A 54,007-nucleotide genomic window follows, 5' to 3' on the forward strand; every position below is an offset into this window, starting at 1 on the left:
TGGTTCGGCGTCGAGGTGGCCGATGGTGACGGCGACGAGATCGGCGGGGACCGGCTTGTCGTACCCCTCCAGCCAGACGCGCTGACGGCCTTCGCGCGGCCCGGTGACGCGCACGGCCCTGCCCCTGTGCCAGTGGACCGTGATGTCCTTCGGAAGTGCGGTCACGGCCTGCTCGTACACCCAGCGCAGATAGACGCTCTGCAGTCGCCTGCTCGGGAAGTCGCCCGCCTCCAACGCCTTTATCTCAGACAGGAGTTGTGGATCGATGCCGCCCTCGTCCGGGAGCGCGAGACGCCCGTCCCGGATGTCCGCCGCCCAGGTGTGGAGCGCGGGCCCCGGGCGTATCGGCCCTTCCTGCTGGACCGTTTCGTCGGTGAACATCGTGACGTCCTCGGCCATGGAGTTCATCCAGAGCAGCGGCGACTGGTCGTGCCGCCAGATCCGTCCGCCGCCCGGCGGGTACGGGTCGACGAGATGGATGTCCAGCGGGCGGCCCTCGTACAGGCCGGGGGCGTTGGCGGCGATGCGCTCGATGAGGCCGGTGCCACGCGGCCCGGCGCCGATGACGACGAGCGTCGGTGACCGGCTCATCGGGCACCGGCCGTGCCGCGCGCGTAGTGCCGCTCGATGTAGTGCTGGCCGATGCTGAGCAACGAGGTGACGACGGCGTACCAGATGGTGGCGACCAGCAGCAGCGGGATGACCTGGTAGGTGCGGTGGTACACGAGCTGCACCGAGTACAGCAGGTCCTGCACGGCGATGATGCTGACGATCGAGGTGCCCTTGAGGGTGCCGATCAGCATGTTCCCGGCGGGCGGGACGATGGAGCGCATCGCCTGCGGCAGCACGATCCGGCGGAGCCGGCGCCAGGGTCCGAGGCCGAGCGACTGGGCGGCCTCGATCTGTCCGCGTTCGACGGAGAGGATGCCGCCGCGGACGACTTCGGCGGCGTACGCGGCCTCGTGCAGGGTGAGCCCGATGACGGCGACCGTGACGGGGCCGAGGAGGTTCACCGTACGGACGCCGAGGATCTCCGGGTAGAGCGCGCCGATGTTGAACCAGAACAGCAGCTGGACCAGGATCGGGGTGGACCTGAAGAGCCAGACGTATCCCCAACTGACCGCTCGCAGAACGCGGTTGCCGGAGAGCCTGAGGACGGCGAGCAGCGTGCCGAAGGCGAAGCCGAGCACCATGACCAGCGCCGTGAGCCAGAGGGTGAGACCGAGGCCGCGCAGGACTGCGGTGGTGGTGAAGTAGTCGGCGACGACATCCCATTGGAAGGCTTCGTTGCGGATGACGGAGTTCAGCGCCAGGGCGAGGAGCGCCAGGGCGACCACGGCCGCCGCCCACTGTCCTGTCCTGCGTACCGGGACGATGCGGAGCCGGTCGGCATCAGCGCTCTTCGTGAGCGGGGCGGGGGGAGACGGAGGGCGGGTATCTGTCTGCGCGGACATGCGAAGGCTCCGTGGATGCAGAGATCGAACACGGGGCGCGCCTTCAGCAGAAACACAACGTGGACCGGGCCCCTCAGCACCGGTCCGCCTCCGAGGTAAGCGCTGTTCACTGCGTGTTGTCAACCTTGTCCACACTGTGAGTCGTACGTCTCAGTTCAGTTGACGGACCGCTGGATGCCTGTTCCACTTGGGCCATGCATTCGCAGCAGTGGCTGGTCAAGCGCTCCCACATCGACTTCGGTCGCGTGTGGTCCTCCTCCTGTTGAGCTGACCCCCTGCGTCTTTTCGCGTCTCTGCCTCGCGCCGTGTGCGGCGCCTGAGCACTGTTCCCTGCGTGCCTTCACGTACACAACACCGCTCCGCCCTCCCCTCGCTCCGCCGTTTCCCCGCTCCGCCGAATTCCTTCGCCACGACCGTGGTGTCGCTGCGCGCTGCCCTGCTGCCGCGCTTTCGTGCCTGTTCACGGCCGATGAACCTGGAGAACCACGCCTCATGTCCCGAACCCGGCACTCCGCTGCCTTCGCGCTGATCACCGTCGCCACTCTCGCCCTCACCGCGTGCGGGTCCGGCGATCCGGCGGCGGCACCGGCCGGCGCCGCCGGGACCGCGGCAGCCAAGGGAAGGATCCCGACGACGGATGTCGTGTCGTCGGTGCGCAAGGACGAGGCCGCGGCGAAACTGCTGCCCGCCGGTGTCCGTGCCTCCGGCACCTTCACCATCGCCTCCAGCATCGGCAGTCCGCCCGGCGCCACCTACCTCGAGGACGGCAGGACGGTGGCCGGTACGGACATCGACCTCGCGGACGCGGTGGCCAGGAAGCTCGGGCTGAAGCCGAAGCGCGAGGTGGCCTCCTTCGAGGCGATCCTGCCGGCGCTGGGCAGCGGGAAGTACGACGTGGGCACCGGGAACTTCGGGGTGACCGAGGAGCGCCGCAAGGCGATCGACTTCGTCACGTACATCAATGACGGCCAGGGCTTCGCGGTCCGCGACGACAGCAAGCTGAAGAAGGTCACCGATCTCACCCAGCTCTGCGGCCTGACCGTGGGCACCGGCGCGGGCACCACCTTCGAGGTGACGCTGGAGGAGAACAGGCACCTGTGCTCCGACGCGGGCAGGAAACCGTACGAGGTGAAAACCTACAGCGACCAGGGCGCGATCTGGGGCTCGCTCCAGCAGGGCCGCAGCGATGTGGTGATGTCGACCATCAACGGGCTGCGCTACGCGGTGGAGCAGCAGGAGGGTGTGCGCTTCCTCAATGAGTTCAAACGCCTCGACGTCGGCTTCGCCTTCAAGAAGGGCACCCCGCTGGCGCCCGCCTTCCAGGCCGCGGTGAACGGCCTCAAGGCGGACGGCACCTACGACCGGATCCTGAAGAAGTGGGGCATCAGCGCGTCGGCGATCAAGACCTCTCAGATCTCGCCGCCCGAGATCAAGTGATCCGGCCCGGGCCGGGGCGGCCAAGTCCCGCCCGGCCCGCGAGGCCGGACACCTCGCCTCAGCAGCTGCAGTCGCACCCGCAGTCGCAGGATTCGCAGCAGTCCCCGCAGTTGCTGCAGCAGTCACAGGCGTCGCAGCAGTCGCACTGACTGCACAGTCCCTCGCGGCGCTGATGGGTCCACAGGTCGTTGAAGGTGCCGCAGCACATCTGGCAGGTGCAGGCCAGTCCCGCCCACACCAGGCAGCCCGCGATCAGACCGCGCCGGTCGCGCGGGGGCTCGGGCGGGGGCTGCGGCGGGCCGACGGGGCTGCCGGGGCTCGGCGCGTACGGATTGCCGGGCGGCGGCCCGAAGGACCCGCTCCGCCGCACACCTGACGGAGGGACAGCTCCGTCCACGGCCGGGCCGCCTGCCCGGTGCGAGCATGCCGTGGTGCCGAACGCCCGGTCCACCGACTGCCGCAGTTCGTGCACCAGCAGCACATGGGCCAGCTTGTCGTCGGTGAACTCCGCGTCGCGCAGCGCGTCGTCGCAGAGCCGCCGGGCCTCGGCCCGCGTGGTGCCGGTCGCGGAGGGGGTACCCCCTGGCCCTTTAGGCCTTGGGGGAGGGTTCCAGGCACCCGACGCGGCGTCAGCTTCCTGGTCCTCCACGGCATCCAGCAGATGCGCCAGGCGTCCGAAGAGGCGGCCCGCCTCGGCCAGCGGCTCCGCGTTCTGCGGCTTGCCCGCGAGTATCGCGGTGTGGGCGAAGGCCGCCGAGGTGACGGCCTCGGTGGGCTCGGTGACCATGAGCAGCGGGGTGCCGGGCCCGGCGAGCAGTTCGATGCCGGTCTGCCGGTCGACGGCGTCGACGAGCAGCGCCGTGTCGAAGCCGAGCTGTGCGGCGGTGCGCGCGCCGGCCCGGTCCCAGCCCGCGTCGACCCGGCGCGCTGCGGCGGCGACCGGGCGGCGCTTCAACAGGCCGTCCCGGTCGGCTACGTGGTCCCGCACCTTGGCCGATGCCAGCACCAGGGAGACGGCGGCGGCCGGCCTGGCTCCCTCGCCGCGGGCGACCGGAGCGGTCCGCATGGCGCGCAGCGGGCAGGGCCCCGCGGTACGTCGCCATCCGGTGGTGCGCTCGGCCTGAGCCTCCGTCAGAACCGAGACGATGAGACCGTCATAGTTCGTGACGATCCGGGCGAATTACCCGTGGTCGGAACGGAGTGCCAGACAGAGCCCGCAGAGATGGGCCATCCACTCGGTCCTGAGCCCCTCGGACAATGCGGTGGGAACAGGGCCTGACGATTCCGAACACGACGATCCCCCGAGAGTCGTTCACCTGTGCGCCGCGCTCGTGCGCATGCGCGACGTGCATCGTATCGAGGGCTCCGTTCACCCATACGTCCCCCATGTCACCCGTACGGAGCGGTGCATCATATTTTCTTTCTTTCAGGCCCCTGATGTGGGAGGAACCTTGACGAACCGCCACATCTTCTGCACCAGTACCGTCACGAATCCCCTGCGCGCCGACTATCCACTTGGCGCACGATCCGCATCATGGACGACCATAGGGATACGAAAGAGATGCGGAACACCACGGAACCGCGGTGAGAGGAGGCGTCCATGGGATCGGTGCGCAAGGCGAGTGCCTGGCTGGGCCTCGTAGAGGACAACGACGAGCGGTACTACGACGACGACGAGTACGCCGAGGGTGCACGGACCGGGACCGGTCAGGCCTGGGTGACCGACCCCCGGGTGCAAGTGGCCTCCGAGGCGGCCGAGGAGACGGGCCGCCGGATCGCCACCGTCACCCCGGACAGCTTCCGGGACGCGCGAGCGATCGGAGAGCTCTTCCGGGACGGCGTCCCGGTGATCGTCAACCTCACGACCATGGACCCCACCGACGCCAAGCGCGTCGTGGACTTCGCGGCGGGGCTGACCTTCGGACTGCGCGGCTCGATCGAGCGCGTGGCCACCCGGGTCTTCCTGCTGACCCCGGCCGACACCCAGGTGGTCAACGGCGAAGCCGTCGGCCGGCCGGCCGACGGCTTCTTCAACCAGAGCTGAGCAGGGCGCTCGCCGGACCGGTCTACCGGAACGCGTCGAGGCCGGTGAGCGCCTTGCCCAGCACCAGCTGGTGCATCTCCACGGTTCCTTCGTAGGTGAGCACCGACTCCAGATTCGTCGCATGGCGCATCACCGGGTACTCCAGCGAGATCCCGTTGGCACCGAGGATCGTGCGCGAGGTACGGCAGATCTCGATCGCCTCCCGCACATTGTTGAGCTTTCCGAAACTGACCTGTTCCGGGCGGAGCCTGCCCGCGTCCATCCGCCGGCCCAGATGGTGGGCGAGCAGGATGCCTTTGTGCAGTTCCACGGCCATGTCCGCGAACTTGGCCTGGGTGAGCTGGAAGCCACCGATCGGCCGGCCGAACTGCTCCCGGGTCTTCGCATAGTCGAGGGCCGACTCGAAGCTGGCGCGCGCCGCGCCCATCGCTCCCCAGACGATGCCGTAGCGGGCATGGCTGAGGCAGCTGAGCGGGCCGCGGAGACCGGTGACCCCGGGAAGTACGGCATCGGCCGGCAGCCGTACCTCATCGAGGACCAGCTCGCTGGTGACCGAGGCGCGCAGGGACCACTTGTGCTTGATCTCGGGCGCCGAGAAGCCCGGGGCGTCGGTCGGCACGACGAATCCGCGGATTCCGCCGGCCGCGCCGGCCTCGTCGGTCTGCGCCCAGACGACGGCGACCCCGGCGACCGAGCCGTTGGTGATCCACATCTTGCGGCCGGTGAGCACCCAGTCCTCGCCGTCGCGCTTGGCGTACGTCCGCATCCCGGCCGGGTCGGAGCCGTGGTCCGGCTCGGTGAGGCCGAAGCAGCCGATGATCTCGCCGGCCGCCATACCCGGCAGCCACTGCTGCCGCTGCTCCTCGGAGCCGAAGCGGTGGATGGCGTACATGGCGAGCGATCCCTGTACGGAGACGAGGGAGCGGATTCCCGAGTCAGCCGCTTCGAGCTCCAGGCAGGCCAGTCCGTACTGAACGGCGGTGGCGCCCGCGCAGCCGTACCCCTGCAGGGACATGCCGAGGGCACCGAGCGAACCGAGCTCGCGGGCCAGCTCACGGATGCCGGGCAGCTCGCCGTTCTCGTACCACTCGGCGATGTGCGGCAGGACACGGTCGGTGGCCCAGTCGCGGACGGTGTCGCGGATGGCGAGGTCCTCGGCGCCGAGCAGATCGTCGATGCCGATCGGGTCGGCGGGGTCGAAGGGCGGGAGCTTCGGGGACTCAGTGGTGGACATGAGGGTGCCTCCGGCGGCTCGCACGATACTAAAACTAGCAGTGTTAGTTATGGTGTCGCACCGACGTTACGGCTCAGTGGCCCGCCCGTCCAGAGCCGGTCGCCTCGGCGGGTCGGCGCCGGGCGGACAGCGGGCGCGGCCGCTGCGTGGGGCCCGCGGCGGGCGCCTCGTGCGTTCCGTGGAATTCCGGCGCCTCGCTCCGCCCCGGCGACTCACGGACATCGTCGGCCTCCTGGGGTTCACGGACACCCGGCGACGGGCACTCCATCACCCGCGGCAGCCGCAGCGCGGCGAGCGCTCCGACCAGCAGCAGAGCCGCACTGACCAGCAGCGTGACATGCAGCCCGGTGATGAAGGAGTGGCGGGCCGTGGAGCGCAGCACCTCGCCCAGCGGGCCACCCAGCCGGTCCGCCACCTGGTATGCCTCGCCCAGCGAGTGGGAGGCGGCCGCACCGTCCACGGCGGGGACGCCCGCTTCGGGAAGCTTCGCGAGTCCGGGGGCGTAGGCGGCGTTCATGACGCTGCCGAGCAGAGCGATCCCCATGCCCGCGCCCAGTTGGTAGGAGGTCTCGCCGATCGCTGCCGCGCCGCCCGCCCGGTCGGCGGGGGCCTCGCTGAGCATGGATTCGTACGCCCCGAAGAGCGTGGACTGAAGCCCGAAGCCCAGTGCGACGAAGGCCGCGGTCAGCAGGCCGGGCCGGTCGTGCTGCCCCATCGCGGTCAGGGCCAGCACCGAGGCGGCTGTGAGCACGAAGCCCCAGCCGACCATCCGGCGCGGCCCGATGCGGCGCAGGGTGTACGAGCCGGTGGCGCCCGCGGCCATGGCCGCGAAGGTGAGCGGCAGCAGCCGCAGACCGGTCTGAAGCGGGCTCAGACCCAGGACGAGCTGGAGGTACTGAACGGCTATCAGTTCCAGCCCGACCAGAGCCAGCATGGCGAGGATGATGCAGCCCACCGCGGTCGAGAAGGCGGCCCCGGAGAACATCCCGATGTCGATCAACGGATGCGTACGGCGCTTCTGACGGCGCACGAAGGCTATGAGCAGTACGGCCCCGATCAGCAGCGGGGCCAGTGTGGCCGGGCTCAGCGGCCCCTCACCGGTGCCCGCCCGCTTCACTCCCAGGACCACACCGAGCACTCCGGCCGCGGCCATCAGCGCGCCAAGCACATCCCACGGGCCGTCATTGCTGCCGCGTGACTCGGGGAGCAGCAGGCGGCCGACCGGCAGGATCAGCGCCATCAGCGGGATGTTGATCAGAAAGACCGAGCCCCACCAGAAGTGCTCGACGAGGAAGCCGCCTATGACGGGTCCGGTGGCGGCGCCGACGGCGGCGACCGCGGTCCAGACGCCGATCGCCACGGCCCGTTCGCGCCGGTCGGGGAAGACCTGCCGGAGGATCGACAGCGTCGCCGGCATGATCATCGCGCCGCCGACGCCGAGCAGGGCACGCGCCGCTATCAGTACGCCGGGGCTGTCGGCCATCGCGGCGATCGCGGAGGCGACGCCGAAGAGGGCATAGCCGAGCAGCAGAATGCGGCGTCGGCCGACGCGGTCGCCGAGGGTGCCGAAGAGGATCAGCAGCGAGGCGCAGACCAGGGGATAGGCGTCCACGATCCAGAGCAGACCGACGGCACTGGGCCGCAGGTCCTCGGTGACGGCGGGGACGGCGACATGGAGCACGGTCGAATCGAGCGCGACGAGCAGCAGACTGAGGCAGAGGACAACAAGGACGACCCATCGATTGGCACCGTCGGCGGCTGAGCGCAGCCGGATTCGGGCTGTGGTCGTCCCGGACATGCATGTACCTCCCAAAAGGTCCCTCGCGCTCGGCAGGCCAGCCGGGGATGCAGCGGTTCGCTGCCCCTCGGGGCCCGGCATCGACGGGCGAGTGATCCGTCAGCGTACGCGAGTTCGGAGCACTCACACGTGGTCCACCTCATACCCCGATGGGCCGTGGAGTGTGGCGTACGCCACGCCGAGCCGCCGCTCGGGACCCGCTCGGACCTGCACGAACCCGCGCGGACGGCTTTCGCACCCGGCACAGAAGGTACTCGGCGCGACTCCTGGAGCGTGCGCCGGGCCCGCACCGAAAGCGTTCGGTAACCGGACGAACACCATCCGTTCCACCCCTCAGGGAGGTCGGAGAAATTCATACCGGCACCCTTGCGCTTTTCCGTCCGCACGCAAACACCCTTCCGAAATGAGTGCGAAATCAATAGCGCAGAGACCCACCGATATGCTTCTTCGGGGCGGGAATTAAGGCCCGGCTGAGACATAGTCCACATCACATCGTCATCACAAAGAGACCGGATCGACCTGTTCGCGCGCTAACTCGCTGTAACGTCGATTGGGTGCGTACCGACATCTTTGCCCGCCTGGACCGGGAGCCGGAGCCGCCGAAGATAGAGCCACCGCGGATGAGCCGTCACCGCATCGCTCTCTTCTGCGGGACGTTGGCGTTCTATCTCGCCATCGTCGTTGCCGTGCTGGTCTCTTCCTGGCTGGTGGCTCTGGACTGGAAGGTCATGCTCTTCCGGCCGTATCAACAGTGGCCGGAAATCCATGCCTTCCTCGACTACTACATCGTGCTCGGCCAGCGCGGACCCACCGCCACCATGGTCGCCTGCTGGCTCGGCTGGCGCTCCTGGCGGCAGCACACACTGCGGCCCCTGCTGACGCTCGCCGCCGCACTGCTGCTGCTCAATATGACGGTCGGCGCGGTCAAGATCGGCCTGGGGCGGCTCGGTCCGCACTACGCGACCCAGATCGGCTCCGCGGAGCTCTTCTCCGGCGGCGATATATTTCCGTCGGGCCACACCGCCAACGCGGTCGTCACCTGGGGGATCCTCGCCTACCTGGCGACCACCCCGCGGGCCAGGCGCTACCTGTCGGCCACGTCGGCGATCGTCTCGCTCGGCGTCGGACTCACCACCGTCTACCTCGGCACGCACTGGCTCAGCGATGTGCTGCTGGGCTGGGCGGCGGGACTGCTGATCCTGTTGGGCCTGCCCTGGGTCGAGCCGCTGATCACCCGGGCCGAGGCCTGGATCTTCGCCCAGCGCGAGATCCTGCGGGGACGCGGCCGTCCCGTTCCTTCCATGCCCGTCGCAGCCGGAGGGCCCCGGACCGTACTGCTCCCGCAACCGGACGGCGGCGACGCCGTGGCGGAGAGCCCGGTGCTGGAGCCGGTCGCCGCGGGAGGACACACAGCGACCACAACGGGCACGGTCACGGGCGCCCGCTCGCGTGCACACCCGGCGCCCCCGGCGCATCTGGTGCGCTCGGAGCGGACCCCGGTCACCCCGGCCGGCAGCCGCCGCCCGCCGCACGCGGACCGTACGCCACGCGGCGGCACCACCCCCGCCCGCCCGATGACCGGCGGCTGAACCCCCCGGGAGCAGCGGGACCGGTACGCACAGCCGCTCCCCCGCACGGTGAAGGCCCCGACTTCGGTCGGGGCCTTCGCTCATGCCCGGGCCCGGAGCCCGGGGCGCAGGGATCCTCAGCCCACCCAGCAGCGGGTGACGACGGCATCGGCGACCTCGAAGTTGATCCGTCCGCTCCGGAACTCCATGGTGATGATCGCGCCCGGCGGCAGGGATCTGACGGTGCTCCAGCCGTGCCTGCGGGCCCGCTGCTCGGCCGCGTCGACGGAGAGGCCGACGTACGCACCGGGTGTGTCGTCCGGCTGGGCGGGAGGAGTCGGTATGGGTGCCATGCCTCTCACCGTAGGCGGCCGCGGACCACGACGGAAGCCGGGGCACCGGCCACCGCACGGCATCCTCACGTCCCTCGGCGGTCACGCTTGTGTCACAGGATCACGACACGCGTGCCGCTCGGATCACGCCACCCGAGCATGCGGCCCGCTACCGGACACACAGTAACCACACAGGCCGGAAAACAATCACACGGAAGGCCCGAAAACAAAGCGGAATATTCCATGTCGAACAGCCGGAATTCCCGGGTCGAATAGCCTGCGTAAATGAGCGTGCCACCGAGAATTCACGCTTCCTTATGGCAGCCTTATCTTTTGGTCACAAAATCCGTACCACGGGCCGGGGACAGCCGCCCACCGCCGCCCGGATAGCGGACAACCCGAGCCGTCCCTGTATGGCGACGCCGGAGGAGGCGCTCAGCCCAGGGCCCGGGACAGCCGGTCCCTGGCCGCCCTGATCGCGTCATTGAGCTCCGGCGGTTCGACGACCTCGAAGTCGATCCCCAGCAGCATGACGTGGATGACCAGCACATCGAGACTCGCCGCCCCGGCGCGCAGCAGGCAGCTGTCGGCGCCTTCCGCCTCCAGCACCCCTGAGGACGGCGAGATCCGTTCGGCCGCGCGCTCGATCCCCACCTTCAGCCGGATCACCGCGTGCGTCGCGTACACGGTGGTCGAGATTCCCTTCGCGACATAGGCGGCCAGATCCTCGGCCGGTGCGTCGCGGGGGACGAATCTCGGGCCGTGCGGCGGCGTGGGCGTGATCCGGTCCGCGCGGAACGTGCGCCAGTCCGCGCGGTCCAGGTCCCAGGCGACGAGATACCAGCGGCGCTCGGTGCACACCAGCCGGTGCGGTTCGACGATCCGGCGCGATACGGAGCCGGAGTGGTCCCGGTACTCGAAGCGCAGCCGCTCGCTGTCCCGGCAGGCTCCGGCCAGTTCGGTGAGGACACCCGGATCGGCGGTGGACGCGCCGGGTCCGCGAAGCAGCGGCACGGTGAAGGTGTTCAGCGCGTTCACCCGGCGCCGGAGCCGGTTCGGCAGCACTTGTTCGAGCTTGGCCAGGGCGCGTACAGAGGTCTCGCCGATGCCTTCGACGCCATGGCCCGCCGCAGTGCGCAGCCCGACGGCGACGGCGACGGCCTCCTCGTCGTCGAGGAGCAGCGGCGGCAGCTGGGCACCGGCGCCGAGCTGGTATCCGCCGCCGGTGCCGGGGCTGGCGTCGACCGGGTAGCCCAGTTCGCGCAGCTTGTCGACGTCACGGCGGACGGTCCGCGGGGTGACCCCGAGCCGTTCCGCGAGATCGGCGCCCGACCAGTCCCGGTGGGCCTGGAGCAGAGAGAGCAGGCGCAGCAGTCGTGCCGAGGTCTCCAACATGGGGCGAGTCTGCCAGGGGTTGCGGACAGCCTGCGTCCGCAACCCCTGCCGACGGTCTACCGGGCTTGCGCCGGATCCGGTACGAGCCGTACGCAGAGATCGTTGTCGGCCGAGTAGCAGGGGACGGCGCGGACGCCCTCCCCTGCGCTGCGGCCCGGGTAGACGAAGCTGTTCTTGCGGTCCCAGACGTCGTCGAGGATGCGGGAGATCCGTACGCCGTCGGCCGGCTCCCCGGCGCCCGTCCCGGGGAGCAGCCAGAGCGTCCACAGCTGCTGCTCGGTAACCGGCCCGGTGCTCAGCCGGTCGAGCGGAAGAGTGAAGGAGAACGTGCCTTCCTTCCCGGCCACCGGCACCCGGCAGACCCTGTCGGGGGCGCCGGCCAGTCGCGCCTCGACGCGGGCGTCTTCCCCGAGGCGGGTCCCGTACAGCGTGCCCTCGACGGTCATCTTGCCCCCGTCGAAAGTGACCGGCCCGGCCTCGGCGTGCGGTGAGCGGACCCAGCAGCGCACGGCGAGCCGGCCGTCGACGGTCGGGTACGGGATACGGACCGCGATCCGCCCGGTCTCCGGGGTGCGGTCCATGAGGAGCCGCACATCCCTGATTCCGGGCTCGACAGCCACCGCTCCGTCGTCGTCCGCGCCCGGCTCACGCACGTAGACGTCCCAGCGGCCTTCGGCGGGCGCCACGGTGCCCGGCAGGACCGCTCGCAGCCGTCCCCCGCCGAGCGGGCTCAGGGGCAGCCGTACGGTGTCGCCGTCGCCGCCCGTGCCTTTGGCCCCGCGCAGCCGCAGAAGCAGTTCGGGCGTCTCCCCGGCCTCGCGGCGACGGAGGTCGAGGTCGAAGGTGATCCCGCCGTCGGGGCCTGCGGTGCAGTCGGCTCGTGGCGTCTGTCGCTCTGCGGAGACGGTCATGCGGGCTTCCCCTTGCGGATGACATCGGCAGCCTTGTAGCGCAGGGCGTACGCCCCGTCCAGCACGGTGCCGCGGGCTCGGTGCAGTGTGGTGCGCAGAGCGCCGTGCGAGCGGTCGCGCGGGGCTCGGGAGGCGAGTTCGGTGAAGAGCCGCTCATGGCGTTCGGCGATCCGTGACGGGTCGAACCGCTGAGACGCGGCCAGTGCGGCGCGGCCCGAGCGGTGCCGCGCTTCGTCGTCGCCGATCAGACCGAGCAGGGCGTCCGCCACCGCCGTCGCGTCACCGACCGGCACCAGCCGTCCGTCGGTGCCGTCCTCGATGATCTCGCGCGGGCCGTGCGGGCAGTCGGTGGCCACGACCGGCAGGCCGCAGCGCATCGCCTCGACGATGGTCATGCCGAAGGACTCGCGGTCCGAGGTGACTGCGGCGATCGCCCCCTTGGGCCACTCGGCCTCCAGCGGGTTGACCGGCCCCATCAGGAACACGTGGTTGTGCAGGCCGAGTTCACCGATGAGTGCGAGCAGCGTCTGGCGTTCGTTCCCGGTCGCGTCGCCGCCGCCGTAGATGCGCAGCCGCCAGTCCGGACGGACGGCGACCACGTCGGCGAACGCCCTGACGAGCAGGTCGTACCGCTTGACCTTGTGCAGCCGGCCTGCGGCGATCACCCACTTGCTGTCGCCGTCGGCGGGCGCGATCCCCGGCTCGGGCACACTGTTGGGAATGGCCTCGATCCGTACGCCGGGCAGCTTGAGCCCGGTCCGGTAGGCGCGGGCGTCGGCCTCGGTGACTGTGGTGACCGCGTCGAGCAGGGCGTAGCGATGCCCGATCTCGCGGCGCAGCCGGTAGCTGTGGCTGTCGAGGGTGAGGTGCTCCTGCCCGATCCGGACCGGACCGAGCCGGGCCTGCCTGCTGATCTGCACATTGAGCCCCGGCCTGGTTCCGACCACGACATCCGCGTCCAGGGAACGCAGATGGTCCGCCACCCGCGCGTCGGTCAGCCTGCTGTACTGGCGGTACCTGCTGTCGCCACGCGGGAACACGGTCGCGGGACGGGCGTGCTCGGCCGCGTCGCCGTCGTATGACGGGCTTTTCTTCCGCAGGTCGACGAGATGGCTCATGCGCACGCCTTCGGGGGCGCCCAGCGCGGGGATGTCGCGGTGCCGGAAGACCGACACGATCTCGATGTCGTGGTGCCCGGCCAGCGCCCCGGCGAGATTGAACGTCGTACGGATCGTGCCCCCGACTCCGTAGGCGTTGTGGAGCAGGAAAGAAATGTGCATGAAACGCCATATCTCCTGGTTCGGCTGGTCGGCGGGGGGACGGCACTTGCCATGACGGCGCAGACCGGCCGGCGGTTCATTCCGGGCACCGGCCAGTTTCAGCCACCCTCATACTCAACCGTTTTCCTGATTTGTCGATGTATCGGTGAACCGCCCCATGGCCGAGTCGACCACATCGCCGTACGACAAATCGGGAGAAACCGGTCGTAATTGGCCCCTCGGGTCCCGAGATTCACCCTCTGCGTCGGACGGTTCGATTACGTTCCCTTTCTCGCGTGACCCCTGCCGCAGATCGCCCGTTGTCTTCTGCATGAGCCGGGAACCGCCCGGCGCACGCACCGAGTTCGAGGAGCCACCCGTGCCGCGCATGCTCGACGTCAGCGAGGACGTACGCGCCGAGATCGGCGACGCCGAAGCCGACCGGCTGCTCGTCGGCGACAACACCCCAGGCAGTTACGACTGCACCTCCTGCCGCACCCCTGGTGACTCCGAACAGGAACGCACCAGCACGGTGCTCTTCGTCGGTGACGAAACCGCTGTCCTCGCCTTCGCCCACGCGACCTGCATCCCCTCGCAGGTCGTCCAGGTCGCCGAGGAGCAGCTGCAGGGCGCCGTACGCAGCATCACCGGCAACGACGCGGAGCACCCTGAGCACCTTGAGTACCCGGAGGGCCTCGGCCCCGAACAGGCCGTCCTCGGGATCACCAGCGGCCTCGTCCTGATCGACGACGAGCTCCACCCGGCCCTCGTCGTCGAGCCGACCGGCGCGATCGCCCGCCCGGGCACGGACGGCAGCCGGGGCGACGAATTCCTCCAGCTGCTGCTGGAGCAGGGTTTCCACCCGGTCCACCGGATGGACCAGGTGCCCGCGGTGCTGCACGGCTGGTCGGTCCTGCTCGCCATGGGCCAGCTGCACGCCGTGCTCCAGCCCGGCACCGGCGGCGGCGCCTCGGTCGCCTGGTGGCAGGCGCACGCGCCGCTCCAGGTCACCGAGGGCTGGCGGACCGCGGCCAACAAGTCGCAGACCGTGCTCGTCTTCGCCGCCCCGGCGGGGGCGATCGGCCAGCAGCCCCGCGAGGACCTGCTGCGCGACGCTCTGGACAGGGCCGCCGCCGGCGGGCTCCTGGTCGCCGCGGCAATGCCGCTGGCCGGGACCTGATCATGGCCGTCGGCTCTTCGCACCCGCGGCGAACAGCTATTTCTCCGCCGGGCCCGCATCCGACGGACAATGGGGTCGTTGGCACATACGTGCACTCATACGACTCCTCCCACCAGCGCCCGAGCCCGATCCCTGCCATGCGTCCCTCGCAGGAGCCATCGGGCGGTCAGTCCCAGACTCCGATCTACGACGCGCTGTACTCCGAGTACCGCCGGTCGTTCCGGGCGCTGCCGGGTGATCGTAGCGGCGAGGAGCATCTCGGCTTCATGGCCTTCGGCGCCGGGCTCTTCGGCAGCCGCGTCCCGCTCAGCAGCCACTCCGGTTTCTCCGGCCTCACCACTGGACTCTCCAGCGGCCTCTCTGTACCCAGCGGGGCCACCGGACACGGCAGCGGCCCGAGCACGCACACCGGCAGCCTCGGCTCCTGGCAGCGGGTGGGCCGGCACTCCGGGCGGGCCCAGCCTGCGGCGCTGCCCCCGGGGTCGGGATCGAGAGAGGCCTGACCGTACGACGGAGCCCCGGACCGTTTCGTATGTGAAACGGTCCGGGGCTCCGTCACGGGGCCTTGTGTGCTACTTGTTGCGACCGCGCTTCTCGCGGACCCGCACCGAGATGTGGATCGGGGTGCCCTCGAAGCCGAACTCCTCGCGCAGCCGGCGCTCGACGAAGCGCCGGTAGCCGTGCTCCAGGAAGCCCGAGGAGAACAGTACGAAGCGCGGCGGCTTGGTGCCCGCCTGGGTGCCGAAGAGGATGCGGGGCTGCTTGCCGCCGCGGACGGGGTGCGGGTGGGAGGCGACGATCTCACCGAGGAAGGCGTTCAGCCGGCCGGTGGGGACGCGGGTCTCCCAGCCGGCGAGGGCGGTCTCGATCGCCGGAACCAGCTTCTCCATGTGCCTGCCGGTGACGGCGGAGACGTTGACCCGCGGGGCCCACGCGATCTGCGCGAGCTCCGTCTCGATCTCTCGCTCCAGGTAGTAGCGGCGCTCCTCGTCGAGGGTGTCCCACTTGTTGTACGCGATCACCAGGGCGCGCCCCGCCTCCACCGCCATGGTGATGATGCGCTGGTCCTGGACGCTGATGGACTCGCTGGCGTCGATCAGGACGACGGCGACCTCGGCCTTCTCCACGGCGGCGGCGGTGCGCAGCGAGGCGTAGTAGTCCGCGCCCTCCTGGAGGTGGACGCGGCGGCGGATACCGGCCGTGTCGATGAACTTCCAGGTGATGCCGCCGAGCTCGATCAGCTCGTCGACCGGGTCACGGGTGGTGCCCGCCAGCTCGTTGACGACGACGCGGTCCTCCTTCGCCACCTTGTTCAGCAGCGAAGACTTGCCGACGTTGGGGCGGCCGATGAGGGCGATCCGGCGCGGTCCGCCGATCGCGGTGCCGAAGCGCTGCGCGGGGGCCTCGGGAAGTGCTTCGAGTACGGCGTCGAGCAGGTCGCCGGTGCCGCGGCCGTGCAGCGAGGAGACCGGGTGCGGCTCGCCGAGGCCCAGCGACCAGAGTGCGGTGGCGTCCGCCTCGCCGCTCTGTCCGTCGACCTTGTTGGCGCACAGCACGACGGGCTTGCCGGCCCGGCGCAGCAGCTTGACGACGGCTTCGTCGGTGTCGGTCGCGCCGACGGTCGAGTCGACCACGAAGACGACCGCGTCGGCGGCCTCGATCGCGTACTCGGCCTGGGCGGCGACGGAGGCGTCGATGCCCAGGACGTCCTGCTCCCAGCCGCCGGTGTCGACGACCTTGAAGCGGCGGCCCGCCCACTCGGCCTCGTAGGTGACACGGTCGCGGGTGACGCCGGGCTTGTCCTCGACGACCGCCTCACGGCGGCCGATGATCCGGTTCACCAGCGTCGACTTGCCGACGTTGGGGCGGCCGACGACGGCGAGCACGGGAAGCGGTCCGTGACCGGCCTCGCCGATCGCGCCCTCGACCTCTTCGGCGTCGAAGCCCTCCTCCGCGGCGAGCTCCATGAACTCCGCGTACTCGGCTTCGCCAAGCGCTCCGTGCTCGTGGTCCGAGCTGTCGGAGTGAATCTGGTCGTTCATGAAGTCCGTTCCTCTTTGCATCATCATCGATGGGCCACGACCACGCGGCCCACTACTCAAGTCTTACCTAGCGACCGGTGAAACGCCTGGCCTCGTCCAGGTGAGCGCTCAGGCGCCCCTGGATCCGTACCGTCGCCTCGTCCAGCGCCCTCCGCGTCCGCCGCCCACTGCTGTCGCCCGCATCGAAGGCATCACCGAAGACGACGTCGACCCGGCTGCGCAACGGCGGCAGTGCCGATATCAACCGTCCGCGGCGCTCGGTGCTTCCCAGTACGGCCACGGGCACGATCGGCGCCCCGCTGCGTACCGCGAAGTATGCGAGCCCGGCACGCAGGGAGGCAAAGTCGCCCTCGCCCCTGGTGCCCTCGGGGAAGATCCCGAGCACCCCGCCGTTCTCCAGCACGCCGAGGGCGTGGGTGATGGCGGTGCGGTCGGCGGTCGTGCGGTCCACCTTCAGCTGACCGATTCCGCGCAGGAACGGGTCGAGGGGGCCGACGAACGCCTCTTTCTTGATCAGGAAGTGGACGGGCCGGGGCGCGGTGCCCATCAGCATCGGACCGTCGATGTTGTGGGAGTGGTTCACCGCGAGTATGACGGGTCCGGAGGCGGGAACCCGCCACGCACCGAGGACGCGGGGCTTCCACAGCCCGTACATCAGCCCGATGCCGATCCCGCGCCCGACCGCTGCGCCGCGCAGCGTGGGCGAGCCCGTGGCTTGGGTCACTTCGCGGCCCGCTTCTCCTCGACGAGGGTGACGACGCACTCGATGACCTGCGGGAGGGTCAGCTCGGTGGTGTCCACCTCGACGGCGTCGTCCGCCTTGGCCAGCGGAGAGGTCTTGCGGCCGGAGTCGGCCGCGTCCCGCTTGATCAGCGCCTCCTTGGTGGCGGCGAGATCGGAGCCCTTGACCTCTCCGCTGCGGCGGGCGGCGCGCGCCTCCGGCGATGCGGTGAGGAAGATCTTCAGGTCGGCGTCGGGCAGCACCGTGGTGCCGATGTCGCGGCCCTCGACCACTATGCCGCCCTCGGCGGCGGCGGCGATGGAACGCTGCAGCTCGGTGATCCGCGCACGCACCTCGGGGACCGCGCTGACCGCGCTGACGCGGGAAGTGACCTCCTGCGTACGGATCGGTCCCGAGGCGTCCTCGCCGTCGACGGTGATCGTCGGGGCGGCCGGGTCCGTGCCGGAGACGATGACCGGCTTGGCGGCGGCGGTCGCCACCTCCATCGCGTCCCGCACGTCGATGCCGTTGTTCAGCATCCACCAGGTGATCGCCCGGTACTGGGCGCCGGTGTCCAGGTAGCTCAGGCCGAGCTGGGCGGCGACGGCCTTGGACGTGCTCGACTTGCCGGTGCCGGAGGGCCCGTCGATGGCGACGATCACTGCGGCCGGGGCCGTCCGGGCGGCGGCGCTTGCGGTTTCCACGGTGGTGGACACCTTCCTGGTACACGGGGCGGGCGGGACGGGGGCGCGCGAACCCGCCCCGCACAAGGTTACCGAGTGTCGGAGCGGTCCTCTGCACCCCTGTGGACAACCGCCTCCCGGGCCCGCGGCCCCAGGCCTACTGGCGCAGCGACCAGCCACGGTCGCGCAGGGCCGCGCTCAGTTCGGGGGCCGCGCTCGGCTCGACCATCAGCTGGACCAGGCCCGCCTGCTGCCCGGTGGCGTGCTCGATGCGGACGTCCTCGACGTTGACCCCGGCCCGCCCGGCGTCGGCGAAGATCCCGGCCAGTTCGCCCGGGCGGTCACTGATGAGCACGGACACGATCTGGTAGGAGGCGGGGGCCGTCCCGTGCTTGCCGGGCACCCGGACCCGGCCCGCGTTGCCGCGGCGCAGTACGTCCTCGATGCCTTCGGCGCCTTCGCGGCGCTTGTCGTCGTCACCGGACTGCAGACCGCGCAGCGCCCGTACCGTCTCGTCCAGATCGGCGGCGACCCCGGCCAGCACGTCGGCGACCGGGCCGGGGTTGGCGGAGAGGATCTCCACCCACATCCGGGGGTCGGAGGCAGCGATCCGGGTGACGTCCCTGATGCCCTGACCGCAGAGGCGTACGGCGGTCTCGTCGGCCCCCTCCAGGCGGGCGGCGACCATCGACGAGATCAGCTGCGGGGTGTGGGAGACGAGGGCGACGGCCCGGTCGTGCGCGTCGGCGTCCATGACGACCGGTACGGCGCGGCAGAGCGCGACCAGTTCCAGAGCGAGGTTGAGGACCTCGGTGTCGGTGTCACGGGTCGGGGTGAGGACCCAGGGGCGGCCCTCGAAGAGGTCCGCGGTGGCGGCGAGGGGGCCCGATCGCTCCTTGCCGGCCATGGGGTGCGTACCGATGTACGGCGTGAGGTCGACGCCGCGGGCCTCCAGCTCGCGGCGCGGGCCGCCCTTGACGCTGGCGACGTCGAGGTAGCCGCGGGCCACGCCGTCCCGCATGGCGGTGGCCAGCACCGAGGCCACATGGGCGGGCGGCACGGCGATGATCGCCAGATCTACGCGGCCCTCGGGCGCCTCGTCCGTACCGGCGCCGAGCGCGGCCGCGGTGCGGGCCGATTCGGGGTCGTGGTCGACGAGGTGGACATGGATGCCGCGCCCGGCCAGGGCGAGGGCTGCGGAAGTGCCGACGAGGCCCGTTCCGATGACGAGGGCGGTTCTCACTGGGCGATGTCCTTGCGGAGGGCGGCGGTGGCGCCGAGGTACACGTGCGCGATCTCGGACTTGGGGAGGTACGTCTCGACGTGCGCGAGGATGCGCACCACACGGGGCATGGCCCCCACGATGTCCAGTTCCTGGGCGCAGATCAGCGGTACGTCGACGATACCGATCCCGCGTGCCGCGGCGGCCGGGAAGTCGCTGTGCAGATCGGGGGTGGCCGTGAACCAGATGCTGATCAGATCGTCCGCGACGAGGTTGTTGCGCTCCAGGACAGCGGTGAGCAGGGCGCTGACCCGCTCGTCCATGTGTCCGGCCTCGTCCTGATCCAGCTGGACGGCTCCACGGACCGCTCGTACCGCCACGTCGTGCTCCTCGCTCTTTCGTACGTGTCGCGCCTGCTGTCCGCCTGCGTGATCCTTCTTCACGGTCAGCCTAGAGGGGCGGCGCGGCGGGCGGCCGGGGTGCTCTCCCAGTGAGACGGGGCGGTGGCGCGCGTGGCAGAGCGCGTCGGCCGGAGGGCTCCGCCTGGTGGCGAAGGCCCTCCGGCCGCGCAGGGTGTTCCGGAGGAACACTTCCTTCTGCCCGGTGAACGGCCCTTGCGGCCGCCCCGGTCTCAGAGCTGCTGTTCCCGGACCAGGTCCTCGATCGAGCGGCCCTCCGGGACCTCTCCCGACGGGGTCAGTCTGTCGACCGCCGTCGGCAGCGACCGGGCGATCTCGTCGGCCGCGTGTTCCGTGGAGACCCCGGTCTCCCGGGCGACCTTCTGCAGGGTCTCGTCCGGCAGCGCCTCGGCGATCTGGGCGCCGCTGACCGCCTGGTTCTCACCGGTGCCGACCCAGGACTGCGCCTGGTCGACGAGGCCGGACTTGGTGAGCATCCCGATCAGACCTTCGAGCGCGTTGCCACCGCCGCCCGTACCGCTTTGGCCGTTGCCCAGTGCGCCCAGCAGCGCGCCGAGGATGTTCCCGGCGCCGCCGGATGCGCCGCCCTGGCCGCCACCGCCCAGCAAACTGCCCAGCAGGCTGCCGAGGTCGTTTCCCGCCATGGTTCTGCCTTTCCGGAGGGGATGATTTATCGACAATGTCGATCAGAACCCGGGCTTCTGCCACTTGAGCGGGGCGGGTCCACCGTCACACAGCGGTCGCCGGACCGGCCCGGCGGACATCGGCCAGAAGCGCCGCCTCCGCGACATCCGGATGTTCGCTGTCCCGCAGCGCGGCCAGCTGGTCCGGCCAGGGATCCACCCACCGGGTGTCACCGCCCGCCCGGACCACCACCTCCACCGCGGCCGGCCCCGCAACGGCCGACCCCCGCGCCCGCAGCGCAGCCACCACCGTGCCGATCGCCGCGATCGGCAGCACCGGCCGCGGCCCCCGCCACTCGTCCCGGATGGCATCGAGAGCGGGTCCGGCCTCTCCCCCGCGAGGGCCGGTCAGTCGAGGTCGCGGCGGACGACGGCCAGGAACAGCACCAGTCGGCGTTCATCGGGGTTCCCGGCGTCCAGGACCGTGTGCGCGGCGCGGTAGGCGGCGCCGTCCAGGGAGCTGGTGTGTTCGGCGATGGCCCGCATACGGGCCGGGTGCGACAGGTGTTCGAACCTGGTGTACAGAGCGGTTGCTTCTTCTCCGGAGTACGGAGGTGTCGTCATCGCGCTCACCGGAGGGTGGTGCGGCGAGCCTTTCCGATCACCGTCATGGCGGTGATCGTGGCACCGCGGATCTTCCGGTGCAACACGTTTTCGCCCACGTAACCTCGCCGGCATGATCACCCCTGACTCCGAGGCTCTCGTACGCGACCACACGGTCTACTCCTGCGTGATGGGCTCACGCGCCTTCGGGCTCGCCACGGACGGCAGCGACACCGACCGGCGCGGCGTCTTCCTGGCGCCGACCCCGCTGTTCTGGCGGTTCGACAAGCCACCGACGCATGTCGACGGCCCGGCAAAGGAGCAGTTCTCCTGGGAGCTGGAACGCTTCTGCGAGCTGGCCCTGCGCGCCAACCCCAATGTGCTGGAGTGCCTGCACTCGCCGCTGGTGGAAAACGTCGACGCCGTGGGCCGTGAACTCCTTTCGTTGCGAGGGGCGTTCCTGTCCCGGCTTGCCCATCAGGCCTTCGTCCGCTACGCGTTGGGCCAGCGCAGGAAGCTGGAGGCGGACGTACGACAGTACGGGGCGCCGCGCTGGAAGCACGCCATGCATCTGCTGCGGCTACTGACCAGCGGCCGGGATCTGCTGCGCACGGGCGAGCTCGTGATCGAGGTGGGGCCGGCCCGGGAGCAGCTGCTGGCGGTGAAGCGCGGCGAGGTGCCGTGGCCGGAGGTCGAACGCCGCATGACCCGCCTGGCCGAGGAGAACGACGAGGCGGCCGGGTGCTCCCCGCTCCCCCCACGGCCGGACCGGGCCCGCGTGGAGGACTTCCTGATCCGCACCCGCCGGTCGTCCGCTCTCTGGCCCGACCAGGGGTGAACGGCCCGCCCCCGCCGGTGGGCGGACCGTTCACCCCTGGTCGGGCGGACGTTCAAGCCCGTCCGGCGATCGAGGACAACGACGCCCACCCCGTCGACCGCGCACGCACCACAAGATCGTGCAGCCCGTCGAACCCACCGGCCACCTCGGGAAGCCTGGATTCCGCCTGCGCCTCGTCAAGCACCCCGTGCAGCATCCCGACGTCCCGGGACACCACTGCGCCGTCCGCGCCCTCCGCTCCCTTGTGCTCGGCCTCGCTCTTCGCGGCGATCAGCTCGGGCAGATACGCCGGAGCGGCCACCTCCCCGAGGAGCGTCGGCAGATGCGCCCGCACCTCACCGCTGCGCATCAGATGGATACCGGTGAGCAGCGCCCGGAACGTGTACAGCAGCGGCTTCAGTTCGCCCGTCCTCTCGAAGAGCCGCCACTGGGTGTGGGCGAACCCCCGGTAGTGGTGCGCGTGATTGCGGGTGAGCACATCGGGTGCCAGATCCACCAGTTCCGCGTGCAGCTCACTCGTGTGCACAACGAGCGGAGACAGCAGCTGTTCCAGCACGTAGCCGTTCGGTTTCAGCATCAACCGCACGAACTTCCGCAGATCATGGGTGACCAGGTCCATCTCGACCCCGCCCCTGTCCCACATCCGCGAGCGTGTCTCCTCGGGCTTGCGCAGCCCGAGGAGTTCGTCCGCGGGAAGGAGATGGACCCCCCGAAGGTCCACATCCGAGTCCCTGGACGGGAACCCGTACAGATGCGCTCCGGAGACCGTGGCGAACACCAGCGGGTCGCGCTCTTCGGCGAGCACCGGGCCGAAGTCCGTGACCGGCAGCCCGGCCTCTTGCAGGTGCGTTTCCGTACTCATGGATCAAGCGTCCCAGAGCGCCCCCAGCGACAGCAGATCGCTCCGGTACTCGATCCGCTCCGACCACTCCTTGGGCCAGGCCCCCGCTCCCAGGTGCGCCCCGGCGAGCGCGCCGGTCAGGCAGCCGAGGGAGTCCGAGTCGCCCCGGGTGCAGGCGGCCCGGCGGAGGGCGGTGACGGGCTGATCGGGGAAGAGCAGGAAGCAGTGCAAGGCAGTGGCGAGGGCCTCCTCGGCGATCCAGCCGTCGCCGGTGCTCTCGCAGGGGTCGGTCTCCGGGGACGGGTCGCGCAGGGCTTCCTGGACGCGGGCCAGGGCGGTGAGGCACTCGTCCCAGCCGCGCTGGATGTACAGCTCCGGGGAGGAGTCGCCCGCGTACCGCCAGAGGTCGCCGAGCCAGCGCGTGAGGTAGCGGCTGCTGTTCTCGTACGCGTAACTGCGCAGCTGCCCGATCAGGCCCATCGGCTCCGCTCCCTGCGCCAGCAGGTACACCGCGCGGGCCATCAGGTCGGACGCGGCGAGGGCGGTCGGGTGGCCGTGGGTGAGGGCGGCCTGCAACTGGGCGGCGCCGGAGCGCTGTTCCTCGCTCAGCCCCGGCACGAGCCCGACCGGCGCGACCCGCATATTGGCGCCGCAGCCCTTGGAGCCGGTCTGGCTGGCCTCCTGCCAGAGCCGGTCGCTGTCGAGCAGGCGGCAGGCGGTCATGCAGGTGCGGCCGGGGGCGCGGTTGTTGTCGGGCGAGTGGTACCAGTCGACGAACTCCTCGCGCACCGGGCGGACCAGCCGCAGCGGGGTGAGCAGCCCGCGGTCCATGGCGGTACGGATACCCCGCCCCAGAGCCAGCGTCATCTGGGTGTCGTCGGTGACGATCGCCGGCTTCGGCAGTCGCATCTGGCGCCACGGCCCGCACTTGGCAAGGATCGACGGCACGTTGTTGAACTCGGTCGGGAAGCCCAGTGCATCGCCGAGCGCGAGCCCGGTCAGTGCGCCGGTGGCGGCCTGTTTGGTGATGGTCCTGGTCACGATCACGTGGTTCTTCCTTCCGGTCTCAGGAGTGGAGGGTGCAGGGCGGTAGCGGCACCCGCCCGGTAGAGCGCGGCCGGTTTCCCCCGTCCGCCGGTGCGGCGCGGCGATCCCTCCACGGCCTGGACGAAGCCGGGCGTGGTGAGGACCTTGCGCCGGAAGTTGGGCCGGTCCAGCTCGACACCCCAGACCGTCTCGTACACCTGCTGGAGTTCCCCCAGGGTGAATTCGGGCGGGCAGAAGGCGGTGGCCAGACAGCTGTATTCGAGTTTGGCGCCGATCCGGTCGTGTGCGTCGGCGAGGATGCGGTCGTGGTCGAAGGCGAGGGGTCCGGGGGCTTTGGCATCCCACCACTGGGCGCTGGCCGCGTCGCCGCCGCCGTGCGGTTCGGGCAGGTCGGGTACGAGGGCGGCGTAGGCGACGGAGACCACCCGCATCCTCGGGTCGCGGTCCGGATCGCTGTAGGTGCGCAGCTGTTCCAGGTGGAGGGCCGAGACGGTGCCCTCGGTCAGCCCGGTCTCCTCGGCGAGCTCCCGGCGGGCGGCGTCCTCGGCGGACTCGCGGGGCAGAACGAAGCCGCCGGGCAGCGCCCAGTGGCCCTTGTACGGGTCCGCGCCCCTTTCGACGAGCAGGACGTGCAGCCGGGTGCCACGGACCGTGAAGACGGCGAGGTCGACCGTGACCGCGAAGGGTTCGAAGGCGTACGGGTCGTAGCCTGCGGGGACACCGGCGCTCATCGGTGCTCCGGGAGGGGTGCGGCGAAGTTCCAGCCGGCGGCGAGCAGGGTGTCGACGGCGGCGACCGCGGTGGCCAGGCGTTCCTGGTGGGTTCCGGTGAGCTCGATGAACTGCCTTCCGGTGCGGGTCAGTTCGGACCGGAAGCGGTCGGTCATCCAGGGCCGCAGCTCCTCGCCGTCGCGCAGCCCGTCGTCCTCGAAGGCGACGCCCTCGTGGTCGGTGAGCAGCCACAGATGGTGGGCGACCCGGTCGGCGGTCTCCTCGACGAGCGGGTTGCGGCCGCCGATGTACCGCTCGTGCCAGACGGTGGTCGCGAAGGAGTCGGTGTCGCAGAAGAGCACCGGCGACCCGGTGCGCGCGGCCGCCTCCTCCTTGGCGTTCTGCACCTGGGCGATCCGCGGGAAGTCGTCGGTGGTGAAGGCGACGTCCTCCCACTGGGCCCCGGGCCACCGGGTGCGCAGCGCGGCCAGCTTCTGTTCGCTGAACTCCCGCCCGTACTCGGCGACGTAACGGGTCTGTGCCCAGACGCCGCCGCGCCGCCGGTAGTGGTCGGCGAGGGCACGAGCCATCGTCGTGGTACCGGTGGACTCGGCGCCGAGGACGACGATCCGGCGGGTGAGCGCGGCCCGTACGGGCGGTTCGAGGAAGTCCCAGCAGCCGACCGGGTCCTTGCGGACGGCGGTGCCGGAGACCGGGAAGACCGTGCGGTCGGGGTCGACGCAGACGGACTCGGCGCCGAACCGGCGGGCCAGTTCGTCCCCGTACGACTCCGAGGTGAAGACAGCGTCCACCGGCTCGGGCACGGCCCCGGTGAAGACGGCCATGTGCGCGTCCCAGATCACCGGGTCGTGGAGATCCATGCGGATGTCGTCGACGGCGCCCACGACCCGTACGTCGGGGTGCACCTCCCGCATCCAGGCCACCCGGTCGGCGAGCGGTACGGACTCGACGGAGGCGGCGCAGACCAGGACCGTCAGCCGCTCGCAGCGGTCCTGCGCGGTGCGGACGAGGTGGTGGTGGCCGGCGTGCGGCGGATAGAACTTGCCGAGGACGAGCCCGTGCGCGAAGCGCTTCACGCCGCTGCCCCGTGGAAACCGACCACTCACAGCGACCCCCCACGCCGCCGGCCCACGACGGCCTCGTACCCGGGTGCGGCCGCCACCTCCACGGGCTGCCGTTGCTGCGCGGCGAGATCGCGCTGCCAGTTGCGCAGGCCGATCAGGCACAGCGTCAGGAAGCCGACGTACAGCAGGGAGGTCAGATAGAGCTCCTTGTACGCGTACAGCGGGATGTACACCACATCGGCGGCGATCCAGAGCCACCACGACTCGACGAGCTTCCTGCACTGCCCGTACGTCGCCGTCAGGGACAGCGCGGTCGTCAGGGCGTCCCAGAAGGGCACGGTCGAGTCGGTGGCGTGGTCGAGCAGGACGGTGAGGGCGAAGGCCCCCACCACCCCTGCCGCGAGCAGCCAGGCCCACTCGGTGCGCGTGGTGCGTCGCACCGGCAGGTCCCGTGTCCCCGGTCCACCCCCGTGGGTCCAGGTCCACCAGCCGTACGCGGCAAGGGCGATGAAGACGATCTGGAGGCCGGCGTCGGCGTACAGACCGGACTGGGCGAACAGCAGGATGAAGAAGAGGTTGTTGGCGATGCCGATCGGCCAGTTGGCGAGGTGCTGGCGGGCCACGAGCCAGACGCACAGCGCTCCGCTGCCGAAGCCGAGCACCTCGGTCCAGCTGACCGGAGTGTCGAGGACCGTCACCAGAGGTTGCTGCAGGGGATCGAGGAATTCCGCGAGACTCACTACCGCCTCCTTAATAGTCAGTCTGACTATAAAGGCGGAACGGTCGCAGCAAAAGGCCCGCGGCCGATTCCTGTTCGAAAATCGAAAGCAGGAACCGGCCGCGGGCCTCGGAACGGACGGAGCCGGGTTACAGACCGACCTCGCGCATCAGCATGCCCACCTCGGTGTTGGTGAGGCGGCGCAGCCAGCCGGACTTCTGGTCGCCCAGCGGGATCGGCCCGAAGGACGTCCGTACGAGCCGCTCGACCGGGAAGCCGGCCTCGGCCAGCATCCGGCGGACGATGTGCTTGCGGCCCTCGTGGAGGGTCACCTCGACCAGGTAGTTCTTGCCGGTGTTCTCGACGACCCGGAAGTGGTCGGCGCGGGCGTACCCGTCCTCCAGCTGGATGCCGTCCTTGAGCCGCTTGCCCAGGTCGCGCGGGAGCGGTCCCTGGATGGCGGCCAGGTAGGTCTTCTTCACCCCGTACTTGGGGTGGGTCAGCCGGTGGGCCAGCTCGCCGTGGTTGGTGAGCATGATGATGCCCTCGGTCTCGGTGTCCAGCCGGCCGACGTGGAAGAGCCGCGTCTCACGGTTGGTGACGTAGTCGCCGAGGCACTGGCGGCCGTCCGGGTCCTCCATGGAGGAGACGACACCGGCGGGCTTGTTCAGCGCGAAGAAGAGGTACGACTGGGCGGCGACGGTAAGACCGTCGACCTTGATCTCGTCCTTGTGCACATCGACGCGCATGCCCTGCTCGACGACGATCTCGCCGTTGACCTCGACACGCGACTGCTCGATCAGTTCCTCGCACGCACGGCGCGAGCCCATGCCGGCCCGGGCGAGGACCTTCTGCAGCCGCTCGCCCTCCTGCTCGGCGCCCGGGTGGGTCTTGGGCGTCCTGATGTCGGGCTTGTTCGCGTACCTGTCCCGGTTGCGCTGCTCGATCTTGGCGTCGAGCTCACGCGGACGGGACGGGGCGCCGTACGGGGCCCGCCGGCCGCCGCCCTTGGAACCGCCCGACGCGGTCTTCGGGCCGCCCTTGGCGCCGCCGCGGGCGGCCGCGCCGCGGCCCTTGCGGGTGCCGCCGTCGCCGCCGGGCTTGTCGTTGCCCACGTCGTAGCGCCGCTCCTCGGGCCGGGGCCGACGGGGGCGCTGCTCCTGCTTGTCGTCGCGCTCGGAGCCGGGAACCCGGGGGTTCGGGTTGCTGTTCCTGCCGCTGCCGCTGTTGTTCCTGCCGCCGCTGCCGCCGCTCCTGCTGCCGCCGCTCCTGGCTCCGCCGCCGCTGCTTCCGCTGTTCCTGCCACTGCTTCGCATCAAAAATCCGTCTTGTCGTCTGCGTGAGTATCCGGGGTGTCCGGTGCGTCCGGATCGAACGACGGCACACCCTCTAGCGTCTCAGCCTCGATCGCGTCCGCCTCGGGAAGGAAGGGCGCGAGCTCCGGGAGCTCATCCAGGCCACGCAGGCCCATCCGCTCCAGAAAGTAGTTCGTCGTCCTGTACAGGATCGCACCTGTTTCGGGTTCCGCGCCCGCTTCCCCGACGAGACCCCTCTGCAGCAGGGTCCGCATGACCCCGTCACAGTTCACACCGCGGACCGCGGAGACCCTCGACCGGCTGACCGGCTGGCGGTAGGCGACCACCGCCAGGGTCTCCAGGGCCGCCTGCGTGAGACGGGCCTGCTGGCCGTCCAGGACGAAGCCCTCGACGGCCGCCGCGTACTGCGGGCGGGTATAGAAACGCCAGCCGCCCGCGACCAGCCTCAGATCGAAACCGCGGCGCTGCACCGTGTACTCGTCGGCCAGTTCCCGCAGCGCGTCGGCAACGGCTCTGCGGGGCCGCTCCAGCACCTTGGCGAGGTGTTCCTCGGTGGCGGGCTCGTCGACGACCATGAGGACGGCCTCCAGGGCGGGCTTGAGATCAAGATCCGCGACGGTGGAGCCGGTGGTGTCCTGCTGACTCATGCCTTCACATCCTCGGAGACATCCTGCACCTCGGTGTCGAACTCGTCCGTCACGACGGGCTCGGTCCCCTCTCCCCCCGCCCAGCGCACCAGGAGCTCCCCGAGCGCCTCGTCCTGGTCGAGCGCTACGGCCTTCTCCCGGTACAGCTCCAGCAGCGCGAGGAACCTGGCGACGACGGTGAGGGTGTCCTGGGCGTCCTCGGTGAGCACCCGGAAACTGATCTCCCCCGCCTCCCGCAGCCGCGCCACCACGATCTCGGCCTGTTCCCGCACGCTGACCAGCGGCGCGTGGATGTGGTCGACGTACACCTGCGGCTCGGGCCTCGGCTGCATCGCCTTCACGGCCAGCTTGGCGAACCCCTCGGCCCCGATGCTGATGACGACCTCGGGCAGCAGCTCGGCATGGTGCGGCTCCAGCCCCACGGTCCGCGGAAAGCGCCGCCCCTCCGACTCCAGCCGGTCGCTGAAAATCTCCGCGATGCGCTTGTACGCGCGGTACTGGAGCAGTCGGGCGAAGAGCAGGTCCCGCGCTTCGAGCAGCGCCAGATCCGCCTCGTCCTCCACCTCGGCGGCGGGCAGCAGCCGGGCGGCCTTCAGATCGAGCAGGGTCGCGGCGACGACGAGGAACTCGGTGGTCTGATCCAGATCCCAGTCCGGCCCCATGGCCCGGATGTGCGCCATGAACTCGTCGGTGACCTTGGACAGTGCGACTTCGGTCACATCCAGCTTGTGCTTGGAGATGAGCTGCAGAAGCAGATCGAACGGCCCCTCGAAGTTCGCCAGCCGGACAGTGAACCGCCCGTCATCGGCGGGGTCGGGGGGCGAGCCGGCGGTTCCTGCCGGTACGACGGACTCGGGGGGCGAGCCGGGCGTTGTCGGTACGGCGGGCTCGGAGGGCGTTACGGGCACCTCGGGTGCGGCGGTCCCGGCGGACGCTGTCGCGTCGGCCACCGATGGAGCCGGGGACGCTTCCGCAGCTTCGGGAAGAGACGGGGTGGCGGCGGATTCACCGTCGATGCCCCCGCCCCCCGCCGGCCCCGGCGCAGGCCGACCGCCCGGGCCGCGGCCCAAGGGGCGGCGAGGGGTACGGGCGGGCTCGTCGGTCGTCGGCATGAAGGTCCAGGGGCAGCAGGATACGGGCGGCGGGCAGTGGCCCGCACGGGGCAGGCCGGACACCCTGCCGACGGCGGCACTCCGGGCAGGCTACCGGCGCCCCGCCGATCAGCGGCCGCGCAGCCGCCGTACGAGGATGCTCGCGTCGCCCCGCGACTCCAGGTCCGCGAGAACCACCGCGACCGCCTCGCGGACGATCCGCCCGCGGTCGACCGCGAGCCCGTGCTCCCCGCGGAGCACGAGACGGGCGTGTTCGAGGTCCATCAGTTCCTCGGCCGAGACATAGACGGTGATCTTCTCGTCGTGACGCTCCCGGCCGCTGGGCCTCCGGTTCGCCCCGCGCCCGCCTCCGCGCCTGCGCTGCTGCTGAACGGCAGGAGCGGGAACCGCCTCCTGCGCGGACGACTGCGCGGGCGACTGCGTGGACGGCGAGGACTGCTGAGGCCTGCGCCCCGACTGCCCTGCCACCGCGCTCCGGTCACCGTCTGCGCCGCGGCTGCGCGATCCCCCCGCGTCGGCGTCGGCCGCGGAGTGCTCCTCCCGCGAAGGGGCCGCGGTGCCGGCTGCGGCCTCCGCCGCGCCCGCCCCGGATCCGTCGGCCGCGGGATCGCTCTCCCCGGCCGGACCGGGCACCCGGGCCTCGCCGTTCGCCTTGCGCCGCCGGTCCGCGGGGGACGAGGCCTGCAGCCCCATCCCCCCGGTGGTACGGAACAGTTCGTCGGCCCCGGGCAGACTCACTCGGCGTGACACCGGGCGAGCACCTCCCTGGCGAGCTGGCGATAGGCGGCGGCACCGACCGAGTTGGAGGCGTATGTGGTGATGGGCTCACCGGCGACCGTGGTCTCCGGGAAGCGCACCGTGCGCCCGATGACCGTGTGGTAGACGTGATCGTCGAAGGCCTCGACGACGCGCGCGAGGACCTCGCGGCTGTGCACCGTACGGGAGTCGTACATGGTGGCGAGGATGCCGTCGAGCTCCAGATCCGGGTTGAGCCGCTCCTGGACCTTCTCGATGGTCTCGGTGAGCAGCGCCACACCTCGCAGCGCGAAGAATTCGCACTCGAGCGGCACTATCACCTTGTGGGCCGCCGTCAGGGCGTTCACGGTGAGCAGCCCCAGCGAGGGCTGACAGTCGATCACGATGTAGTCGTAGTCGGCCATCAGCGGCTTCAGGGCGCGCTGCAGCGTGGACTCCCGGGCCACCTCGCTCACCAGCTGCACCTCGGCAGCCGACAGGTCGATGTTGCTGGGCAGCAGGTCCATGTTCGGGACCGCGGTCTTCAGCAGGACCTCGTCGGCCGACATGCCCCGCTCCATGAGCAGGTTGTAGACCGTGAGGTCGAGCTCCATCGGGTTGACACCGAGCCCGACCGACAGGGCTCCCTGCGGGTCGAAGTCGACGAGCAGGACGCGGCGCCCGTACTCCGCGAGTGCGGCACCCAGGTTGATGGTCGACGTGGTCTTGCCGACGCCGCCCTTCTGGTTGCACATCGCGATGATCTTCGCGGGACCGTGATCGGTCAGCGGGCCCGGGATCGGAAAGTAGGGCAGGGGCCGACCGGTCGGGCCGATCCGCTCGCGGCGCTGGCGGGCAGCGTCGGGCGCGAGGGTGGCCGCGTACTCCGGATCGGGCTCGTACTCGGCGTCGGGGTCGTAGAAGTGCCCCTGGGGCACCTCGTCGAAGTCGGCGAAGTGGGCGGTCTCTCGGCCACTCTCGTTGCCGGCCATGGCGTTCACGTTTAGGCCGTCCATCATCTGGGGGGCTGTCGTCATGTGCTGGTGGGTGGCGAAGGTGCGGACAGCGACGGAGCCGACAGCCTCCAGCCCGTTCGGGCTCTGGCCCCGTGCAGGCATCCCTGGTTGAACACCCCCGGGAGTAAATGTCGACTCATTCACAAGTCGTCTTACCTCCTTGGACGTGACCAGGAAACTTATCGATAGGTCAGCGTGGCACCATGCCGACGATTGGCGACTCTATGGCGTGTCACCGCTCCGCAGCAACACAATCCGCCGGACCCGGCCCGATGTGTCGGCAATCGAACACCTCCCTGTCAAGGGCACGCAGCCACCGGGGCGCACTTTCGGCGGGTGCGCGAATCGGTTGAAGGGCTACGTTCGAGACGAGTTGAACGGCGGCCCCACAGAGGCCGGGCATGCGTCCGGCCGGACCTTGCTCAGCAAGGTCCGGCCGGACGCATCAGGTTGACGGGAGATGTTGACCCGTCAGCCGAGAAGCGAGCTCAGCTCGACGTGCTCCAGGCCGTGGGCCTCGGCCACCTCACGGTAAACGACCTGCCCGTCATGGGTGTTGAGACCCTTGGCGAGTGCGGCGTCACGGCGCAGCGCCTCGACCCAGCCGCGGTTGGCGAGCTCCACGATGTACGGCAGCGTGGCGTTGGTGAGGGCGTACGTGGAGGTGTTCGGCACCGCGCCCGGCATGTTCGCGACGCAGTAGAAGACCGAGTTGTGGACCATGAAGGTCGGCTCGGCGTGCGTCGTCGGACGCGAGTCCTCGAAGCAGCCGCCCTGATCGATTGCAATGTCGACAAGTACACTTCCGGGCTTCATCTTGGCGACGAGCTCGTTGGTGACCAGCTTCGGGGCCTTCGCACCGGGGATCAGCACGGCGCCCACGACGAGGTCGGCCTCGATGACGGCCTTCTCCAGCTCGAAGGCGTTGGAGACGACCGTCTTCACCTTGGTGCCGAAGACCTTGTCGGCCTCGCGCAGCTTGTTGATGTCCCGGTCGAGCAGCGTGACGTGGAAGCCGAGACCGACGGCGATCTGCGTGGCGTTCCAGCCGGAGACACCGCCGCCGATGACGACGGCCTCGGCGGGCGCCGTACCCGGGACGCCGCCCGGCAGCACGCCGCGGCCGCCGACCGAGCGCATCAGGTGGTAGGCACCGACCTGCGGGGCCAGCCGGCCCGCGACCTCGGACATCGGGGCGAGCAGCGGCAGCGCGCGGTTCGCGGTCTCGACCGTCTCGTACGCGATCGAGGTGGTGCCGGACTCCAGCAGCGCGTCGGTGCACTCACGGGAGGCGGCGAGGTGCAGGTAGGTGAAGAGCGTCTGGTCCTTGCGGAGGCGGTGGTACTCCTCGGCAACCGGCTCCTTGACCTTGAGCAGCAGGTCGGCGGCGGCCCAGACCTCGTCGGCGGTGGGGAGGATCTGGGCCCCGGCGGCGACGTACTCCTCGTCCGTGATGGAGGAGCCGGCCCCGGCGTTCTCCTCGACGACGACCTGGTGGCCGTGGCGTACGAGCTCGTTCACACCGGCGGGCGTGATCGCCACGCGGAACTCGTTGTTCTTGACTTCGCGGGGGATGCCGACCTTCACGTCGATCACGGTCCTTGGCTCAGGGGGTTATCCGGGCATAGCTATACATACCCGGATAGACACAGCGTAAATGGAGACACCGCGAACGCACGCGGTAGAGCCATTCTAATGAAGGGCTTCGCGCTGTCTAGCCTTACAAAGCATTAATTTTCACTCACCGCACTACGGATTTCGTAGGCCGCGCCCCCCTTGCCCAGCAATCTGTCGGCCAGGCCCCGGTGCAGCCGGGCCGCAGCCGAGTCGCCCAGCCGGTCGAGCGTGTCGGCCAGCCGCAGCTCCAGCGCCGCCTGCAGCCGTACGTCCCCGGCCCGCCTGGCCCACTCGACGGCCTCCTGACAGGTGTGCAGCGACTCCTGCGGCCGGCCCGCGTACTCCTGCACCCGGGCCGCCTCGCTCAGCGCCCGTGCCTGGGCCGGCACATCGCCGAGCCTGCGGTACCCGGCCGCGGCGGCCCGCCAGTTCCGCAGTGCCTCGCCGTACCGGCCGGCATAGGTGTGGACGGCGCCGAGCCGCCCGTACAGCCGCGCCTCGTCGGCCCGCTCGCCCTGGGTGAGCCGCTGCGCCAACGCCCGGCCGTACCAGTCGGAGGCCCGCTGGAAGTCCCCCAGCTCGACGTAGGCACCGCCTACGGATTCCATCGCACGGCCGGTGGCGTACGGATCCTTCGCGGCCCGTCCGGCGTCCAGCGCGGCCCGGTAGCGGGTCAGCGCCTCCTGCGTACGGCCGGTCCTGGCATCGAGGTCGGCGAGGTTGAGCAGTGCGGCGGCCCGTTCGCGCGGCAGCTCGCGCCGCTCGGCGACTGCCAGAACCAGACCGTGCAGTCCGTACAGCTCGGGCGCGGCCGCCTCGGTGCCCTGGTGCACGGCCAGCGCCCGCACCAGTGCGGCCACCAACCTCCTTGCCAGGGTGTCGAGTTCACCGTCCTCGACGGCAAGCCTGGCCGAGGCCAGCAGGGCGGGGCGGCGGATCCGCAGCCATTCGGCGGCCGCATCGGGGTTGGGGAAACGCAGCGAGCGAGGCAGCCCGGCGAGCTTGCGGCGGGCCGGGGAACCCTCGGGGTCGGTGACCGCCCGGCAGGACTGCAGCAGCCGTACGGTCCGCTCCAGCATCCGGGCCCTGGCGAGCTGGACCTCCGCCGGCCGGTCCTTGTCCGCCAGCAGCGCCCGCAGCAGCGGAGCGAGGCAGCCGGGCACCTCGTACTGCGGCTGGTCCGCCCCATTGGTACGCAGCAGTCCCAGGGCCACGAAGTCGTCGAGGGTCGCCTGGGCTGCGGAGACGGAGCAGCCGGCCAGGGCGGAGGCCGTGTGGGCGTCGGCGAGTCCGGCGGGGGCGAGGGCGAGCAGTCGCAGTACCCGGGCGGCGGTCGGCGGCAGGGAGTCATGGACCAGCCGGAAGGCGCGGGCCAGCGGGCGGGCACCGGTGGACTGCTCCGTGTCGTCCGGCAGCTCGCGCAGCTGTTTGGTGACATCGGCGACCGACGCCATCGGGTGGGCGGCGAGCCAGCCGCCGACCAGGACCAGGGCGGCCGGCAGGCCGGCGCACTCCTCGGCGAGGGTCTCGGCGGTCCGCGGGTCGACGGTGATCCTGACCTGGCCGATGATGCGGGCGAGCAGCCGGACGGCGGAACCCGCGTCCAGGCCGCCGATGGTGCAGGGGCGGACACCGGGGATACCGGTCAGCGGACCCGCGGAGGTGGCGACGACCAAGGAGTCGGGGTTGTCCGGCAGCAGCGGGTCGACCTGTTCCGCGTCCACGGCGTCGTCGAGGAGCAGCAGGGCGCGGCGCCCGGCGAGCGCCTCGCGGACCATTTCGGAGAGCTCGTCCCCGTCCGCGCCGGGCGGCCCCGTCACACCCAGCTGGTCGAGCAGCTCGCGGGCGGTGCGCTCGGTGGGGACGGGTGCGCCGCCGGGGTCGGTGAGCCGGGCCCGGAGCAGGCCGTCGGGGTGGTCGCCGGTGAGGAGCAGCCGGCGGGTGAGCTCGCCGGCGAGTGCGGTGCGTCCGGAGCCGGGGCGTCCGGCGATCAGCAGGACCCGGGCGCGGGCGGCCTTGCGACCGGCCAGAGTGTCCAGTCCGGCCCGCTCGATGTCGGCTCGCAGCTCTTTCAACTCGCGGTCGCGGCCGAAGAATTGGGGTGGGACGGCGCCGGACGGCCCTTCGGTTCCCGCTGCCTTGGCCGGGCCGCTGGTGTCCACCGCCTGATCCGTCACGGGCCACGCTCCACTTCGCTGCACGCGTTGCCCGCCGGGACTCCGGTCAGGGCATTCCGAGCGTAGTTCAGGCGTGTGGACGAATTCCGTGGAGCGTGGCGCAGAGGTCCCCCGATCGGATCAGCATCTTTTCCGATCGGAGGGCGTCGGTGAACCGTTCAGCGGCCCCTACGGGCTGCCGGATCTCGAACGATCCCTGCGAACGCGGGGCCTCGGACGGTCCTTACGAACCGTCGGACCGCTGACCGTCAGGCCTCGAACGGGCGGGCCGGCCACGGCGCCTCGGCCGGACGCAGCGACTCGATCCCGTCACCGGCGAGCACCGTCGCGAGCGAAAGGACGCCCACCACAAGGCAGTTGTTGTGCAGATCCCCGGCGAGCACCCCCCGTACCAGCTCCTGGAGCGGCACCCGGGCCAGCTCCATGTCGGCCTCCTCCTCGGAGACCGCGAAGCGCTCCCCGTCGGCCTCGGAGAGATTCCGGGCCAGGAAGATCCGTACGGCTTCGTCGCAGCCGCCCGGCGTGGTGTAGACGTCGGTCAGCACCCGCCAGTCCTCGGCCTTGACGTACGCCTCCTCGTAGAGCTCTCGCTGGGCAGCGTGCAGCGGATTCTCACCGGGGATGTCGAGCAGTCCCGCCGGGATCTCCCAGAGCTTGTGGCGCACCGGGTGGCGGTACTGCCGCAGCACGACGACCCGGCCCTCTTCGTCGAGCGCGAGCACGGCGACCGAGCCCGGGTGGACCTGGTAGTCGCGGCGTACGACCGTGCCGTCGGGCATCACCACTTCATCGGTGCGGACGCTGGTCTTGTTGCCGGTGAAGGGCGTCTCGGTCGCGGTGACCTGCCACTCCTCGGGCGTGTCCTGGAAACCCATCTACGTCCTCCCACAAAAAACAGAAACCGGGGCACGCATCCTCAGTGGATCCGTACCCCGGTCAACGTTAATGCCTGCGTACCGCCGGACTACTTGCCCGACGTGGTGCCCTGCTTGCCACCGGCCCCGGCACCCGTCTTGCGCTCGACGGCCGCCTTCACCAGGCCCGCGAAGAGCGGGTGCGGGCGGGTCGGGCGGGAGCGGAGCTCCGGGTGCGCCTGGGTGGCGACCAGGTAGGGGTGGATCTCGCGCGGGTACTCGACGTACTCGACGAGCTTGTTGTCCGGGGACGTGCCGGAGAAGACCAGACCGGCCTTCTTCTCCAGCTCGGCGCGGTAGGCGTTGTTGACCTCGTAGCGGTGGCGGTGGCGCTCCTCCACGTACGGCTGGCCGTCGTACGCCTCACGGACCAACGAGCCCTCGGCGAGCTTCGCCGGGTACAGGCCGAGCCGCATGGTGCCGCCCAGGTCGCCCGCGCCCTCGACGTACGCCAGCTGCTCCTCCATCGTCGAAATGACGGGGTGCGAGGTGGCGGCGTCGAACTCGGTGGAGTTGGCGTCGGGGATCTCGGCCAGGTTGCGTGCCGCCTCGATCACGATGCACTGCAGGCCGAGGCAGAGGCCGAGCAGCGGCACCTTGTTCTCACGGGCGTACTGGATGGCGCCGATCTTGCCGTTGACACCGCGGTCGCCGAAGCCGCCGGGGACGCAGATCGCGTCGACGTCGGAGAGCTGCCTGGCGGCGCCGGCCGGGGTCTTGCAGTCGTCGGAGGCGACCCACTTGACCTTGACCCGGGCCTTGTTCGCGAAGCCGCCGGCCCGGATGGCCTCGGTGACCGAGAGGTAGGCGTCGGGCAGGTCGATGTACTTGCCGACGAGCGCGACGGTGATCTCGTGGTCGGGGTTGTGGACGCGGTCCAGCAGGTCGTCCCACGTGGTCCAGTCGACGTCGCGGAACGGCAGGTCGAGCTTGCGCACGACGTAGGCGTCCAGGCCCTCGGTGTGCAGCACCTTCGGGATGTCGTAGATCGACTTGGCGTCCACGCAGGCCACCACGGCGGCCTCGTCGACGTCGCACATCAGCGAGATCTTGCGCTTGATGGCGGTCGGTACGTCACGGTCGGCGCGCAGCACGATGGCGTCGGGCTGGATGCCGATGTTGCGCAGCGCGGCGACGGAGTGCTGAGTCGGCTTGGTCTTGAGCTCGCCGGACGGGCCGATGTAGGGCAGCAGCGAGATGTGCACGACGAAGACGTTGTCCCGGCCGACCTCGTGGCGGACCTGGCGGACGGTCTCCAGGAACGGCAGCGACTCGATGTCACCGACCGTGCCGCCGACCTCGGTGATGACGACGTCGACGTCGTCGGTTGCCATGCGGCGGATGCGGTGCTTGATCTCGTTGGTGATGTGCGGGATGACCTGCACGGTGTCACCGAGGTACTCGCCGCGCCGCTCCTTGGCGATCACCTGCGAGTAGACCTGGCCGGTGGTGACGTTGGCGGACCCGTCGAGGTCGACGTCGAGGAAGCGCTCGTAGTGGCCGATGTCCAGGTCGGTCTCGGCGCCGTCGTTGGTGACGAACACCTCACCGTGCTGGAAGGGGTTCATCGTGCCCGGGTCGACGTTCAGATACGGGTCGAGCTTCTGCATGGTGACCCGAAGGCCGCGCGCCTTGAGCAGGGCACCGAGGCTGGAGGCAGTCAGACCCTTGCCGAGGGAAGAGGCGACACCCCCGGTGACGAAGATGTGCTTGGTCGTCGTGGATGTGGGCTGCATAGCCAAAGGGGGCTCCCGTGGTCGCGATCGTGAGGTGCGTACCGGCGTTGCCGTCCGGAGATTCCGGAGGTGCCGTCGCTGCGGTTCGGGGGCCTCGTCTGCTGTTGCTGACGACCACCGGTCCACGGGCTACCAGGGTATCAGCGACAAAGGGAGCCTGCTTCCGGCCACACCCCGCACGCCTACCGCACAAGATCAACGTCGGCCCCTCCCGCCCCACCCGTTCGGCTCAGACGCTTTGCCGAGACCGTCGCGCAGATCATCCGGGTGCGTCGTATCCTGCTCGGACACTCGCTCCGGGCGAGGTACCGAGTTCGCAGGTTCCCCCACAACGACCCCTTGCGACAACCTCATTACCCGCAGTAATGCCCCACGGGGCGACATGGCCGTTCGACTGGAGATGCACGTGGCCGGGCGCATCGAGGATTACGCACTCATCGGAGACATGCAGACCGCCGCCCTGGTCTGCCGGGACGGCACAGTGGACTGGCTGTGCCTTCCCCGCTTCGATTCGCACGCTATTTTCGCGGGACTGCTGGGTACCGAGGAGCACGGCTTCTGGCGCCTGGGACCGGCGCGGGAGGACGGGGCAAAGCCGCCGTCCGCGGACCGCCGCCGTTACCGCGGGGACTCCCTCATCCTGGAATCGGAATGGGACACACCGCGCGGAACGGTCAGAGTGACCGATTTCATGCCGCCTCGTGACGGTGCACCGCAGGTGATCCGGATCGTGGAGGGGATCAGCGGCCGGGTGCCGATGCGCTCCGAGCTGCGGATGCGGTTCAGCTACGGGCGGGTCACACCGTGGGTGCACAAGGTCGACGGCCGTACGGTCGCCGTCGCCGGCCCGGACTCCGTCTGGCTGGACACCCCCGCCGACACCTTCGGCGAGAACCTGACGACGTACTCCGATTTCACGGTCGCGCCCGGGGACCGGATCGCGTTCACGATCAGCTGGCAGCCTTCGCACCACGAGCCGCCCGGTCTTCCGGACCCGGAGAGTTCGCTGGACGCGACCGCGGACTTCTGGCGTGAATGGATCGAGCAGTGCACGTACCACGGGCCCTACCGCGAGGCCGTGGTCCGCTCCCTGATCACCCTCAAGGCCCTGACGTACGCGCCGACCGGCGGCATCGTCGCCGCGCCGACCACGTCGCTGCCCGAGGACATCGGCGGCTCCCGGAACTGGGACTATCGCTACACCTGGCTGCGTGACGCCGCGATCACCCTCTCGTCCCTGCTGCGCACCGGCTACCGCGAGGAGGCCCGCGCCTGGCGCGAGTGGCTGCTGAGGGCGGTCGCCGGTGACCCGGAGAACCTGCAGATCATGTACGGCATCGCGGGCGAGCGCGAGCTGGGCGAGGCCGAGCTGGACTGGCTGCCCGGTTACGAGAACTCCGGCCCGGTCCGGGTCGGCAACGGCGCCGCGGGCCAGCTCCAGCTGGACGTGTACGGCGAGGTCATCGAGGCACTGCACCTCGCCCATATGACGGGCCTGACCCGCAACGACTACGCGATGGGCCTCCAGCTCAAGCTGATCGAGTACCTGGAGAAGCACTGGGGCGAGCCGGACGAGGGCATCTGGGAGGTGCGCGGCCCGCGCCGCCACTTCGTCCACTCGAAGGTGATGGCCTGGGTCGCCGTCGACCGCACCATCAAGCTGATCGAGTCCGGGGACGCGGAAGGGCCGCTGGAGCGGCTGCGGGAACTGCGCGACGAAATCCACCGCGATGTCTGCGACCGGGGCTACGACAAGGAGCGCAATACCTTCACCCAGTCCTACGGGTCGAAGGAGCTGGACGCCTCCCTCCTCCTGATCCCCCAGATGGGCTTCCTGCCGCCGGACGACAAGCGCGTGATCGGCACGATCGAGGCGATCCAGCGCGAGCTGTCCACGGAGGACGGCTTCGTGCTGCGCTACCCCACCAAGGGCGAGGACGCGGGCGTCGACGGCCTGGAGGGCGACGAGGGCGCGTTCCTGGCCTGCTCGTTCTGGCTGGCGGACGACCTGGCGATGATCGGCCGGGTCGACGAGGCACGCCAGCTCTTCGAGCGGCTGCTGTCCCTGCGCAACGATCTGGGCCTGCTGGCGGAGGAGTGGGACCCCCGGCTGCAGCGCCAGGTGGGGAACTTCCCCCAGGCGTTCAGCCATGTGCCGCTGATCGACACGGCACTGCGCCTGACGGCGAGCGGGGCGTACGTCGGCTGACCTCAGGGAGGGGGCGGGCGGCGTATGCCGGACCCGCCCCCTGCGGCGAGCGGCATCATCGCAGCTGCCCCCCGCTCTCCGCTCCGGTCACGACGGGCAGCCCCGAAGGCAGCCCCCACTCGCTCCAGGACCCGTCGTACACGGCCAGCTCGCGGTACCCCGCCAGCTCGGCCCCCAGCGTCAGCACGCAGGCGGTGACGCCCGATCCGCAGCTGAAGAACAGCCGCTCCCGCTCCCCGGCGAGGGCGGCGAACGCGGCGCGCAGCTCCTTCGCCGGGCGCATCCGGCCGTCGCGCTGGATCTCGCCGAAGGGCAGATTGACCGCCCCCGGCATATGGCCGGCGCGCAGCCCCGGTCGTGGCTCGGTGACCGCGCCGGAGAACCGCTCCCTGGAGCGGGCGTCGAAGACCGCCGCTCCAGGATCGGCCAGGGCCGCCACCACCTCGTCGCTGCCGACGACCAGCCCCGCGCGCGGCCGGGCTGTGAAGCCGCCGCGCGCCACGGCAGGCGCGGGCCCGGCGTTCTCCAACGGCAGTCCGGCGTCGGTCCAGGCGGGCAGGCCACCGTCGAGCACCGCGGCCCGGTCGAAGCCCATCGCTCGCAGCATCCACCAGGCACGTGCGCTGGAGTAGATGCCCGCAGCGTCGTAGACGACGACGGTGTCGGTGTCGTCGACACCGAGGGCGCGCAGCTCCTCGGTGAATCTGTCGGCGTCGGGCAGCGTGTGGGGCAGTGGTCCGGAGTGGTCGGACAGTGCCCCGTCGATGTCGAAGGGGCGCGCTCCCGGAATCCGCTGCTCGGAGCCCCGGTACGCGCCCACCGAGGCATCGAGGACCACCGGCCCGCGCTCGCCCAGCCGCGCCGCGAGCCAGTCGGCCCCGACCAGCGGGCCGGGAAAGGGGCCCGCAAGGCCTTCCCGGCCCGAGCACGCCGATATGTCGTCGCCCACGTCTGCTCCAGGTCCAGGTCCAGGTCCGGGTATGAGGGCCACTCGGCCCGAACCGCGCGGCGGTCACAAGATCGCAGCGGCCCTCGGCCCGTGTCAACAGCGGTTCCATGCCCTCAGGCATGCCGAAAGTGGCTGATCGATGCCGCTGCCCCCGGTCGGCGGACTCCCCCGACAGCTCCCCGACGACGCCTCCGGCGCCCGGGGCCGGTACCTTCCTGAATCAGGGCGACTGCCCACCCGACCCGAGTGGAAACGCGAGGCCAGAGCAAGTGGAGACCCAAGGCGGAATCACCGTGCAGCGAGCCCTTGAGCTGCCGGGGCTGCGCAGCGGGCTCCCGGAGGTGGTGGCCGGCGCGGACCGGCTGAACCGTACGGTGCGCTGGGTGCACGCGGGCGAGGTCCCGAACATCGCTTCGCTGCTCAAGGGCGGTGAGCTGCTGCTCACCACCGGTCTGGGGCTCGGCACCCGCCCCGCCGAGCAGCGCGCCTTCGTCCGCAGGCTCGCCGACCGCCAGATCGCCGCCCTGGTGGTGGAGCTCGGACCGCGCTTCAGCAGGCTGCCCGCATCGATCGTGGACGCCGCCCGCGCGGCCGGTCTGCCGCTGGTGCAGCTGCACCGCGAGGTGCCGTTCGTGACGGTGACCGAGGAGATCCACACCGAGATCGTCAACGGTCACTACGCGCTGCTGCGGCAGGCCGAGGACGTGCACCGACGATGTACGGAGGCGCTGCTCGGCGGCGGCGGGGTGCCCCAGGTGCTCGGCATCCTGGCGGACTTCACGGCCAACCCGGTCTTCCTGGAGACGGCGGACGGCCAGCTGCTGTACGCGGCGGGGCCCGGGTCCGGCCCGGTGTCCGCCGATCCGCTCCAGGTGTGGGACGGGATGCGCGGCGACCGGGCGGCCCGTGAGACGCCGCCCACCGGTTCGGTGCTGGTGGATGTGCCGGGCGGCGGCCCTGGAACCGGTTCGGTACGGGCCAGGCTGGTGCTGCTGGCTGTGGCCGGCCCGCTGGTGACGGTGCACCGGATGGCGGCGGAGCGAGCGGCCGGCATCCTCGCCGTCGTGCTGATGCAGGCCCGCCAGGAGGAGGAGCTCGCCGCGCGCGGCCGGGGCGACTTCCTGACGGATCTCGCCGAGGGCCGGATCACTCCGGAGGACGCGCCGGCGCAAGCCCGCGTACTGGGCTTCAGACCGGGTGAGATGCCGCTGCTGCCGGTGGTCATGCGGCTGGCCCCCGAGCTGTCCGTGTCGGGGAACTGGGCGCTGCTGGCGCGGGCGGTGCTGGAGGAGCTCTCGTCGGTGGGCGTGCCGGTGCTGCTGGGTGTGCGGCCCGTGGAGGGCCGGGTTCCGCTGCTGCTGGGGCTGCGGTCCGAGACGGAGCGCACGGCGGTCGCGGACCGGGTCGCGGCGGCGCTGCGGGCGGGTGTGGAGCGGGCCGGTCTGGAGCGTGCAGGATCGTATCCGCCGGTCGTGGTGGTGGGCGTGGCGGGCGGCTGGGCGGCGGTCGGTGCGGGGCTGCGGCACGCCGCGGAAACGGCGACGGCCGCGCACGGTCTCAGCGACCGGCCCTGGTACGACGCCCGGCGTCTGGACATCGATCTGCTGCTGTGGCGGCTGCGGGACCATCCGGATCTGGCGGCGTTCGTGGACCGGGCGATCGGCCCGCTGCGCGATCACGACCGCACCTCTCGCCCGCCGCTGCTGCCGACGCTGGAGACGTATCTGGCCCACGCGGGCCGCAAGGCGGAGACGGCACGCGAACTGCATCTGAACCGTCAGACGCTGTACAACCGGCTGGCCCGCATCGGCGAGCTGCTCGGCACCGACCTGGACGACCCCCAGGCGGTCCTGGCGCTGAGCCTGGCCCTTCGGGCCCGCCGCCACACTTCGTAGCTCCGGACTCGTCCGACGAGCAGCCGCTCACCGTGTCCGCGCCACCGCCAACGGTTTCGTCAACTCGTCGTAGATGCTGAGGACGTGAGCGATCGTGTCGTCCTCCGTCGGCCAACTCGCGGCCTGTGCACGCCCCGCCGCCACCAGCTCCGCGCGCCGCCCCGGATCACCGAGCAGTCTGACCACCGCCCGCGCGAGCGCCTCCGCATTCCCGTACGGTACGAGCTCCGCCCCGTCCCCAACGAGTTCGGGCACCCCTCCGACCGCGGTGGCGACCAGCGGAACGCCGAGCCGCAGCGCCTCCTGGGCGAGTACCGAGCGCGCCTCCCACCGGCTGGACAGCACGGCCAGATCGGCGGCGGCGAAAAGTTCCGCGATGTCGTCACGGCTGCCGATGAGCCGGACGGGCAGCTCCTCGTTCCTGATCCGGCGCTGCAGAGCGGCCCGCTCCCGCCCCTCCCCCACGATGATCAGCAGCGGTACGGGGTCGAGTTCGCGCCATACTCGTGCGGCATCGAGCAGCATGTCGTGCCCGTGATGCGGTACGAGACTCCCGTACGACAAGATCAACGGCCGCTCCACCACACCGAGTTCGGCCCGCGCCTTGCCTTCGTGGACACCGACGGGAACGCGCGGTACGGGGGCGGAGACCGGCGAGAGCCGGGCATCGCGCGCTCCTCGGTGCCGCGCGCGGTCGACCAGGTCCGATGTCGTACCGAGCACAACTGCCGCCGCACGGGCGGCTCTTCGCTCCATCAGACGAAGCAGCCGGCTGCTGGCTCCCTCGGCGTGGGCGCGAGCGTGCCAGGTGACGACCAGCGGAATACGGCGGCCGCCGAGCGCAAGAGCGGCGCGTACGGCGGCGTGCAGACCGTGCGCGTGGACCACGTCCGCCGTCAGGCAGGCGGTACGCAGCGCGACGACGGCGGCGGGATCACTGCGCCGCGGTACGGGGGCGAACCGGGCACCCGTACCGGAGAAGTCGTAGGCGTGGTCCAGTTCGGCCGGGGCACAGACGGTGACGTGCACGCCTCTCGCCACCAGCCCTGCGGCCAGCGAGCTGACGTGGGCGCTGCTGCCCGCGCTGCCGCCGCCCAGGACTTGGACCGTACGCAGCTGTGACACGTTGAATGGCTCCTGGGGCTCCCGAGTGGGCGGTGATGGCACCGCCAAGGATGCCAGTCCGTACGCACGTTCCGGCACAGTCGAGCCGCTGTCCCGCTGCATACAACAGCAACCGGCCGTGACGCACCACTCGCACGGGTGAGAAGGTGGCGCGATGTCGCCGCCTCCATGAACCCTGTCAGCGGTCCGACAGCATGTGGGCGAGTCGGCTGATCCGGTCCCCGTACACCGTCGCCGCGACAAGCCCCGCCGCATGGGCGACGAGCCCGGCCCGGCCGCGGTCCGCGACGATGGCGACACCGAGTGCGGCGCCCAGGGCGTGGGCCCCGGTGTCCCCGATCATGGTGCGCTCACCCAGGTCGTCGGCGACGAGGGCTGCCGCGGCCCCCATGGGCGCGGCGGCGAGGGCGCCCGGCAGGCCCGGGGCCCCGAGGGCGAGCACGGTGGCGGCGGCCACGGCGGGCCGTACATCCGCCAGATTGACGAGGTGCGCGCTTCCGGCGATCACGACGCCGGCGAGGACCCGGTCGATGGGCCGCTCCTTGAGCATCGCACCGGCCGCGAGCCCGGCGGCCCCGATCCCGAAGAGCTTCACCGCGCCACTGGTCACCTTGCCGTCCCGCAGCGCACCCAAGTGGGCACGGAACCCGCGGCGTGGATCGTCCGCACCGACGAGGTCGTCGTAGGCACCGCAGCCGCCGGCCGCGAGAACCGCGAGCACGGCGGCGTACCGGGTACGCGCAGGCAGTGGGAGAACGGCGGTTCCGGCTGCGGCGCCGAGGGCGACGGCCGGGCCCGCGTACAGATCGACGGTACGGCCCGCGTAGTTGGTTCGCTGCCAGCGCCTGCGCGGCCGGGCCCGCAGCACCCGGTACGCACCCCCCGCGACGGCGGCTGCGACGGCACCGGACACTGCGGCTCTGCTGAACGTTGCTCCCATGCGGGCCAGGCTACGCAGCGGCCCGCCGGACCGGCCGGCGGGCCGCCGCGTCCGCACATCGCCGGGCGGACCCGAATGACAGGCCCGCCCGGAGACTGAGCACGAACACGCGCCCGGCGGCCGCGAAGCCCCCGCTACCCGCCCGCCCGCGCCGCAGCCAGCAGCTCCTCCGCATGGGCCCGGGCCGTCTGCGAGTCCTCCTGTCCCGCGAGCATCCGGGACAGCTCCCGTACCCGGTCCTCACCCTCCAGGACCGTGACCCCGCTGCTGGTCACCGACCCGTCCACCGTCTTCTCGACCAGCAACTGCCGGTCCGCGAAGGCCGCCACCTGCGGCAGGTGCGTGACGACGACGACCTGCGCGGACCTGGCGAGCTTCGCCAGCCGCCGCCCCACCTCGACGGCCGCCTTGCCACCGACGCCCGCGTCGACCTCGTCGAAGAGGTACGTGGGTACGGGATCCGAGCCGGCGAACACCACCTCGACGGCGAGCATCACCCGGGACAGCTCACCGCCCGACGCGCCCTTGGCGATCGGCCGTGGCTGGGCGCCGGGGTGCGGGGCCAGCAGAAGCTCGACCTCGTCGGCGCCGGACGGCCCGCAGGCCACACTCCGCCCGCCGATCTCGATGCCGGATGCCTCGTCCGCCGCCTCGGTCTGCCGGATGTCGAAGGAGACCCGGGCGTGCGGCATGGCGAGGGATGCCAGCTCCGCGGTCACCGCCTCGGCGAAGCGCTCCGCCGCCCCCGTACGCGCATCGGTCAACGCCTGCCCGAGGACGGAGAGTTCGGCGCGCAGCGCATCGCGCTCCGCCGTCAGCTCGCCGATGCGGTCGTCGTCGCCCTCCAGCTCGGTGAGCCGGGCGGCACCTTCCTCGGCCCAGGCGAGTACGGCGGTGATGTCCTCGCCGTACTTACGGGTGAGTCCGGTGAGCGCGGCTCGCCGCTCCTCCACCGCGGCGAGCCGCAGCGGATCGGCGTCCAGCTGGTCGGCGTACCCGGCCAGTTCGCCCGCCACATCGGCGAGCAGGATCGAGATCTCGCCGATCCGGTCGGCGAGCGCGGCCAGCGCCGGATCGTGGGCCCGTACGGCGTCCAGGGACCGTCCGGCTGCCGCGACCACAGTCGTCGCGTCGACGCCCTGCGGGTCCTCCGGGTTGCCCGCGAGCGCGGTGTGTGCGAGGGCCGCCGCGGAAGCGAGCGCTTCGGCATGGCCGAGCCGCTCGGCCTCGGCGGCCAGGTCGCCGTCCTCACCCGCGAGTGGTTCGACCGCAGCGATCTCGCCCAGCCCGAAGCGCAGCAGATCCGCTTCCTGGGCGCGTTCGCGGGCGCGCGTCGTCAGCTCGTCGAGCTCCGTGACGACGGCCCGCAGCCGCCGGTAGGCCGCCGCGTACTTGGCGTGCGGCACGGCGACACCGTCGCCCGCGTACCGGTCGAGGGCCTGCCGCTGCCGCGCGGGCTTGAGCAGCCCCTGCTGGTCGGTCTGGCCGTGCACGGCGACGAGTTCGTCGGCGAGTTCGGCGAGCACCCCCACCGGCACGGACCTGCCGCCGAGATGCGCCCGGGAGCGCCCCTCCGCGGAGACGGTACGGCTGATCAACAGCGCGCCGTCGTCGAATTCGGCCCCGGCCTCCTCGGCCCGCAGGGCCACGGCGTCGCCGTCGGACACCGTGATCCGCCCCTCGACGATCGCGGCCTTGGCCCCGATCCGCACCAGGGCAGGGTCGGCACGCCCGCCGAGCAACAGCCCGAGGCTGGTGACGACCATGGTCTTGCCCGCGCCGGTCTCACCCGTCACCGCGGTGAAACCGGGTGACAGCTCGACCACCGCGTCGTCGATGACTCCGAGCGACCGTATCCGCATCTCCTCCAACACGGACATGACCTTACGAGGTCCGGGCCCCGATGTGCGACGGGCCCCGCCCCCCGGGGGTCACTCTCCCGTGTGCTCCTGGAGCATCCACACCGCCTCCGGGGCAATGTACGCCGGTCAGTGCGGCGCGCCCCGCCACCCCGAGACGGGCAGTGCGAACTTCGCCACCAGCCGGTCCGTGAATGAGGCGTGGTGCAGCCGCGCGAGCCGTACGGGCACCGCACCGCGCCGCACCTCGACCCGCGCCCCCGCGGGCAGCTCCACGGTCCTGCGCCCGTCGCACCACAGCACTCCGTGCGGGGTGTGCTGCTGGACCTCGACGGCGAGCACCGAGGTCGGCGAGGTCACCAGTGGCTTGGCGAACAGTGCGTGGGCGCTGATCGGCACCATCAGCAGCGCCTCGACCTCGGGCCAGACGACGGGTCCGCCCGCCGAGAAGGCGTATGCGGTCGATCCGGTCGGGGTAGCGCAGACGATCCCGTCGCAGCCGAACCCGGTCACCGGCCGGCCGTCGATCTCCAGGACCACCTCCAGCATCCGCTCGGGCGACACCTTCTGCACCGCCGCTTCGTTGAGCGCCCAGTCGGTGTGGACGATGTCGCCGTTGCTGTGCACGACGACGTCGAGCGTCATCCGTTCCTCGACCTGGTACGCCCGGGTGACGACCCGGTCGACGACCTTGTCCAGGTCGTCCCGCTCGGCCTCGGCGAGGAAGCCGACCCGGCCGAGGTTGACGCCGAGCATCGGCACCCCGGAGGCGCGGGAGAGTTCGGCGCCGCGCAGCAGCGTCCCGTCCCCGCCGAGCACGATCAGCAGCTCACAGCCGTCCACGGCCTTGGGCGTGGTATCCGTGACCGTCTCGACGGACGGCGGCAGCGGGAGATCGGCCGCCTCGGTGGCCAGCACCCGTACGCCGAGGCCGCTGCGCAGCAGTCCCTGTACGACCAGCTCGGCGCTGCGGATCGCGGCCGGGCGGCCGGTGTGTGCCATAAGAAAGACAGTTCGTGCCGCATTCGTCGTCAACGAGGCCCCTCCGCCACTGCACGGTCGACATCTGCGGGATCCAGCTCAGGTGCTCCGGCCCGCAGCCACAGAAAGTACTCGACATTTCCCGAGGGCCCCGGCAGTGGACTCGCCGTCACCCCCTGCACTCCGAGACCCAGCGCCCAGGCCCGGCGCGCCACCTCCCGTACCGCTTCGGCCCGCAGCTCGGGGCTGCGCACCACGCCACCGCTGCCGAGCCGCTCCTTGCCGACCTCGAACTGCGGCTTGACCATGAGGACCAGGTCCGCGTCCGGGGCGGCGCAGCGCGCCAGAGCGGGCAGGACCAGCCCCAGCGGGATGAACGACAGATCGCCGACGACCAGGTCCACCGGCTTCCCGTCGATGGCTTCCAGCGTCAATTCCCGCACGTTGGTGCGGTCCTTGACGGTGACGCGCTCATCGGACTGGAGCGACCAGGCGAGCTGCCCGTAGCCGACGTCGACGGCGACGACATGACCGGCGCCGGCCCGCAGCAGTACGTCGGTGAAGCCACCGGTCGACGCCCCGGCGTCCAGCGCCCGCCGCCCCTCGACCTTCAGCCCGAGGGGTACGAAGGCGGCGAGGGCGCCGGCGAGCTTGTGCCCGCCGCGCGAGACGTACTCGGGGTCGCTGTCGTCCTTGATCACGACGACGGCGGCACTGGTCTCGACCTGGGTGGCGGGTTTGGTCGCGGTGTTTCCGCCGACGGTCACCCGCCCTGCGGCGATCAGCTGGCTCGCATGCTCGCGCGAGCGGGCGAGCTTACGGCGTACCAGCTCGGCGTCGAGACGGCGACGTGCCACTCCTGCCACGTTCGGTTCAGCTCCTGTTGTTGTACGAGGGCATCGGTGCGGGTACCGGTGCGGGTGCGGGCCTGGCGTCCAGCGCGGTCAGCGCGTCGCGCAGCCCACCGTGTACATCCTCGTACACCTCGATGTGTCCGTCCGCCGGGAGGTGGTCCGCATCGGCGAGACGCTCCAGCCGTGCGTCGACCTCGGCGTTGCCGGTAGGGGTGCGTACGACGCCGAGGGGCGCGGGTGCGGCGGGGTCGGCAGGGGCCGCGGCGGCAGGGGCCGCGCCCTCGTCGGACGGGCCCTCCGCCACGGCCGCGGGTGTCACCCCGGGCGCTGTTCCGGCTGTTGTCCCGGCCCCCGGCATCGAGTCGCTCATGCGGGAAACGCTACCGCGAAGGGCTGCGGTACCGTCGGTCACAATGACGACCATGGCGGAGTGCCGCAGCGCACTCGACAAACTTTCCGACAACCTCGCGGGGGCCGACGGCGACGTGCGCAGCGCGGCTGCCCTCGACCGCTCGCTGAGCTGTCACATCAAGGACCTCGACGTCACCTTCACCGGCCGGCTGACCAATGGCCGGATCCAGGTCCTGGACACGCTCGACGGCCCGCCCAGGGAGAAGGCCGAGATCCGGCTCGCGATGACCGGTGACGACCTGGTGGCCATGGTGAACGGCGAACTGAACTTCGCCAGGGCATGGGGCGGAGGCCGGGTCCGCCTGGAGGCCGGCCTCCGCGACCTGCTGAGACTCAGGTCGCTGCTGTAGCCGCGGGGCGGATCCGCTTTCCCGGCCCGTCCCGCCACTGAGGGCAGGCCCCGCTCGGTCAGCCCCCTGCCGACACCCCGGCGGACGCCTTGCCCTGCACGCCCACCGCGCCGCTCCGCGGCTTGCGCGCGGCCGGAACCACCAACGGCGTCCCGGTCTCCGGGTCGTCGATGACCTGGCAGCGCAGCCCGAAGACCCGTTCCACCAGCTCCGCGGTGACGACCTCGCCCGGCGTCCCTTCAGCGATGACCTCGCCCTCCCGCATCGCGATGAGGTGCGTGGCGTACCGCGCGGCATGATTCAGATCGTGCAGGACGGCCACCAGGGTGCGCCCCTGCGTCTCGTGCAGCTCCGCACAGAGATCGAGGACATCGATCTGGTGCTGGATGTCGAGGTACGTCGTCGGCTCGTCGAGCAGCAGCAGCGGCGTCTGCTGGGCGAGCGCCATGGCGATCCAGACACGCTGCCGCTGCCCGCCGGACAATTCATCGACATAGCGATCGGCAAGCGCGTCGACTCCGGTAGCCGCCATCGATTCCTCGACAATGCGTTCGTCGTCCGGCGACCACTGGCGCAGCAGACCCTGGTGCGGATACCGCCCGCGCCCGACGAGGTCGGCGACGGTGATGCCGTCCGGCGCGATGGAGGACTGCGGCAGCAGCCCCAATGTCCTGGCGACCTTCCTGGCCGGCATTCCGTGGATCGTCTGACCGTCCAGGAGCACCCGCCCGCTGTTCGGCTTCAGCATCCGCGAGAGCGCTCGCAACAGGGTCGACTTGCCACAGGCGTTGGGGCCGACGATCACCGTGAACGAGTTGTCGGGGATCTCGACCGAGAGATTCTCCGCGATGACCCGCTGCTCGTAGCCGAGGGTCACCGAGTCCGCGGTGAGGCGCTGCATGGTCGTACTCCCGTGGTCGGAGGTGAACGGGTGCGAGGAGTCGCCCCTCGCCACGAGCGGAGGCCGCGGCCGAGGCCCGGTCGCCCGGCGGGTCGGCCATCCGGACGGCGACACACCGAGCAGAACAAAGTTAGGTTAGCCTACCCTCCTTTTGGCGCGAATCGCCGGGGGGCTCCCTTCACAGCCCCAGCCTGGCGACCGCCTTCCCCGCGTCCAGCCCGCACGAGCCGTCTCCGGCGTACGACCACGCCGCCCCGCAGAGCGCCCGCAGCCCGTCGAGCACGTCCCCGTCCCCTTCGAGTACCAGGTCGCCACCGCGCACCGACGCCGTCCAGCCACCGCAGCCGAACCCGTCACCCGCCCGCACCACCTCGGGCTGCCCGGTCAGCAGCCCCCGCAGATCCGCGTCCACGTACGTCGGCCGGTGCTTCGGCTCGGCGGCCACCAACTGCGCCGCGTCCGTCACCCCGGTGAGCACCAGCAGCGAGTCCACACCGCCGTTGAACGCGCCCTCGATGTCCGTGTCCAGCCGGTCCCCGACCACCAGCGGGCGCTCGGCCCCGGTCCGCAGCACCGTCTCCCGGTGCATCGGAGGCAACGGCTTCCCGGCGACCTGCGGCTCGGCCCCGGTCGCGATCCGTACAACCTCCACCGCCGCACCGTTCCCCGGCGCGATCCCCCGGGCACTGGGAATCGTCAGATCCGTGTTGGACGCGAACCACGGCACCCCCCGCGCAATCGCGTACGCGGCCTCGGCGAACCGACCCCACGTCATGTCGGGACCGCCGTACCCCTGCGCCACCGCGACCGGCTCGTCGTCAGCCGATTCCACCGGCACCAGACCGCGCTCCCGCAGCGCGACGCGCAGCCCCTCGCCCCCCACCACCAGCACCCGCGCCCCGGTCGGCAGCTGATCGGCCATCAGCCTGGCCACCGCCTGCGCCGAGGTGATCACATCGGCGGGCTCGGCGGGAACCCCGAGTTCGGTCAGATGCTCGGCCACCGCGGCCGGGGGCCGCAGGGCATTGTTCGTCACATACGCCAGGTGCATCCCGCCGTCCCGTGCCGCTCCCAGCGACTCGACGGCGTGGACGATCGCATGACCGCCCGCGTACACCACGCCGTCGAGATCGAGCAGCGCCGTGTCGTACGCCTCGTTCAACGCGGTGCCGCTGCCGCTCGGCCTGGTCCTGCTCGCCTGACTCATTCTTTGCGCTCCTCATTCCATGCTTCTGTCCCGATCATCGCGCATCCCGGCCGCACACATACCATGCAGAAATGAACACATCAGGTCCGGCCGGGCAGGGACTGCGTCTGCTTCCGTTCCGTGGACTGCGATACGTCCCCGAGCGGGTCGGCAGTCTTGCCGCGGTGACCTCGCCGCCGTACGACGTCGTCGTGCGCCCCGACGGGTTGCACCACCTGGAGTCGGCGGATCCGCACAACATCGTCCGGCTGATCCTGCCGCAGGCCGACACGGCCGCTGCCCGCCACACGCAGGCCGCCGAGACCCTGAACCGCTGGCTGGCCGAGGGCATACTCGCTCCCGATCCCGAGCCCGCGCTGTACGTCTACGAACAGAGCAGCGCCGAAATCCTGCAACGCGGCATCGTCGGCGCGCTGGCGCTCTCCTCCCCCGCCGACGGCATCGTGCTGCCGCACGAGGACGTGATGGCCCATGTCGTCGAGGACCGGGCCAACCTGATGCGCACCACCGCGGCCCATCTCGAACCGCTGCTCCTCACCTACCGCAGCGAAGGCCACCCGACCGGCGCGTCCGCCGTCATCGAACAGACCATCCACCGACCGCCGCTCCTCTCCACCACCACCGAGGACGGCTACAGCCACCGGCTCTGGGCGGTCACCCACCCGGCCGACCGGGCCGAGATCGAGACCGATCTCGCCCAGCACCAGGCCCTGATCGCCGACGGCCACCACCGCTGGGCCACCTACCTCCGCCTCCAGCAGGAGCACACAGCTCCCGGCCCCTGGGACTTCGGTCTGGTCCTCCTCGTCGACACCGCCCGCTACCCGCTCCGGGTCCGCGCCATCCACCGGCTGCTGCACCGCTTCCCGGTCACCGACGCACTCGCCGCGCTGAACGGCCTCTTCCGCATCCGCGACATCGAGAGCCCGCTCCCTGAGGCCCTGGACGCACTCGCCGAGGCAGCCACCGAAGGCAACGCATTCCTGCTCGCGGGCAACGGCGGCTTCCACCTCATCGACCGTCCCGACGCCGGCCTGCTGTCCCGTACGATTCCGGCCGACCGTCCGACCGCCTGGCAGACCCTCGACGCGACGGTCCTGCACGCGGCTCTGCTCGACCACGTCTGGCAGATCCCCGACGCCCCGGAGCACATCGCGTACATACACGACACCGCGGCCGTCGTCGAACAGGCCGAACGTCACAATGCCACGGCGGTCCTGATGCACCCGGTACGTGAGGAAGTCGTCCGGGATCTCGCCCGACAGGGCGTCACCATGCCCCGCAAGTCGACTTCCTTCGGCCCCAAGCCGGCCACCGGCCTGGTCCTGCGAAGCCTCACCCTCGACTGACCCCCACAGCAACAAAAAAGGGCGGCACCCCTTACGGAGTGCCGCCCTTTCTCATGCCTTACGACTCGGACGTACCGTCCTCGTCCTTGTCCTTGCCGTCGCTCTTGTCGTCATCCGCAGCGTCGGCCGGCGTCTGAGCGGCGTCGTCCTCGTCCTCGTCCTCACCGAGGGCGTCGACGAACTCGACACCGTCCAGCTCGGCAAGCCGGTCCGAGGCATCGGTGGCGCCGTCCTTGTCGGCCTCCAGCGCCTTCCCGAACCACTCACGCGCCTCGTCCTCGCGCCCCGCCGCCAGTAGCGCGTCCGCGTACGCATAGCGCAGCCGCGGAGTCCACGGGTGCACGGCGTTCGAGGCGAGCTCGGAGCTCTGCAGCGTGACGATGGCGGCATCGATCTGCCCCATGTCCCTACGGGCCCCGGCAGCCACCAGACGCATCTCGACCTGACCGGCCTTGTCCAGCTTCTGCACCTCGGGTTCGCCGGCCATGGCCATCGCCCGCTCGGGCCGCCCGAGTCCGCGCTCGCAGTCGGCCATGACAGGCCACAGCTCCACGGAACCGGTCATCCGCTTGGCCGCCCGGAACTCCGCCAGCGCCTCCGAGTACTTCTGCGTCGCGTACGCGGCGAACCCGGCCGCCTCACGCACGGCAGCAACCCGCGAGGCCAGCCGCAGCGCGATCCGCGAGTACGCATACGCCTGCTCAGGGTCCTCGTCGATCAGCCGGGCCACCATCACGAGGTTCCTGGCTACATCCTCGGCCAGGGTCTTCGGCAGGCTCATCAGCTCCTGCCGCACATCCTTGTCGATCTCGTCACCGGTGACGTCGTCAGGAATCGGAAGCCGCTTGATGGGCTCACGGTCCCGGTCGTCACGCCGCTCGAACCCACCGCGGTCGTCGCGTCCGCGGTGACCACCCCGGCCACCGCGGTCGTCCCGCTGCCCGCGGTAACCCCCGCCTCGGCTGTCGTCCCGACGGAAACCGCCGCCTGAGCCACCACCGCGGCTGTCGTCGCGCCGGTAGCCGCCACCGCGGCTGTCGTCGTCACGGCGGGGACCACGCGGCCGGTCGTCACGCCGCTCGAACCCACCCGCAGGACGCCCACCACGGTCGTCATCACGCCGCGGCGCACGATCCCGGTCGCGGTCGTCACGACGGAACCCACCACCGGAACCACCCCGGCTGTCATCACGACGGAACCCACCCGGACGGTCATCCCGCCGGTCGTCCCGACGGAAACCGCCGCCGGAACCACCACCGCGGCTGTCGTCGCGCCGGTAGCCGCCACCGCGGCTGTCGTCGTCACGGCGGGGACCACGCGGCCGGTCGTCACGCCGCTCGAACCCACCCGCAGGACGCCCACCACGGTCGTCATCACGCCGCGGACCACGGTAGCCACCGCGGTCATCGTCCCGACGCGGACCACGGTCACGATCCCGGTCACGGTCGCGGTCGTCACGACGGAACCCACCACCGGAACCACCCCGGCTGTCATCACGACGGAACCCACCCGGACGGTCATCCCGCCGGTCGTCCCGACGGAA

Annotated in this window: 50 protein-coding genes and 2 pseudogenes (1 of these 52 running past the window's edge); 10 read left to right on the forward strand and 42 right to left on the reverse strand. The window is 71.0% G+C overall.

The features are described 5' to 3' along the window. Positions 1-591: the start of an FAD/NAD(P)-binding protein gene (locus tag ACIPEK_RS11875; RefSeq protein WP_401993944.1), read on the reverse strand. It extends 1,266 nt beyond the left edge of the window; 591 of the gene's 1,857 nt are visible here — the first part of the coding sequence; its start codon is at positions 589-591; its stop codon lies beyond the left edge, outside the window. Then, a complete protein-coding gene (locus ACIPEK_RS11880; RefSeq protein ID WP_401993946.1) occupies positions 588-1,454 on the reverse strand; it encodes an amino acid ABC transporter permease in 867 nt (288 codons plus the stop codon). Before ACIPEK_RS11880 ends, ACIPEK_RS11875 begins: the two co-directional genes overlap by 4 nt. Before the next feature lie 492 nt (positions 1,455-1,946). On the opposite strand from ACIPEK_RS11880, the gene ACIPEK_RS11885 reads away from it, so the two are divergent. Beyond that, a complete protein-coding gene (locus tag ACIPEK_RS11885; RefSeq protein ID WP_401993949.1) occupies positions 1,947-2,891 on the forward strand; it encodes an ABC transporter substrate-binding protein in 945 nt (314 codons plus the stop codon). A 58-nt stretch (positions 2,892-2,949) separates the two neighbouring features. On the opposite strand, the pseudogene ACIPEK_RS11890 reads toward ACIPEK_RS11885, so the two are convergent. Further along, a pseudogene (locus ACIPEK_RS11890) lies at positions 2,950-4,183 on the reverse strand (DUF5685 family protein). Positions 4,184-4,491: 308 nt separating this feature from the next. Between ACIPEK_RS11890 and ACIPEK_RS11895 the strand changes: the two are divergent. Continuing rightward, on the forward strand, positions 4,492-4,935 hold the full coding sequence (locus ACIPEK_RS11895) for a cell division protein SepF (RefSeq protein WP_383072340.1): 444 nt from the start codon (positions 4,492-4,494) through the stop codon (positions 4,933-4,935). Between the two features lie 22 nt (positions 4,936-4,957). On the opposite strand, the gene ACIPEK_RS11900 is transcribed toward ACIPEK_RS11895, so the two are convergent. Together ACIPEK_RS11900 and ACIPEK_RS11905 are read right to left on the reverse strand one after the other, a co-directional pair. Further along, positions 4,958-6,169, reverse strand: coding sequence for an acyl-CoA dehydrogenase family protein (locus tag ACIPEK_RS11900; protein WP_401993953.1), 1,212 nt, complete (start codon positions 6,167-6,169; stop codon positions 4,958-4,960). Between the two features lie 73 nt (positions 6,170-6,242). After that, on the reverse strand, positions 6,243-7,967 hold the full coding sequence (locus tag ACIPEK_RS11905; protein ID WP_401993956.1) for an MFS transporter: 1,725 nt from the start codon (positions 7,965-7,967) through the stop codon (positions 6,243-6,245). A 554-nt stretch (positions 7,968-8,521) separates the two neighbouring features. Between ACIPEK_RS11905 and ACIPEK_RS11910 the strand changes: the two genes are divergently transcribed. After that, a complete protein-coding gene (locus tag ACIPEK_RS11910; RefSeq protein ID WP_383072343.1) occupies positions 8,522-9,556 on the forward strand; it encodes a phosphatase PAP2 family protein in 1,035 nt (344 codons plus the stop codon). A 116-nt stretch (positions 9,557-9,672) separates the two neighbouring features. On the opposite strand, the gene ACIPEK_RS11915 is transcribed toward ACIPEK_RS11910, so the two are convergent. The 4 genes from ACIPEK_RS11915 to ACIPEK_RS11930 all read right to left on the reverse strand — a co-directional run bounded on the left by ACIPEK_RS11915 (position 9,673) and on the right by ACIPEK_RS11930 (position 13,453). Next, positions 9,673-9,888: an I78 family peptidase inhibitor gene (locus ACIPEK_RS11915; protein WP_401993959.1), complete on the reverse strand. Its 216-nt coding sequence runs from the start codon at positions 9,886-9,888 to the stop codon at positions 9,673-9,675. A gap of 414 nt (positions 9,889-10,302) precedes the next feature. Beyond that, entirely contained in the window at positions 10,303-11,262 is a 960-nt protein-coding gene (locus tag ACIPEK_RS11920; protein WP_401993962.1) for a helix-turn-helix transcriptional regulator, read from the reverse strand. A 56-nt stretch (positions 11,263-11,318) separates the two neighbouring features. Then, the gene (locus ACIPEK_RS11925) at positions 11,319-12,173 is read right to left on the reverse strand and encodes a transferase (protein WP_401993965.1); all 855 of its coding nucleotides are present in this window, start codon (positions 12,171-12,173) and stop codon (positions 11,319-11,321) included. After that, positions 12,170-13,453, reverse strand: a complete 1,284-nt coding sequence (locus tag ACIPEK_RS11930; protein ID WP_383072347.1) for a glycosyltransferase family 4 protein — start codon at positions 13,451-13,453, stop codon at positions 12,170-12,172. The genes ACIPEK_RS11925 and ACIPEK_RS11930 overlap by 4 nt, the downstream gene beginning before the upstream one ends. Before the next feature lie 358 nt (positions 13,454-13,811). On the opposite strand from ACIPEK_RS11930, the gene ACIPEK_RS11935 reads away from it, so the two are divergent. Together ACIPEK_RS11935 and ACIPEK_RS11940 are read left to right on the forward strand one after the other, a co-directional pair. Then, the gene (locus ACIPEK_RS11935; protein WP_401994064.1) at positions 13,812-14,612 is read left to right on the forward strand and encodes a hypothetical protein; all 801 of its coding nucleotides are present in this window, start codon (positions 13,812-13,814) and stop codon (positions 14,610-14,612) included. A 137-nt stretch (positions 14,613-14,749) separates the two neighbouring features. Continuing rightward, the gene (locus ACIPEK_RS11940; RefSeq protein WP_383072349.1) at positions 14,750-15,115 is read left to right on the forward strand and encodes a hypothetical protein; all 366 of its coding nucleotides are present in this window, start codon (positions 14,750-14,752) and stop codon (positions 15,113-15,115) included. 69 nt (positions 15,116-15,184) lie between these two features. Here ACIPEK_RS11940 and der read toward each other — a convergent pair whose 3' ends face one another. From der to ACIPEK_RS11980, 8 genes are all read right to left on the reverse strand, one after another. After that, positions 15,185-16,654: a ribosome biogenesis GTPase Der gene (der, locus tag ACIPEK_RS11945; RefSeq protein ID WP_401993969.1), complete on the reverse strand. Its 1,470-nt coding sequence runs from the start codon at positions 16,652-16,654 to the stop codon at positions 15,185-15,187. Positions 16,655-16,721: 67 nt separating this feature from the next. Further along, positions 16,722-17,378 (reverse strand): lysophospholipid acyltransferase family protein, encoded by a 657-nt coding sequence (locus ACIPEK_RS11950; RefSeq protein WP_383072351.1) that lies wholly within the window; start codon positions 17,376-17,378, stop codon positions 16,722-16,724. After that, the gene (gene cmk / locus ACIPEK_RS11955; RefSeq protein ID WP_401993973.1) at positions 17,375-18,091 is read right to left on the reverse strand and encodes a (d)CMP kinase; all 717 of its coding nucleotides are present in this window, start codon (positions 18,089-18,091) and stop codon (positions 17,375-17,377) included. Before cmk ends, ACIPEK_RS11950 begins: the two co-directional genes overlap by 4 nt. A 124-nt stretch (positions 18,092-18,215) precedes the next feature. Next, on the reverse strand, positions 18,216-19,301 hold the full coding sequence (locus ACIPEK_RS11960) for a prephenate dehydrogenase (protein ID WP_401993976.1): 1,086 nt from the start codon (positions 19,299-19,301) through the stop codon (positions 18,216-18,218). Continuing rightward, positions 19,298-19,660 carry a chorismate mutase gene (gene aroH, locus ACIPEK_RS11965; protein ID WP_093893778.1) on the reverse strand — a complete coding sequence of 121 codons (363 nt, stop codon included), beginning with the start codon at positions 19,658-19,660 and terminating at the stop codon, positions 19,298-19,300. Before aroH ends, ACIPEK_RS11960 begins: the two co-directional genes overlap by 4 nt. Before the next feature lie 251 nt (positions 19,661-19,911). After that, positions 19,912-20,343, reverse strand: coding sequence for a YidB family protein (locus tag ACIPEK_RS11970; RefSeq protein ID WP_401993979.1), 432 nt, complete (start codon positions 20,341-20,343; stop codon positions 19,912-19,914). Positions 20,344-20,428: 85 nt separating this feature from the next. Further along, entirely contained in the window at positions 20,429-20,659 is a 231-nt protein-coding gene (locus ACIPEK_RS11975; RefSeq protein WP_401993982.1) for a hypothetical protein, read from the reverse strand. Positions 20,660-20,730: 71 nt separating this feature from the next. Then, the gene (locus tag ACIPEK_RS11980; RefSeq protein ID WP_401993985.1) at positions 20,731-20,946 is read right to left on the reverse strand and encodes a hypothetical protein; all 216 of its coding nucleotides are present in this window, start codon (positions 20,944-20,946) and stop codon (positions 20,731-20,733) included. 112 nt (positions 20,947-21,058) lie between these two features. On the opposite strand from ACIPEK_RS11980, the gene ACIPEK_RS11985 reads away from it, so the two are divergent. Further along, complete coding sequence (locus ACIPEK_RS11985; protein WP_401993988.1) at positions 21,059-21,763, forward strand: DNA polymerase beta superfamily protein; 705 nt, start codon at positions 21,059-21,061, stop codon at positions 21,761-21,763. A 52-nt stretch (positions 21,764-21,815) separates the two neighbouring features. Here ACIPEK_RS11985 and ACIPEK_RS11990 read toward each other — a convergent pair whose 3' ends face one another. The 14 genes from ACIPEK_RS11990 to ACIPEK_RS12055 all read right to left on the reverse strand — a co-directional run bounded on the left by ACIPEK_RS11990 (position 21,816) and on the right by ACIPEK_RS12055 (position 37,434). Then, positions 21,816-22,625: a DNA polymerase beta superfamily protein gene (locus ACIPEK_RS11990; protein WP_401993990.1), complete on the reverse strand. Its 810-nt coding sequence runs from the start codon at positions 22,623-22,625 to the stop codon at positions 21,816-21,818. A 3-nt stretch (positions 22,626-22,628) separates the two neighbouring features. Further along, a complete protein-coding gene (locus tag ACIPEK_RS11995; RefSeq protein WP_401993993.1) occupies positions 22,629-23,651 on the reverse strand; it encodes an ADP-ribosylglycohydrolase family protein in 1,023 nt (340 codons plus the stop codon). Next, the gene (locus ACIPEK_RS12000) at positions 23,648-24,382 is read right to left on the reverse strand and encodes an NUDIX domain-containing protein (RefSeq protein ID WP_383072357.1); all 735 of its coding nucleotides are present in this window, start codon (positions 24,380-24,382) and stop codon (positions 23,648-23,650) included. The genes ACIPEK_RS11995 and ACIPEK_RS12000 overlap by 4 nt, the downstream gene beginning before the upstream one ends. Next, positions 24,379-25,458 carry an AAA family ATPase gene (locus ACIPEK_RS12005; protein WP_383072358.1) on the reverse strand — a complete coding sequence of 360 codons (1,080 nt, stop codon included), beginning with the start codon at positions 25,456-25,458 and terminating at the stop codon, positions 24,379-24,381. The genes ACIPEK_RS12000 and ACIPEK_RS12005 overlap by 4 nt, the downstream gene beginning before the upstream one ends. Positions 25,459-25,484: 26 nt before the next feature. After that, positions 25,485-26,186: a nicotinamide riboside transporter PnuC gene (pnuC, locus tag ACIPEK_RS12010; protein WP_401993997.1), complete on the reverse strand. Its 702-nt coding sequence runs from the start codon at positions 26,184-26,186 to the stop codon at positions 25,485-25,487. A gap of 127 nt (positions 26,187-26,313) precedes the next feature. Further along, positions 26,314-27,480 carry a pseudouridine synthase gene (locus tag ACIPEK_RS12015; protein WP_401994000.1) on the reverse strand — a complete coding sequence of 389 codons (1,167 nt, stop codon included), beginning with the start codon at positions 27,478-27,480 and terminating at the stop codon, positions 26,314-26,316. Further along, positions 27,480-28,127: an SMC-Scp complex subunit ScpB gene (gene scpB / locus ACIPEK_RS12020; RefSeq protein WP_401994002.1), complete on the reverse strand. Its 648-nt coding sequence runs from the start codon at positions 28,125-28,127 to the stop codon at positions 27,480-27,482. The genes ACIPEK_RS12015 and scpB overlap by 1 nt, the downstream gene beginning before the upstream one ends. Further along, entirely contained in the window at positions 28,124-29,239 is a 1,116-nt protein-coding gene (locus ACIPEK_RS12025) for a segregation/condensation protein A (protein WP_401994005.1), read from the reverse strand. The genes scpB and ACIPEK_RS12025 overlap by 4 nt, the downstream gene beginning before the upstream one ends. Before the next feature lie 108 nt (positions 29,240-29,347). Then, positions 29,348-29,977 (reverse strand): hypothetical protein, encoded by a 630-nt coding sequence (locus ACIPEK_RS12030; RefSeq protein ID WP_401994067.1) that lies wholly within the window; start codon positions 29,975-29,977, stop codon positions 29,348-29,350. Further along, entirely contained in the window at positions 29,974-31,092 is a 1,119-nt protein-coding gene (locus ACIPEK_RS12035; RefSeq protein ID WP_093893768.1) for a ParA family protein, read from the reverse strand. Before ACIPEK_RS12035 ends, ACIPEK_RS12030 begins: the two co-directional genes overlap by 4 nt. 369 nt (positions 31,093-31,461) lie before the next feature. Next, positions 31,462-32,577, reverse strand: coding sequence for an alanine dehydrogenase (gene ald, locus ACIPEK_RS12040; RefSeq protein WP_401994070.1), 1,116 nt, complete (start codon positions 32,575-32,577; stop codon positions 31,462-31,464). 143 nt (positions 32,578-32,720) lie between these two features. Next, on the reverse strand, positions 32,721-34,784 hold the full coding sequence (locus ACIPEK_RS12045) for a tetratricopeptide repeat protein (RefSeq protein WP_401994008.1): 2,064 nt from the start codon (positions 34,782-34,784) through the stop codon (positions 32,721-32,723). A gap of 248 nt (positions 34,785-35,032) precedes the next feature. After that, a complete protein-coding gene (locus ACIPEK_RS12050) occupies positions 35,033-35,659 on the reverse strand; it encodes an NUDIX hydrolase (protein ID WP_189276405.1) in 627 nt (208 codons plus the stop codon). An 89-nt stretch (positions 35,660-35,748) separates the two neighbouring features. Next, a complete protein-coding gene (locus ACIPEK_RS12055; protein WP_401994012.1) occupies positions 35,749-37,434 on the reverse strand; it encodes a CTP synthase in 1,686 nt (561 codons plus the stop codon). Between the two features lie 406 nt (positions 37,435-37,840). On the opposite strand from ACIPEK_RS12055, the gene ACIPEK_RS12060 reads away from it, so the two are divergent. Then, a complete protein-coding gene (locus ACIPEK_RS12060; RefSeq protein ID WP_401994073.1) occupies positions 37,841-39,643 on the forward strand; it encodes a glycoside hydrolase family 15 protein in 1,803 nt (600 codons plus the stop codon). 55 nt (positions 39,644-39,698) lie between these two features. Here ACIPEK_RS12060 and ACIPEK_RS12065 read toward each other — a convergent pair whose 3' ends face one another. Further along, positions 39,699-40,592 carry a sulfurtransferase gene (locus tag ACIPEK_RS12065; protein ID WP_401994015.1) on the reverse strand — a complete coding sequence of 298 codons (894 nt, stop codon included), beginning with the start codon at positions 40,590-40,592 and terminating at the stop codon, positions 39,699-39,701. A 269-nt stretch (positions 40,593-40,861) separates the two neighbouring features. Here ACIPEK_RS12065 and ACIPEK_RS12070 point away from each other — a divergent pair, with 269 nt between their 5' ends. Continuing rightward, positions 40,862-42,487, forward strand: coding sequence for a PucR family transcriptional regulator (locus ACIPEK_RS12070; protein WP_401994018.1), 1,626 nt, complete (start codon positions 40,862-40,864; stop codon positions 42,485-42,487). Between the two features lie 27 nt (positions 42,488-42,514). Here ACIPEK_RS12070 and ACIPEK_RS12075 read toward each other — a convergent pair whose 3' ends face one another. The 6 genes from ACIPEK_RS12075 to ACIPEK_RS12100 all read right to left on the reverse strand — a co-directional run bounded on the left by ACIPEK_RS12075 (position 42,515) and on the right by ACIPEK_RS12100 (position 48,616). Next, on the reverse strand, positions 42,515-43,612 hold the full coding sequence (locus ACIPEK_RS12075; RefSeq protein ID WP_401994021.1) for a glycosyltransferase family 4 protein: 1,098 nt from the start codon (positions 43,610-43,612) through the stop codon (positions 42,515-42,517). A gap of 178 nt (positions 43,613-43,790) precedes the next feature. Beyond that, entirely contained in the window at positions 43,791-44,552 is a 762-nt protein-coding gene (locus ACIPEK_RS12080; RefSeq protein ID WP_401994024.1) for a hypothetical protein, read from the reverse strand. 134 nt (positions 44,553-44,686) lie between these two features. Further along, positions 44,687-46,432 carry a DNA repair protein RecN gene (gene recN / locus ACIPEK_RS12085; RefSeq protein ID WP_401994027.1) on the reverse strand — a complete coding sequence of 582 codons (1,746 nt, stop codon included), beginning with the start codon at positions 46,430-46,432 and terminating at the stop codon, positions 44,687-44,689. 108 nt (positions 46,433-46,540) lie between these two features. Then, entirely contained in the window at positions 46,541-47,446 is a 906-nt protein-coding gene (locus ACIPEK_RS12090; protein WP_093893761.1) for an NAD kinase, read from the reverse strand. Then, complete coding sequence (locus tag ACIPEK_RS12095) at positions 47,443-48,258, reverse strand: TlyA family RNA methyltransferase (RefSeq protein WP_114243789.1); 816 nt, start codon at positions 48,256-48,258, stop codon at positions 47,443-47,445. The genes ACIPEK_RS12090 and ACIPEK_RS12095 overlap by 4 nt, the downstream gene beginning before the upstream one ends. A 7-nt stretch (positions 48,259-48,265) precedes the next feature. After that, positions 48,266-48,616 carry a hypothetical protein gene (locus ACIPEK_RS12100; protein ID WP_401994031.1) on the reverse strand — a complete coding sequence of 117 codons (351 nt, stop codon included), beginning with the start codon at positions 48,614-48,616 and terminating at the stop codon, positions 48,266-48,268. A gap of 43 nt (positions 48,617-48,659) precedes the next feature. Here ACIPEK_RS12100 and ACIPEK_RS12105 point away from each other — a divergent pair, with 43 nt between their 5' ends. After that, positions 48,660-49,007: an SCP2 sterol-binding domain-containing protein gene (locus ACIPEK_RS12105; protein ID WP_401994034.1), complete on the forward strand. Its 348-nt coding sequence runs from the start codon at positions 48,660-48,662 to the stop codon at positions 49,005-49,007. Positions 49,008-49,065: 58 nt separating this feature from the next. Here ACIPEK_RS12105 and ACIPEK_RS12110 read toward each other — a convergent pair whose 3' ends face one another. Continuing rightward, entirely contained in the window at positions 49,066-49,908 is an 843-nt protein-coding gene (locus ACIPEK_RS12110; RefSeq protein WP_401994037.1) for an ABC transporter ATP-binding protein, read from the reverse strand. A 178-nt stretch (positions 49,909-50,086) separates the two neighbouring features. Beyond that, positions 50,087-51,115 carry an HAD hydrolase-like protein gene (locus ACIPEK_RS12115; RefSeq protein ID WP_383072374.1) on the reverse strand — a complete coding sequence of 343 codons (1,029 nt, stop codon included), beginning with the start codon at positions 51,113-51,115 and terminating at the stop codon, positions 50,087-50,089. Positions 51,116-51,186: 71 nt separating this feature from the next. Between ACIPEK_RS12115 and ACIPEK_RS12120 the strand changes: the two genes are divergently transcribed. Next, positions 51,187-52,464 carry a DUF1015 family protein gene (locus ACIPEK_RS12120; RefSeq protein WP_401994040.1) on the forward strand — a complete coding sequence of 426 codons (1,278 nt, stop codon included), beginning with the start codon at positions 51,187-51,189 and terminating at the stop codon, positions 52,462-52,464. A gap of 58 nt (positions 52,465-52,522) precedes the next feature. On the opposite strand, the gene ACIPEK_RS12125 is transcribed toward ACIPEK_RS12120, so the two are convergent. Together ACIPEK_RS12125 and ACIPEK_RS12130 are read right to left on the reverse strand one after the other, a co-directional pair. After that, positions 52,523-53,245 (reverse strand): tetratricopeptide repeat protein, encoded by a 723-nt coding sequence (locus ACIPEK_RS12125; RefSeq protein WP_401994043.1) that lies wholly within the window; start codon positions 53,243-53,245, stop codon positions 52,523-52,525. After that, a pseudogene (locus ACIPEK_RS12130) lies at positions 53,245-54,007 on the reverse strand (hypothetical protein); the annotation flags it as partial. The pseudogene ACIPEK_RS12130 and the gene ACIPEK_RS12125, both read right to left, overlap by 1 nt.

This window comes from Streptomyces sp. NPDC088246, assembly GCF_044741025.1.
Taxonomy (GTDB): Bacteria; Actinomycetota; Actinomycetes; order Streptomycetales; family Streptomycetaceae; genus Streptomyces.

Excerpts from the sequence above, each read along its gene's own strand:
- ACIPEK_RS11905 (WP_401993956.1), bottom strand. The coding sequence starts at position 7,967 with ATGTCCGGGACGACCACAGCCCGAATCCGGCTGCGCTCAGCCGCCGAC.
- der (WP_401993969.1), bottom strand. The coding sequence starts at position 16,654 with ATGAACGACCAGATTCACTCCGACAGCTCGGACCACGAGCACGGAGCG.
- ACIPEK_RS12055 (WP_401994012.1), bottom strand. The coding sequence starts at position 37,434 with ATGCAGCCCACATCCACGACGACCAAGCACATCTTCGTCACCGGGGGT.
- ACIPEK_RS11880 (WP_401993946.1), bottom strand. The coding sequence starts at position 1,454 with ATGTCCGCGCAGACAGATACCCGCCCTCCGTCTCCCCCCGCCCCGCTC.
- ACIPEK_RS11985 (WP_401993988.1), top strand. The coding sequence starts at position 21,059 with ATGATCACCCCTGACTCCGAGGCTCTCGTACGCGACCACACGGTCTAC.
- ACIPEK_RS12100 (WP_401994031.1), bottom strand. The coding sequence starts at position 48,616 with ATGAGCGACTCGATGCCGGGGGCCGGGACAACAGCCGGAACAGCGCCC.
- ACIPEK_RS11920 (WP_401993962.1), bottom strand. The coding sequence starts at position 11,262 with ATGTTGGAGACCTCGGCACGACTGCTGCGCCTGCTCTCTCTGCTCCAG.
- ACIPEK_RS12050 (WP_189276405.1), bottom strand. The coding sequence starts at position 35,659 with ATGGGTTTCCAGGACACGCCCGAGGAGTGGCAGGTCACCGCGACCGAG.
- ACIPEK_RS12015 (WP_401994000.1), bottom strand. The coding sequence starts at position 27,480 with ATGCGAAGCAGTGGCAGGAACAGCGGAAGCAGCGGCGGCGGAGCCAGG.
- ACIPEK_RS11900 (WP_401993953.1), bottom strand. The coding sequence starts at position 6,169 with ATGTCCACCACTGAGTCCCCGAAGCTCCCGCCCTTCGACCCCGCCGAC.
- ACIPEK_RS11980 (WP_401993985.1), bottom strand. The coding sequence starts at position 20,946 with ATGACGACACCTCCGTACTCCGGAGAAGAAGCAACCGCTCTGTACACC.
- ACIPEK_RS12105 (WP_401994034.1), top strand. The coding sequence starts at position 48,660 with ATGACGACCATGGCGGAGTGCCGCAGCGCACTCGACAAACTTTCCGAC.
- ACIPEK_RS11895 (WP_383072340.1), top strand. The coding sequence starts at position 4,492 with ATGGGATCGGTGCGCAAGGCGAGTGCCTGGCTGGGCCTCGTAGAGGAC.
- ACIPEK_RS11925 (WP_401993965.1), bottom strand. The coding sequence starts at position 12,173 with ATGACCGTCTCCGCAGAGCGACAGACGCCACGAGCCGACTGCACCGCA.
- ACIPEK_RS12125 (WP_401994043.1), bottom strand. The coding sequence starts at position 53,245 with ATGAGCCTGCCGAAGACCCTGGCCGAGGATGTAGCCAGGAACCTCGTG.
- ACIPEK_RS12080 (WP_401994024.1), bottom strand. The coding sequence starts at position 44,552 with ATGGGAGCAACGTTCAGCAGAGCCGCAGTGTCCGGTGCCGTCGCAGCC.
- ACIPEK_RS11940 (WP_383072349.1), top strand. The coding sequence starts at position 14,750 with ATGCGTCCCTCGCAGGAGCCATCGGGCGGTCAGTCCCAGACTCCGATC.
- ACIPEK_RS12035 (WP_093893768.1), bottom strand. The coding sequence starts at position 31,092 with ATGCCTGCACGGGGCCAGAGCCCGAACGGGCTGGAGGCTGTCGGCTCC.
- ACIPEK_RS12115 (WP_383072374.1), bottom strand. The coding sequence starts at position 51,115 with ATGAGTCAGGCGAGCAGGACCAGGCCGAGCGGCAGCGGCACCGCGTTG.
- ACIPEK_RS12025 (WP_401994005.1), bottom strand. The coding sequence starts at position 29,239 with ATGCCGACGACCGACGAGCCCGCCCGTACCCCTCGCCGCCCCTTGGGC.
- ACIPEK_RS11915 (WP_401993959.1), bottom strand. The coding sequence starts at position 9,888 with ATGGCACCCATACCGACTCCTCCCGCCCAGCCGGACGACACACCCGGT.
- ACIPEK_RS11930 (WP_383072347.1), bottom strand. The coding sequence starts at position 13,453 with ATGCACATTTCTTTCCTGCTCCACAACGCCTACGGAGTCGGGGGCACG.
- ACIPEK_RS12120 (WP_401994040.1), top strand. The coding sequence starts at position 51,187 with ATGAACACATCAGGTCCGGCCGGGCAGGGACTGCGTCTGCTTCCGTTC.
- ACIPEK_RS12000 (WP_383072357.1), bottom strand. The coding sequence starts at position 24,382 with ATGAGCGCCGGTGTCCCCGCAGGCTACGACCCGTACGCCTTCGAACCC.
- scpB (WP_401994002.1), bottom strand. The coding sequence starts at position 28,127 with ATGAGTCAGCAGGACACCACCGGCTCCACCGTCGCGGATCTTGATCTC.
- recN (WP_401994027.1), bottom strand. The coding sequence starts at position 46,432 with ATGTCCGTGTTGGAGGAGATGCGGATACGGTCGCTCGGAGTCATCGAC.
- ACIPEK_RS12110 (WP_401994037.1), bottom strand. The coding sequence starts at position 49,908 with ATGCAGCGCCTCACCGCGGACTCGGTGACCCTCGGCTACGAGCAGCGG.
- ACIPEK_RS11885 (WP_401993949.1), top strand. The coding sequence starts at position 1,947 with ATGTCCCGAACCCGGCACTCCGCTGCCTTCGCGCTGATCACCGTCGCC.
- ACIPEK_RS11990 (WP_401993990.1), bottom strand. The coding sequence starts at position 22,625 with ATGAGTACGGAAACGCACCTGCAAGAGGCCGGGCTGCCGGTCACGGAC.
- ACIPEK_RS11970 (WP_401993979.1), bottom strand. The coding sequence starts at position 20,343 with ATGGCGGGAAACGACCTCGGCAGCCTGCTGGGCAGTTTGCTGGGCGGT.